Origin of the sequence: Pseudomonas sp. WS 5071, assembly GCF_012985765.1 — a bacterium.
Taxonomy (GTDB): domain Bacteria; phylum Pseudomonadota; class Gammaproteobacteria; order Pseudomonadales; family Pseudomonadaceae; genus Aquipseudomonas; species Aquipseudomonas lundensis_A.
The window spans coordinates 1-57,671 of the sequence record NZ_JAAQWY010000008.1 but is presented as its reverse complement, the minus strand read 5'-3'; the positions used below and the strand labels follow the sequence as shown (position 1 = coordinate 57,671).

The 57,671-nt window shown below is 56.7% G+C and carries 50 protein-coding genes, 1 other RNA gene and 2 pseudogenes (1 of these 53 running past the window's edge); 25 read left to right on the top strand and 28 right to left on the bottom strand.

From position 1 onward, the window contains the following. The 14 genes from ccoN (HBN61_RS06985) to hemN form a co-directional block, all read left to right on the top strand. On the top strand, window positions 1-2 hold a 2-nt sliver of the coding sequence (gene ccoN, locus HBN61_RS06985; RefSeq protein WP_047275220.1) for a cytochrome-c oxidase, cbb3-type subunit I. Its footprint begins 1,423 nt before the window's first position; a 2-nt sliver of its 1,425-nt coding sequence is all that appears in the window; its start codon lies off the left edge, out of view; only part of the stop codon is in view: it crosses the left edge, with 2 bases visible at window positions 1-2. Between the two features lie 10 nt (window positions 3-12). Further along, complete coding sequence (ccoO, locus tag HBN61_RS06980; RefSeq protein WP_094994537.1) at window positions 13-621, top strand: cytochrome-c oxidase, cbb3-type subunit II; 609 nt, start codon at window positions 13-15, stop codon at window positions 619-621. A 15-nt stretch (window positions 622-636) separates the two neighbouring features. Further along, the gene (locus HBN61_RS06975) at window positions 637-828 is read left to right on the top strand and encodes a cbb3-type cytochrome oxidase subunit 3 (protein ID WP_094994567.1); all 192 of its coding nucleotides are present in this window, start codon (window positions 637-639) and stop codon (window positions 826-828) included. Continuing rightward, the gene (gene ccoP / locus HBN61_RS06970; RefSeq protein WP_094994538.1) at window positions 825-1,763 is read left to right on the top strand and encodes a cytochrome-c oxidase, cbb3-type subunit III; all 939 of its coding nucleotides are present in this window, start codon (window positions 825-827) and stop codon (window positions 1,761-1,763) included. The genes HBN61_RS06975 and ccoP (HBN61_RS06970) overlap by 4 nt, the downstream gene beginning before the upstream one ends. A gap of 480 nt (window positions 1,764-2,243) precedes the next feature. Further along, the gene (gene ccoN, locus HBN61_RS06965) at window positions 2,244-3,686 is read left to right on the top strand and encodes a cytochrome-c oxidase, cbb3-type subunit I (RefSeq protein ID WP_094994539.1); all 1,443 of its coding nucleotides are present in this window, start codon (window positions 2,244-2,246) and stop codon (window positions 3,684-3,686) included. Next, window positions 3,686-4,294, top strand: a complete 609-nt coding sequence (gene ccoO / locus HBN61_RS06960; RefSeq protein WP_047275230.1) for a cytochrome-c oxidase, cbb3-type subunit II — start codon at window positions 3,686-3,688, stop codon at window positions 4,292-4,294. The genes ccoN (HBN61_RS06965) and ccoO (HBN61_RS06960) overlap by 1 nt, the downstream gene beginning before the upstream one ends. A gap of 5 nt (window positions 4,295-4,299) precedes the next feature. After that, entirely contained in the window at window positions 4,300-4,491 is a 192-nt protein-coding gene (locus HBN61_RS06955; RefSeq protein ID WP_080960189.1) for a cbb3-type cytochrome oxidase subunit 3, read from the top strand. Continuing rightward, a complete protein-coding gene (gene ccoP, locus HBN61_RS06950; RefSeq protein WP_170046410.1) occupies window positions 4,488-5,465 on the top strand; it encodes a cytochrome-c oxidase, cbb3-type subunit III in 978 nt (325 codons plus the stop codon). Before HBN61_RS06955 ends, ccoP (HBN61_RS06950) begins: the two co-directional genes overlap by 4 nt. 328 nt (window positions 5,466-5,793) lie before the next feature. Continuing rightward, the gene (ccoG, locus tag HBN61_RS06945; protein ID WP_094994541.1) at window positions 5,794-7,209 is read left to right on the top strand and encodes a cytochrome c oxidase accessory protein CcoG; all 1,416 of its coding nucleotides are present in this window, start codon (window positions 5,794-5,796) and stop codon (window positions 7,207-7,209) included. Between the two features lie 12 nt (window positions 7,210-7,221). After that, entirely contained in the window at window positions 7,222-7,764 is a 543-nt protein-coding gene (locus tag HBN61_RS06940; RefSeq protein ID WP_094994542.1) for a FixH family protein, read from the top strand. Window positions 7,765-7,868: 104 nt separating this feature from the next. Next, the gene (locus HBN61_RS06935; RefSeq protein WP_170046409.1) at window positions 7,869-10,319 is read left to right on the top strand and encodes a heavy metal translocating P-type ATPase; all 2,451 of its coding nucleotides are present in this window, start codon (window positions 7,869-7,871) and stop codon (window positions 10,317-10,319) included. A gap of 20 nt (window positions 10,320-10,339) precedes the next feature. Then, complete coding sequence (gene ccoS / locus HBN61_RS06930) at window positions 10,340-10,570, top strand: cbb3-type cytochrome oxidase assembly protein CcoS (RefSeq protein ID WP_094994543.1); 231 nt, start codon at window positions 10,340-10,342, stop codon at window positions 10,568-10,570. Then, window positions 10,563-11,246: a sulfite exporter TauE/SafE family protein gene (locus HBN61_RS06925; RefSeq protein WP_094994544.1), complete on the top strand. Its 684-nt coding sequence runs from the start codon at window positions 10,563-10,565 to the stop codon at window positions 11,244-11,246. Before ccoS ends, HBN61_RS06925 begins: the two co-directional genes overlap by 8 nt. A 183-nt stretch (window positions 11,247-11,429) precedes the next feature. Next, window positions 11,430-12,812: an oxygen-independent coproporphyrinogen III oxidase gene (gene hemN, locus HBN61_RS06920; RefSeq protein ID WP_094994545.1), complete on the top strand. Its 1,383-nt coding sequence runs from the start codon at window positions 11,430-11,432 to the stop codon at window positions 12,810-12,812. Here hemN and HBN61_RS06915 read toward each other — a convergent pair. Continuing rightward, window positions 12,805-13,275 (bottom strand): hypothetical protein, encoded by a 471-nt coding sequence (locus HBN61_RS06915; protein ID WP_262373512.1) that lies wholly within the window; start codon window positions 13,273-13,275, stop codon window positions 12,805-12,807. The genes hemN and HBN61_RS06915 overlap by 8 nt on opposite strands. A 158-nt stretch (window positions 13,276-13,433) precedes the next feature. Between HBN61_RS06915 and HBN61_RS06910 the strand changes: the two genes are divergently transcribed. After that, window positions 13,434-14,168, top strand: coding sequence for a fumarate/nitrate reduction transcriptional regulator Fnr (locus tag HBN61_RS06910; protein ID WP_094994546.1), 735 nt, complete (start codon window positions 13,434-13,436; stop codon window positions 14,166-14,168). Between the two features lie 47 nt (window positions 14,169-14,215). Continuing rightward, window positions 14,216-14,761, top strand: a complete 546-nt coding sequence (locus tag HBN61_RS06905; RefSeq protein ID WP_170046408.1) for an adenine phosphoribosyltransferase — start codon at window positions 14,216-14,218, stop codon at window positions 14,759-14,761. Window positions 14,762-14,804: 43 nt separating this feature from the next. Here the strand turns inward: HBN61_RS06905 and recR are convergent, their stop codons facing one another. The 3 genes from recR to dnaX all read right to left on the bottom strand — a co-directional run bounded on the left by recR (window position 14,805) and on the right by dnaX (window position 17,999). After that, complete coding sequence (gene recR / locus HBN61_RS06900) at window positions 14,805-15,407, bottom strand: recombination mediator RecR (RefSeq protein ID WP_047275252.1); 603 nt, start codon at window positions 15,405-15,407, stop codon at window positions 14,805-14,807. A 151-nt stretch (window positions 15,408-15,558) separates the two neighbouring features. Beyond that, window positions 15,559-15,897 carry a YbaB/EbfC family nucleoid-associated protein gene (locus tag HBN61_RS06895; protein WP_017527493.1) on the bottom strand — a complete coding sequence of 113 codons (339 nt, stop codon included), beginning with the start codon at window positions 15,895-15,897 and terminating at the stop codon, window positions 15,559-15,561. Window positions 15,898-15,971: 74 nt separating this feature from the next. Next, the gene (gene dnaX, locus HBN61_RS06890; protein ID WP_170046407.1) at window positions 15,972-17,999 is read right to left on the bottom strand and encodes a DNA polymerase III subunit gamma/tau; all 2,028 of its coding nucleotides are present in this window, start codon (window positions 17,997-17,999) and stop codon (window positions 15,972-15,974) included. 141 nt (window positions 18,000-18,140) lie between these two features. Here dnaX and HBN61_RS06885 point away from each other — a divergent pair, with 141 nt between their 5' ends. Further along, window positions 18,141-18,884 carry a substrate-binding periplasmic protein gene (locus HBN61_RS06885; protein ID WP_094994549.1) on the top strand — a complete coding sequence of 248 codons (744 nt, stop codon included), beginning with the start codon at window positions 18,141-18,143 and terminating at the stop codon, window positions 18,882-18,884. Window positions 18,885-18,888: 4 nt separating this feature from the next. Here the strand turns inward: HBN61_RS06885 and HBN61_RS06880 are convergent, their stop codons facing one another. From HBN61_RS06880 to HBN61_RS06850, 8 genes and pseudogenes are all read right to left on the bottom strand, one after another. Next, on the bottom strand, window positions 18,889-20,586 hold the full coding sequence (locus tag HBN61_RS06880; RefSeq protein WP_094994550.1) for a putative bifunctional diguanylate cyclase/phosphodiesterase: 1,698 nt from the start codon (window positions 20,584-20,586) through the stop codon (window positions 18,889-18,891). Between the two features lie 21 nt (window positions 20,587-20,607). Next, window positions 20,608-21,549, bottom strand: a pseudogene (locus HBN61_RS22925) (methyl-accepting chemotaxis protein); the annotation flags it as partial. A gap of 342 nt (window positions 21,550-21,891) precedes the next feature. After that, a pseudogene (locus tag HBN61_RS22920) lies at window positions 21,892-22,155 on the bottom strand (PAS domain-containing protein); the annotation flags it as partial. Between the two features lie 973 nt (window positions 22,156-23,128). Continuing rightward, window positions 23,129-23,225, bottom strand: an RNA gene (gene ffs, locus HBN61_RS06870) — signal recognition particle sRNA small type. Window positions 23,226-23,460: 235 nt separating this feature from the next. Beyond that, the gene (gene ligA, locus HBN61_RS06865) at window positions 23,461-25,824 is read right to left on the bottom strand and encodes an NAD-dependent DNA ligase LigA (protein WP_170046406.1); all 2,364 of its coding nucleotides are present in this window, start codon (window positions 25,822-25,824) and stop codon (window positions 23,461-23,463) included. Window positions 25,825-25,920: 96 nt separating this feature from the next. Next, window positions 25,921-26,811, bottom strand: coding sequence for a cell division protein ZipA (gene zipA, locus HBN61_RS06860; protein ID WP_169965258.1), 891 nt, complete (start codon window positions 26,809-26,811; stop codon window positions 25,921-25,923). A gap of 257 nt (window positions 26,812-27,068) precedes the next feature. Then, on the bottom strand, window positions 27,069-30,557 hold the full coding sequence (smc, locus tag HBN61_RS06855; protein ID WP_170046405.1) for a chromosome segregation protein SMC: 3,489 nt from the start codon (window positions 30,555-30,557) through the stop codon (window positions 27,069-27,071). A 2-nt stretch (window positions 30,558-30,559) separates the two neighbouring features. After that, complete coding sequence (locus HBN61_RS06850; RefSeq protein WP_094994555.1) at window positions 30,560-31,219, bottom strand: GntR family transcriptional regulator; 660 nt, start codon at window positions 31,217-31,219, stop codon at window positions 30,560-30,562. A gap of 233 nt (window positions 31,220-31,452) precedes the next feature. On the opposite strand from HBN61_RS06850, the gene xdhA reads away from it, so the two are divergent. Genes xdhA through guaD form a run of 4 tightly spaced genes read left to right on the top strand, consistent with a single transcriptional unit; the run spans window position 31,453 to window position 37,411 of the window. Next, window positions 31,453-32,907 carry a xanthine dehydrogenase small subunit gene (xdhA, locus tag HBN61_RS06845; protein ID WP_170046404.1) on the top strand — a complete coding sequence of 485 codons (1,455 nt, stop codon included), beginning with the start codon at window positions 31,453-31,455 and terminating at the stop codon, window positions 32,905-32,907. Further along, the gene (xdhB, locus tag HBN61_RS06840; protein ID WP_170046403.1) at window positions 32,900-35,269 is read left to right on the top strand and encodes a xanthine dehydrogenase molybdopterin binding subunit; all 2,370 of its coding nucleotides are present in this window, start codon (window positions 32,900-32,902) and stop codon (window positions 35,267-35,269) included. The genes xdhA and xdhB overlap by 8 nt, the downstream gene beginning before the upstream one ends. After that, window positions 35,262-36,104 (top strand): xanthine dehydrogenase accessory protein XdhC, encoded by an 843-nt coding sequence (gene xdhC, locus HBN61_RS06835; protein WP_094994558.1) that lies wholly within the window; start codon window positions 35,262-35,264, stop codon window positions 36,102-36,104. Before xdhB ends, xdhC begins: the two co-directional genes overlap by 8 nt. Window positions 36,105-36,112: 8 nt before the next feature. After that, window positions 36,113-37,411 carry a guanine deaminase gene (gene guaD / locus HBN61_RS06830; protein WP_169965364.1) on the top strand — a complete coding sequence of 433 codons (1,299 nt, stop codon included), beginning with the start codon at window positions 36,113-36,115 and terminating at the stop codon, window positions 37,409-37,411. A gap of 140 nt (window positions 37,412-37,551) precedes the next feature. On the opposite strand, the gene HBN61_RS06825 is transcribed toward guaD, so the two are convergent. Then, entirely contained in the window at window positions 37,552-38,319 is a 768-nt protein-coding gene (locus HBN61_RS06825; RefSeq protein WP_094994560.1) for a GntR family transcriptional regulator, read from the bottom strand. Between the two features lie 229 nt (window positions 38,320-38,548). On the opposite strand from HBN61_RS06825, the gene HBN61_RS06820 reads away from it, so the two are divergent. After that, window positions 38,549-39,739 carry a benzoate/H(+) symporter BenE family transporter gene (locus HBN61_RS06820; RefSeq protein WP_094994561.1) on the top strand — a complete coding sequence of 397 codons (1,191 nt, stop codon included), beginning with the start codon at window positions 38,549-38,551 and terminating at the stop codon, window positions 39,737-39,739. Between the two features lie 54 nt (window positions 39,740-39,793). Here HBN61_RS06820 and HBN61_RS06815 read toward each other — a convergent pair whose 3' ends face one another. Continuing rightward, window positions 39,794-40,555, bottom strand: a complete 762-nt coding sequence (locus HBN61_RS06815; RefSeq protein WP_094994562.1) for an SDR family oxidoreductase — start codon at window positions 40,553-40,555, stop codon at window positions 39,794-39,796. Window positions 40,556-40,745: 190 nt separating this feature from the next. Between HBN61_RS06815 and HBN61_RS06810 the strand changes: the two genes are divergently transcribed. Next, window positions 40,746-41,750: an NADP-dependent oxidoreductase gene (locus HBN61_RS06810; RefSeq protein ID WP_170046402.1), complete on the top strand. Its 1,005-nt coding sequence runs from the start codon at window positions 40,746-40,748 to the stop codon at window positions 41,748-41,750. Window positions 41,751-41,833: 83 nt separating this feature from the next. Here the strand turns inward: HBN61_RS06810 and pyrF are convergent, their stop codons facing one another. Beyond that, window positions 41,834-42,532: an orotidine-5'-phosphate decarboxylase gene (gene pyrF / locus HBN61_RS06805; protein ID WP_170046462.1), complete on the bottom strand. Its 699-nt coding sequence runs from the start codon at window positions 42,530-42,532 to the stop codon at window positions 41,834-41,836. A gap of 230 nt (window positions 42,533-42,762) precedes the next feature. On the opposite strand from pyrF, the gene HBN61_RS06800 reads away from it, so the two are divergent. Next, window positions 42,763-42,930 (top strand): DUF2897 family protein, encoded by a 168-nt coding sequence (locus HBN61_RS06800; RefSeq protein WP_082149311.1) that lies wholly within the window; start codon window positions 42,763-42,765, stop codon window positions 42,928-42,930. Window positions 42,931-43,063: 133 nt separating this feature from the next. After that, window positions 43,064-43,627 carry a TetR/AcrR family transcriptional regulator gene (locus tag HBN61_RS06795; protein ID WP_170046401.1) on the top strand — a complete coding sequence of 188 codons (564 nt, stop codon included), beginning with the start codon at window positions 43,064-43,066 and terminating at the stop codon, window positions 43,625-43,627. A 58-nt stretch (window positions 43,628-43,685) separates the two neighbouring features. Here HBN61_RS06795 and HBN61_RS06790 read toward each other — a convergent pair whose 3' ends face one another. From HBN61_RS06790 to HBN61_RS06730, 13 genes are all read right to left on the bottom strand, one after another. After that, a complete protein-coding gene (locus tag HBN61_RS06790; protein ID WP_170046400.1) occupies window positions 43,686-44,018 on the bottom strand; it encodes a ComEA family DNA-binding protein in 333 nt (110 codons plus the stop codon). 108 nt (window positions 44,019-44,126) lie between these two features. Then, a complete protein-coding gene (locus HBN61_RS06785) occupies window positions 44,127-46,124 on the bottom strand; it encodes a polysaccharide biosynthesis protein (RefSeq protein ID WP_170046399.1) in 1,998 nt (665 codons plus the stop codon). Between the two features lie 84 nt (window positions 46,125-46,208). Next, the gene (locus HBN61_RS06780; RefSeq protein WP_170046398.1) at window positions 46,209-47,387 is read right to left on the bottom strand and encodes a DegT/DnrJ/EryC1/StrS family aminotransferase; all 1,179 of its coding nucleotides are present in this window, start codon (window positions 47,385-47,387) and stop codon (window positions 46,209-46,211) included. 46 nt (window positions 47,388-47,433) lie between these two features. Then, complete coding sequence (locus HBN61_RS06775; RefSeq protein ID WP_170046397.1) at window positions 47,434-48,450, bottom strand: ketoacyl-ACP synthase III; 1,017 nt, start codon at window positions 48,448-48,450, stop codon at window positions 47,434-47,436. A 5-nt stretch (window positions 48,451-48,455) separates the two neighbouring features. Further along, window positions 48,456-49,121: an acetyltransferase gene (locus tag HBN61_RS06770; protein WP_170046396.1), complete on the bottom strand. Its 666-nt coding sequence runs from the start codon at window positions 49,119-49,121 to the stop codon at window positions 48,456-48,458. Next, window positions 49,118-49,876 carry an SDR family NAD(P)-dependent oxidoreductase gene (locus tag HBN61_RS06765; protein WP_170046395.1) on the bottom strand — a complete coding sequence of 253 codons (759 nt, stop codon included), beginning with the start codon at window positions 49,874-49,876 and terminating at the stop codon, window positions 49,118-49,120. The genes HBN61_RS06770 and HBN61_RS06765 overlap by 4 nt, the downstream gene beginning before the upstream one ends. After that, entirely contained in the window at window positions 49,876-50,958 is a 1,083-nt protein-coding gene (locus HBN61_RS06760) for a ketoacyl-ACP synthase III (protein ID WP_170046394.1), read from the bottom strand. Before HBN61_RS06760 ends, HBN61_RS06765 begins: the two co-directional genes overlap by 1 nt. A 48-nt stretch (window positions 50,959-51,006) precedes the next feature. Next, a complete protein-coding gene (locus tag HBN61_RS06755) occupies window positions 51,007-52,038 on the bottom strand; it encodes an aromatic ring-hydroxylating oxygenase subunit alpha (RefSeq protein ID WP_094992524.1) in 1,032 nt (343 codons plus the stop codon). 163 nt (window positions 52,039-52,201) lie between these two features. After that, a complete protein-coding gene (locus HBN61_RS06750) occupies window positions 52,202-52,408 on the bottom strand; it encodes a phosphopantetheine-binding protein (protein ID WP_094992525.1) in 207 nt (68 codons plus the stop codon). Between the two features lie 2 nt (window positions 52,409-52,410). Next, window positions 52,411-53,037 (bottom strand): sugar transferase, encoded by a 627-nt coding sequence (locus HBN61_RS06745; RefSeq protein WP_094992526.1) that lies wholly within the window; start codon window positions 53,035-53,037, stop codon window positions 52,411-52,413. A 39-nt stretch (window positions 53,038-53,076) separates the two neighbouring features. Continuing rightward, a complete protein-coding gene (locus HBN61_RS06740) occupies window positions 53,077-54,216 on the bottom strand; it encodes a glycosyltransferase family 4 protein (protein ID WP_094992527.1) in 1,140 nt (379 codons plus the stop codon). 4 nt (window positions 54,217-54,220) lie between these two features. Next, window positions 54,221-56,176, bottom strand: coding sequence for an asparagine synthase (glutamine-hydrolyzing) (gene asnB, locus HBN61_RS06735; protein ID WP_170046393.1), 1,956 nt, complete (start codon window positions 56,174-56,176; stop codon window positions 54,221-54,223). 77 nt (window positions 56,177-56,253) lie between these two features. Beyond that, window positions 56,254-57,276 carry a glycosyltransferase family 4 protein gene (locus HBN61_RS06730; RefSeq protein ID WP_262498721.1) on the bottom strand — a complete coding sequence of 341 codons (1,023 nt, stop codon included), beginning with the start codon at window positions 57,274-57,276 and terminating at the stop codon, window positions 56,254-56,256. Window positions 57,277-57,671 lie beyond the last annotated feature (395 nt).

The window sequence follows — 57,671 nt, the reverse complement described above, 5'->3', positions numbered from 1 at the left end:
GAGGAGTTCGCCATGAAACATGAAGTCGTAGAGAAGAACATTGGCCTGATGCTGTTGCTGATGATTCTGTGTGTGAGTGTCGGCGGTCTGACGCAGATCGTGCCGCTGTTTTTTGAAGACGTGACCAACACCCCGGTGGAGGGCATGAAGCCTTACACCGCGTTGCAACTGGAAGGCCGTGACATTTACATCCGCGAAGGCTGCGTGCAGTGCCACTCGCAGATGATTCGTCCGTTCCGTGCCGAGACCGAACGTTACGGTCACTACTCGGTAGCCGGTGAAAGCGTCTGGGATCACCCGTTCCTGTGGGGTTCCAAGCGTACCGGTCCGGACCTGGCCCGCGTCGGCGCCCGCTACTCCGATGACTGGCACCGTGCGCACTTGTACAACCCGCGCAACGTCGTGCCCGAGTCGAAGATGCCTGCCTATCCATGGCTGGTGGCCACACCGGTCGATGACAGCCATACCCGCAAGAAACTGGAAGTGATGCGCATGATGGGCGTGCCGTACACCGACGAAGACATCGCCGGTGCCAAGGATGCGGTCAAGGGCAAGACTGAAATGGACGCATTGGTGGCTTACTTGCAGGGCCTCGGCACTGCGATCAAGAGCAAGAGGTGAGCCATGGTCTTGGAGATGAGTAGTGGAATGATTCGCGGCCTGGGCACTGTCGTGGTGGCAGTGGCCTTTATTGGCCTGGCGCTGTGGGTATTCAGCCCGCGGCGCAAGTCGGAATTCGAAGACGCGACCTTACTGCCTTTCAAGGACGATCCAGAAGCCATCAAACACGTCGAGCAAGAACAAGCGTCTAGGAGTAACAAAGCATGACCACCTTCTGGAGTATCTATATCTGCGTGCTGACCATCGGCACGTTGATTGGCCTGACCTGGCTGCTGGTTGGTACGCGCAAGGGTGAAACCAAAGGCGAAACCGTCGAGACCATGGGCCATGCCTTTGATGGCATTGAGGAATACGACAACCCGCTGCCGCAATGGTGGTTCATGTTGTTCGTCGGCACACTGGTATTTGGCGTCGGCTACCTGATCCTCTACCCCGGCCTGGGCAACTGGAAAGGCCTGTTGCCTGGGTATGAAAACGGCTGGACCGGCGTCAACGAATGGCAAAAGGAAATGGACAAGGCAGATGCCAAGTTCGGCCCGATTTTCGCCAAGTACGCCGCCATGCCCGTTGAGCAAGTGGCTCAGGACCCGCAAGCCCTGAAAATGGGCGGTCGCCTGTTCGCGTCCAACTGCTCGGTGTGCCACGGTTCGGATGCCAAGGGTGCGTTCGGCTTCCCTAACCTGGCCGACAACTCATGGCGCTGGGGCGGCGATGCCGACACCATCAAGGCCACCATCATGGGCGGTCGTATAGCCGCCATGCCCGCCTGGGGCGAAGTGCTGGGCGAAGACGGGGTCAAGAACGTCGCCGCTTATGTGCGTCATGACCTGGCAGGCCTGCCGTTGCCGCAAGGCGCCACGGTGGATCTGGCCGCAGGCAAGCAAGCGTTCGACACCACGTGTGTGGCGTGCCACGGGGCCACCGGTAAAGGCACACCGATCATGGGTGCACCTGACCTGACCCAGCCGGCCGCCTTCATCTACGGCACCAGCCTGGCTCAGTTGCAGCAAACCATTCGTCACGGCCGCCAGGGTCATATGCCGGCGCAGAACGAATTGTTGGGCAACGACAAGGTGCAACTGCTGGCCGCCTACGTGTTCAGCTTGTCCCACGGTAAGCAAGAGGAAAAATCAGCGGAATAATTTCCGGACATTTCCTGCCGCATCGTTTTGGTGCGGCAGTTCCCGCCTTCATGCGCGACCAAGTGTCGCACCTCCCAGCAGTCCCTCATTGCTCTCTCGCCATTCAGGACTAAGCTCTTAATTCTGTGCTTCGGCGTGCGCCGGGTTCAGGTCAAGCGAAAAAAATCGGTCAGTTGAAGGGCAGTGTTTCTGGCCACACGGTTGGGTTTATAACGGCTATCGTCGATTGTGGTCTTCGCCATGATGTCGTCTTGCCTTAATCGCACCCGGTTTTGTCCGTCCCACCCCCCTTCGCTTGCGTGCTCCATGCGTTTGATTTTCGTCGTGCAATTTAACCCTACGACACGTGTGGAAAGGGCGCAGAATCAGCGTTGGAAAGCATTGACCGAGGTCATGCTGCGTTGCAATAACCCTACGCTTTATACATACTTGCGCCCGATTTTTACTCCTAATAAAACACCTAAACCGTGGAACCTTAGAATGAGCACAGCAATCAGTCCGACTGCTTATAACTATAAGGTAGTCCGCCAGTTCGCCATCATGACGGTGGTCTGGGGGATCCTTGGCATGGGGCTCGGGGTTTTCATCGCTTCACAACTTGTGTGGCCTGAATTGAACCTTGGCCTTGAGTGGACGACCTTCGGCCGTCTGCGTCCCTTGCACACCAACCTGGTGATTTTCGCCTTCGGTGGTTGTGCATTGTTCGCCACCTCTTATTACGTCGTGCAGCGCACCTGCCAAACGCGTCTGATCTCCGATGCACTCGCCTCCTTTACCTTCTGGGGCTGGCAAGCGGTGATCGTCGGCGCCTTGATCACGTTGCCGCTGGGTTACACCACGACCAAAGAATACGCAGAGCTGGAATGGCCTTTGGCTATCCTGCTGGCCATCGTTTGGGTGGTCTACGGCATTGTGTTCTTCGGGACCATTACCAAGCGCAAAACCAAGCATATCTACGTGGGTAACTGGTTCTACGGTGCATTCATCATCGTAACGGCCATGCTGCACATCGTGAACCACGCCTCCCTGCCCGTGACGCTCTTCAAGTCCTACTCGGCTTACGCCGGTGCGACCGACGCCATGATCCAGTGGTGGTATGGCCACAATGCCGTGGGTTTCTTCCTGACCACCGGCTTTCTGGGGATGATGTATTACTTCGTTCCCAAGCAGGCCGAGCGTCCGATCTACTCGTACCGCCTGTCGATCGTGCATTTCTGGGCACTGATCACCCTGTACATCTGGGCCGGTCCGCACCACTTGCACTACACCGCACTGCCGGACTGGGCCCAGTCGCTGGGCATGGCCATGTCGATCATCCTGCTGGCACCGAGCTGGGGCGGCATGATCAACGGCATGATGACCCTGTCGGGCGCCTGGCATAAGCTGCGCACCGACCCGATCCTGCGCTTTTTGGTGGTATCGCTGGCGTTCTACGGCATGTCGACGTTCGAAGGCCCGATGATGGCCATCAAGACCGTCAACTCGCTGTCGCACTACACCGACTGGACCATCGGCCACGTTCACGCCGGCGCGTTGGGCTGGGTTGCGATGATCTCCATCGGCGCCCTGTACCACATGATTCCGCGCCTCTATGGGCAAAAGGCCATGTACAGCACCAGCCTGATCAACACCCACTTCTGGCTGGCAACGATCGGTACCGTGCTGTACATCGCGTCGATGTGGGTCAACGGCATCACCCAGGGCCTGATGTGGCGCGCCATCAACGACGACGGCACCCTCACCTACTCGTTCGTCGAAGCGCTGCAAGCCAGCCATCCGGGCTATATCGTTCGCGCCATCGGCGGTGCTTTCTTCGCCAGCGGCATGCTGTTCATGGCCTACAACGTGTTCCGCACGGTACGCGCCTCGAACCCGGTAGAAGCTGAAGCAGCCACCAAGATCGCTGTCGTTGGAGCCCACTGATGAAGCACGAAACAGTCGAGAAGAACATCGGCCTGATGGCCTTCTTCATGGTCATCGCCGTGAGCATTGGTGGTTTGACCCAAATCGTTCCGCTGTTCTTCCAGGACGTGACCAACACGCCCGTCGAAGGCATGAAGCCGCGCTCGGCACTTGAACTCGAAGGCCGCGACATCTACATCGCCAACGGTTGCGTTCAGTGCCACTCGCAAATGATCCGCCCGTTCCGTGCTGAAACCGAACGTTACGGCCATTATTCCGTCGCCGGGGAAAGCGTCTGGGACCACCCGTTCCTGTGGGGTTCCAAGCGCACCGGGCCGGACCTGGCCCGTGTCGGCGGCCGTTACTCCGATGACTGGCAACGTGCGCACTTGTACAACCCGCGCAACGTGGTGCCGGAATCGGTCATGCCCGCGTATCCGTTCCTCGTGGAGCGCAAGCTGGACGGCAAGGACACCGCGAAAAAAATGGAAGTCTTGCGCACGCTCGGCGTCCCTTACACCGACGAAGACATCGCCGGTGCCAAGGATGCAGTGAAGGGCAAAACCGAAATGGACGCACTGGTGGCATACCTCCAGGGCTTGGGCACCATCATCAAAAGCAAACGGTGATCTAGATGGATATCGGGATGATTCGTGGCCTGGGCACTGTCGTCGTGATGGTGGCTTTTATCGGTTTGGCGCTGTGGGTGTTCAGCCCGCGCCGCAAGTCGGAGTTTGAAGACGCAACCCTGTTGCCGTTCAAGGATGATCCCGAAGCCATCAAGCACGTCGAGCAAGAGCAAGCTTCTAGGAGTAACAAAGAATGACTACGTTCTGGAGTCTGTACGTCACAGTCCTCACTCTGGGTACCATCTTCGCCTTGACCTGGTTGTTGCTGGCCACCCGCAAGGGGCAACGCAGCGAACAGACTGACGAGACAGTTGGGCACTCTTACGACGGGATTGAAGAGTACGACAACCCGATGCCGAAATGGTGGTTCATGCTGTTTGTGGGCACCGTGATTTTTGCCTTGGGCTACCTGGTGCTGTACCCGGGTCTGGGTAACTGGAAAGGCCTGTTGCCGGGTTACCAGTACCTCGACCTGCAAAAGGAAACGCCGTTTGCCAATGGTCAGACAGGCTGGACAGGGGTTCACGAGTGGGAAAAGGAAATGGCCAAATCGGATGCCAAATTTGGTCCGATCTTCGCCAAATTCGCTGCCATGCCCATTGAGGAAGTCGCTAAAGATCCGCAAGCACTGAAAATGGGCGGCCGTTTGTTCGCGTCCAACTGCTCGGTGTGCCACGGTTCCGATGCCAAGGGTGCATACGGCTTCCCTAACCTGACCGACGCCGACTGGCGCTGGGGCGGTAGCCCGCAAGAGATCAAGACCACCATCATGGATGGCCGCCACGCGGTGATGCCGGGCTGGGCTGACGTCATCGGCGAGCAAGGCGTTAGCGACGTAGCCGCTTACGTGCTGACCCAACTGGACGGCCGCAAGCTGCCAGAAGGCGCCAAGGCTGATCCGGCCAAAGGCAAAGAGCTGTTCGCCACCAACTGTGCCGTGTGTCACGGTCCGGAAGGCAAAGGCAACCCGCTGATGGGCGCACCCAACCTGACTCACCCGGGCGCGTTCATTTACGGTTCAAGCTTTGCTCAACTGCAGCAGACCATCCGTTATGGCCGTCAGGGCCAGATGCCTGCACAAGCGGATCTGCAAGGGAACGATAAGGTTCATTTGCTGGCTGCTTACGTGTACAGCCTGTCCCACGGTGAAGACGCCAAGGCCGCTGAATAACCCAGTGGTTTGACCGCGTTGACAAAAAGCCCTGCCACCCAGTGTTGGCGGGGCTTTTTTACGCCATGAGAAACTGGACGTAACGCAATGAAACCGCTCTGGCCAAACGTGCTACGGGCTTTGCGGCCTGCAGCCAAACACTGAAGTCAATTGATCTGTGTCATGACTTGTTACAACTGCTATACCAAGTTCTGTTTTTTCGGAACGCGACCAAAGGTCGCACCCTTGAGCTAGAGTCACAGGCGTATCATTGCGCCACTGCAACACCTTCTGACTGCGGCCGGCACGCACTGGTCGCGGCATTTTTCCACTGCCGTGGGACGCACTAATGAGCAATCAGATTCCAGTACACGATGTAACGCCACCTGCCAAGAAGGCACCTGAAAGCGTCAACCTCTATGCTGCCCGGGAAAAGATCTACACCCGCGCATTCACCGGTTTGTTCCGCAATTTGCGAATGGTCGGGGGGGCTGTGCTGTTTTTGCTGTACTTCGGCACTGTCTGGCTCAACTGGGGCGGCCACCAGGCTGTCTGGTGGAACCTTCCGGAACGTAAATTCTTCATTTTTGGCGCCACCTTCTGGCCACAGGATTTCATCCTGCTGTCGGGCCTGCTGATCGTCGCCGCCTTCGGCCTGTTCTTCATTACTGTGTACGCCGGGCGTGTGTGGTGTGGCTATACCTGCCCGCAGAGCGTGTGGACCTGGGTTTTCATGTGGTGCGAAAAAGTCACCGAAGGTGACCGCAACCAGCGCATCAAACTCGACAAAGCGCCGATGAGCGCCAACAAGTTCGTGCGCAAGCTCAGCAAGCACAGCCTGTGGCTGCTGATCGGCTTTGTCACCGGCATGACCTTTGTCGGCTACTTCTCCCCCATTCGCGAGCTGGTGATCGATTTCTTCACCGGCCAGGCCGATGGCTGGGCGTATTTCTGGGTCGGCTTCTTTACCCTCGCCACCTACGGCAATGCCGGGTGGCTGCGCGAACAAGTGTGCATTTACATGTGCCCGTATGCGCGGTTCCAGAGCGTGATGTTCGACAAGGACACGCTGATCGTGTCCTACGACCCGCGTCGCGGTGAAGTCCGCGGCCCGCGCAAGAAAGATGCGGACTACAAGGCGCAAGGGCTGGGTGACTGTATCGACTGCACCATGTGCGTACAGGTGTGCCCGACGGGGATCGACATCCGTGACGGCCTGCAGATCGAGTGCATCGGCTGCGCGGCCTGTATCGACGCCTGTGACAGCATCATGGACAAGATGAACTACCCGCGCGGCCTCATCAGCTACACGACCGAACACAACTTGTCCGGGCAAAAAACCCACAAGCTGCGCCCTCGCCTGATCGGGTATGCACTGGTGCTGCTGACGATGATGGGCTTGCTCGCCGCCGCCTTCTTTACCCGCAGCCTGGTCGGGTTTGATGTCAGCAAAGACCGCGTGCTGTACCGCGAAAACGCTGAGGGCCGGATTGAAAACGTGTACAGCCTGAAGATCATGAACAAGGACCAGCACGACCATACCTACGTGCTCGACGCCACGGGCCTGCCGGACCTGAAACTGCAAGGCAAACGCGAGATCAAGGTAGCCGCCGGCGATATCGTCAGCATGCCGGTCGAGCTGTCGATTGCCCCCGAAGCGCTGCCGTCCAGCACCAATGAGGTGTATTTCATTCTCAAGGACGCGGACAACAGCGACATCAACGTTAAAGCCAAGAGCCGCTTCATCGGCCCCCAAATCAGATAAGAGAGCCTTGCCATGCCAGCACCAAAACCCTACAGCCCGTGGTACAAGCATCTGTGGCCGTGGATCATCATTGCCATTCTGGCTTGTTCGGTGACGCTCACGCTGTCGATGGTCACCATTGCGGTGAACAACCCCGACCACCTGGTCAATGACAACTACTACGAGGCGGGCAAAGGCATCAACCGCTCGCTCGACCGCGAGCTGTTGGGCCAGAACCTCAACCTTAAGGCGACGTTGCACCTGGATGGCATGACCGGTGAAGTGGTGCTGCTGCTTGAGGGCAACAGCCACCCGAAAACCTTAGAACTGAGCCTGATTTCGCCAACCCAGCCTGAAAAAGACCGCAAGGTGTTGCTGACCCAGAGCGAGTCGGAGCCGCGCCGTTACATCGGCCAGCTGGATGACAAGGTTGAAGGTCGTCGCTTCGTCGAGCTGCTGGGCGTCGAAGACGGCAAGACCTGGCGCCTGTTTGAGGAAGAAGAAGTCGGTCACGACAAAGACCTGTTGTTGGGTGACGAACCCCTGCAAGGCGCTGAAGACCACTCCAAACAGTAAACACATTGCCTGCAGGGCCGTCGTCACAGGGATACGCGAACCCTGCACCGTCGACCTTGCGGGCAATGATGTATGTTCAGCGCACAGCCTCGCGACAGACCGCCATGACCACTCCCGTTCCCTGCTATCACTGCGCCCTGCCCGTTCCGCCTGGCAGTCGATTCACTGCAATCGTTCTCGGTGAGACCCGCGAGTTTTGCTGCCCCGGCTGCCAGGCCGTGGCAGAAGCCATCGTCGCTGGCGGCCTGGAAAGTTATTACCAGCACCGCAGCGAAGCCTCTGCCAACCCTGAAGCGCTACCCGTGCAACTGGTGGAAGAGCTGGCCCTGTATGACCGTCCCGACGTGCAACAGCCTTTTGTGCGACACGAAGGGGAACAGGCAGAAACCACTTTGTTGATTGAAGGCATCAGTTGCGCGGCTTGTGGCTGGTTGATTGAAAAACACCTGCGCCGCCTGCCGGCGGTCAGCGAAGCACGCCTGAACCTGTCCAATCACCGCCTGCATGTGCGCTGGGCCGACAGCCAACTGCCCCTCAGTGATGTGCTGAGCGAATTGCGTCACATCGGCTATGCGGCCCACCCGTATCAGGCCGACCGCGCTACCGAGCAACTGGCCAGTGAAAACCGCCTGGCCTTGCGCCAACTGGGCGTCGCCGGATTGCTGTGGTTTCAGGCCATGATGGCTACCATGGCAACTTGGCCCGAATTCAACATCGACCTCAGCCCCGAGATGCACACTATCCTGCGCTGGGTCGCACTGTTTCTGACCACCCCCATTGTGTTTTACAGCTGCGCGCCGTTTTTCAAAGGCGCCATGCGTGACCTGCGTACTCGGCACCTGACCATGGATGTGTCGGTATCTCTGGCCATCGGCGGTGCCTACATCGCCGGTATCTGGACTGCCATTACCGGCATCGGCGAACTGTATTTCGACGCAGTGGGCATGTTTGCGCTGTTCCTGCTGGCCGGGCGCTACCTCGAACGTCGCGCCCGGGAGCGCACCGCCGCCGCGACCGCGCAACTGGTTAATCTGCTGCCCGCCTCGTGCCTGCGCCTGAGCAGTGACGGGCAAAGCGAGCGCATCCTGCTGACTGAACTCAAGGTCGGGGACAAGGTACTGGTGCACCCCGGTTCGATCTTGCCGGCCGATGGCAAGATCCTCGACGGGCAATCGAGTATCGACGAATCACTGCTGACCGGCGAATACCTGCCCCAGCCTCGCAGTCCCGGCGACGCGGTTACGGCGGGCACGCTGAACGTCGAAGGCGCCCTGACCCTCGAAGTACTGGCCTTGGGCCAGGACACGCGCCTGTCGGCCATCGTCCGCTTGCTCGACCGCGCGCAAAGCGAAAAACCGCGCCTGGCCGAAATTGCCGACAAGGCCGCGCAATGGTTTTTGCTGTTCTCGTTACTCGCAGCGGCTGCCATCGGGGTGTTGTGGTGGCAGCTAGACCCCTCCCGCGCATTCTGGATTGTGCTGGCCATGCTGGTAGCAACCTGCCCGTGTGCCCTCTCGCTTGCCACCCCCACCGCCCTCACAGCGGCCACCGGCACTTTGCACAAATTGGGCCTGCTGCTGACCCGCGGGCACGTGATCGAGGGGTTGAACCAAATTGACACGGTGATCTTCGACAAAACCGGAACCTTGACCGAAGGCCGTCTGGCGCTGCGGGCCATTCGCCCCCTGCGTGACCTGGACAGCGACCAATGCCTTGCGCTGGCCGCTGCGCTGGAAAACCGCTCTGAACACCCGATTGCCCGCGCATTCGGCCGCGCGCCACACGCCGCAGAAGACGTGCACAGCACGCCCGGCCTGGGCCTTGAAGGGCGCGTAGGTGTGCAGCGTTTGCGCATTGGCCAACCGGGGTTTGTCTGTGAGCTGAGCCAAGCGACCCTGCCGGACATGCCGCAGGAGCCGGGTCAATGGCTGCTGCTGGGGGACGCTCAGGGCCCGCTGGCCTGGTTCGTCCTTGATGACCGCCTGCGCGCTGACGCCCCTGCTCTGCTGGCGGCCTGCAAGGCACGGGGCTGGCGAACGCTGCTGCTGTCTGGCGATACTTCACCGATGGTCGACAGTGTGGCGGCCGAGCTGGGGATTGATGAAGCGCGGGGCGGCCTGCGCCCCGACGACAAATTGCACGTGTTGCAGCAGTTGCATGCCCAGGGCCGCAAAGTGTTGATGCTCGGTGACGGGGTCAACGACGTGCCGGTGCTGGCTGCTGCCGACATCAGCGTGGCCATGGGATCAGCAACCGATTTGGCCAAAACCAGCGCAGATGCCGTGCTGCTGTCCAATCGGCTGGATGCATTGGTGCAAGCGTTCAGCCTTGCCCGTCGCACGCGTCGGGTTATCATCGAAAACCTGTTGTGGGCAGGCCTGTACAACGGCCTGATGCTACCTTTTGCGGCGCTGGGCTGGATCACCCCCGTGTGGGCCGCCGTGGGCATGTCCATCAGCTCACTGACCGTGGTCTTGAACGCCTTGCGCCTGACGCGCATGCCGAAGCAGGCCAGCCCGCAACCGACCCTCGACCCTCAGCCGATGCCGGTCTGAAACGGCCGTCCGGAGTTCATATGCCAGCACTTTACGTCATGATTCCCGCAGCCTTGCTGATTGTCGGGGTCGCCATTTACATCTTCTTTTGGGCGGTGGACAGCGGCCAGTACGACGATTTGGACAGCCCAGCCCACAGCATTCTGTTTGACGATCAGGACCCGCAACACACTGCCGCCGTCGACGAGGCCAAAGGCCTGCACCCGGACGCCTCCAAAGACGACGATCAAAAAGCGCCGCCCCATGCTTGAATTGGCGCCCCTGCTGGTTTCAGCCGTCATCCTCGGCCTGCTGGGCGGTGGCCATTGCCTGGGGATGTGCGGCGGATTAATGGGCGCGTTGACGCTGGCCATCCCAAAAGAACAACGCAGCCGACGCTTCAGGTTGCTGGTGGCCTACAACCTCGGTCGAATTCTCAGCTATGCCGCAGCCGGTTTATTGCTCGGGCTCGCGGGCTGGGCCGTGGCCAACAGCCCGGCGGCGCTGTTCATGCGCCTCCTGGCGGGGGTGCTGCTGATTTGCATGGGCTTGTACCTGGCGGGCTGGTGGAGCGGGCTGACCCGTATTGAAAGCCTGGGACGCGGCCTGTGGCGCCATATCCAGCCGATTGCGACGCGACTGTTACCGGTATCGAGCATGCCGCGCGCTTTACTGCTGGGCGCACTGTGGGGCTGGCTGCCGTGCGGGTTGGTATACAGCACCCTGATCTGGTCAGCCAGCCAGGGCAGCGCGACCGACAGCGCGCTGTTGATGCTCGCATTTGGCCTTGGTACGTGGCCGGTGTTGCTGGCCACAGGGCTTGCGGCCGAGCGCGTAACGGCGCTGCTGCGCAAACGCAGCGTGCGCATGACGGGCGGCGTGCTGGTAATCCTGTTCGGCATCTGGACCCTGCCCGGCCCCCATCAACATTGGCTGATGGGGCACTGAGCCGGGCCGACCGAGGCCGCTCGCGACCCGCAATGGAAGCGTGCGCCTCATACCCCTTCGCTGCCGCGTGCCTGGACCGCGACGAAAAACCTTGCAACCACAGCGCTTGATGCAAATCAAGATGCAGCAGTGACTCACCCCCTAGACTCGCGATCATTGCCAGCCATCCCGGGGGATACCCGCATGCTCGACGCCATTCGTTGGGACTCAGATTTAATTCGCCGTTACGACATGGCCGGACCGCGCTATACCTCGTATCCAACCGCCATGCAGTTCAACAGCCAGGTCAGCGCGTTTGACCTGCTGCACGCCTTGCGTGAAAGCCGCAAGGCGTTGCGCCCTCTGTCGTTGTATGTGCACGTGCCGTTCTGCGCGAACATTTGCTACTACTGCGCCTGCAACAAAGTCGTGACCAAAGACCGGGGTCGCGCTCAGCCGTATCTGCAACGCCTGGAGCAGGAAATCCAACAGATCGCCTGCCACCTCGACCCCAAGCAAAAGGTTGAACAACTGCACTTTGGCGGCGGTACCCCGACGTTCCTCAGCCATGACGAACTGCGCCAGTTAATGGGTAAGTTGCGCCAGCATTTCAACCTGCTGGACGATGACTCCGGCGACTACGGCATTGAGATCGACCCGCGCGAGGCCGACTGGTCGACCATGGGGCTGTTGCGCGAACTCGGGTTTAACCGGGTCAGTATCGGCCTGCAGGACCTCGACCCGCAGGTACAACGCGCGGTAAATCGCCTGCAAAGCCTGGAAGAGACCCGCGCTGTGATTGACGCGGCGCGTACCCTGCAGTTTCGTTCGATCAATATCGACTTGATCTACGGCCTGCCCAAACAGACACCCGAGGCGTTCGCACGCACGGTCGAAGAGGTCATTAACCTGCAGCCGGATCGCTTGTCCGTGTTCAACTACGCGCACTTGCCTGAACGTTTCATGCCACAGCGCCGCATCAATGCAAGCGATTTGCCTTCACCCGCCGACAAGTTGCTGATGCTGCAACACACCATTGAGCAGTTGACCCAAGCCGGCTATCGCTACATCGGTATGGATCATTTCGCCCTGCCGGATGACGAACTGGCCATTGCGCAGGAAGAAGCCACCCTGCAACGCAACTTTCAGGGCTACACCACCCACGGTCATTGCGACCTGATCGGGCTCGGTGTTTCGGCCATCAGCCAGATCGGCGACCTGTACTGCCAGAACAATAGCGATCTGGCGCAGTACCAGAACACGCTGGCCAGTGCGCAGCTCGCCACCAGCCGGGGGTTGATCTGCAATCAGGATGACCGGATTCGCCGCGAAGTGATTCAGCAAATTATCTGCAACCTGCACCTGCCGTTTGCGCGCATCGAACAGGCGTTCAACATCGACTTCAGGGGGTATTTCGCGGCCCAGTGGCCAGCACTGGAAGAGATGGCGCAAGACGGCCTCATCGCACTGGACAGTGACCAGTTGACTGTTCTGCCCGCGGGGCGGTTATTGGTGCGCTCGGTGTGCATGGTGTTTGATGCCTACCTGGAACAGCAAAACCGCCAGCGCTATTCGCGGGTTATTTAGCGGCTAACGAAGCGGTCTTGAGCGCGTCATCGCCGCTCAAATCTTTCATGGCCTTGGCCAGGCTGGCGTTGAGCGTGATCAGACTGGCCGTCAAGCTGGAAATCTCGCCCTGCAACGCAGACGCTTGAGCCTTGGCCTGTTCCGGGCTCAGGCTGCTGTTGGTCAACACTTGTTGCAGTTGCTGCTGCTTCTCGGCGATCTGTTTTTTGACCTCGCGAATCATTTTCAGCAGCTTCTGAATGTTATCGGGCAAGCCGCTGTCTTCGATGTCGTTGTTATTAGCCTTTTGTGCACCGGCTGCTTTGAGGGCAGCGCCGGAAATAGTTACCGACACGCCTTCGGCTGGCGCAGCGGCATCTACTTCAAGTGTCGCGTTTTTATCGGCCGTTTTCGGGTTCTGTGCATTCTGCGCAGGCACCGCGATATGCAACATGCCACTTTGACCCAGGGTTACTCCACCCATCGACGACATCTTCCCTGCTCCCTTTATCAACGATAACTTTTATATCGGCCACATCCTGCCTTCCTTGAGACCTACGCCCACAAAGGGTGCACTGGTCTGGATTCCCGTGCTGAGTTACCCTTGTAACTTATGTGTGTTTTCCCACAAGGATTAAAGAAATGTCTGAGCCAGTAAAACTGCGCGCTCATAACCAGGCTCACTGCAAGGATTGCAGTTTGGCGCCTCTGTGCTTACCACTTTCATTGAATCTGGAAGACATGGACGCGCTGGATGAGATCGTCAAGCGAGGCCGCCCCCTAAAAAAAGGTGAGTTCCTGTTTCGCCAGGGCGATACGTTTGGCTCGGTGTACGCAGTACGTTCTGGCGCGCTCAAGACATTCAGCTTGAGCGACAGCGGCGAAGAGCAAATCACGGGCTTCCACTTGCCCAGTGAACTGGTCGGCCTGTCCGGCATGGACACCGAAGCCTATCCGGTGTCGGCACAGGCGCTGGAAACCACTTCGGTGTGCGAGATTCCGTTTGAGCGTCTCGATGAACTGGCGCTGCAACTGCCTCAACTGCGTCGTCAATTGATGCGTGTGATGAGCCGCGAAATCCGCGACGATCAACAAATGATGCTCTTGCTGTCGAAAAAGACCGCCGATGAACGTATTGCCACGTTCCTGGTTAACCTGTCTGCCCGCTTCCGGGCTCGCGGGTTCTCGCCCAACCAATTCCGCCTGAGCATGTCACGCAACGAAATCGGCAACTACCTGGGCCTGGCCGTTGAAACGGTCTCGCGGGTGTTCACGCGCTTGCAGACTGACAAATTGCTGAGCGCCGAGGGCAAGGAAGTGCACATCCTTGATCCAATCAAGCTGTGCGCGCTGGCAGGCGGATCCCTGGAAGGCTAAAGCCGCTATACTGGCGCGCTTAATGCACGCCAGGACACTCCCACACCATGGTCTTCAACGACTTCTGCTTAAAATCGCTGATCCGCCCGGTCATTGACTTTCCCAAGCCGGGCGTGATTTTTCGCGACATCACCCCGCTGTATCAATCCCCCCGCGCCATGCGCGTGATTGCCGATTCGTTTATCGAACGCTACGTAGAAGCCAACTTCACCCACATTGGCGCCATGGATGCACGCGGGTTTCTGATCGGATCGGTGCTGGCTCACCAGCTCAACAAGCCCCTGATCCTGTTTCGCAAGCAGGGCAAACTGCCGGCGGATGTGATCGCTGAAGGCTATCAGACCGAATATGGCGAAGCGTTTCTCGAGGCGCACGCAGACAGCTTGTGCGAAGGCGATTCGTTGCTGATCGTGGATGACCTGATTGCCACAGGCGGCACATTGATTGCTGCCGCCAATCTGGCACGGCGCATGGGAGCAACAGTCTTTGAAGCGGCGGCCATTATTGACCTGCCAGAGTTGGGCGGCTCAAAGCGTCTGAATGACATCGGCATTTCGACTTTCAGCCTGACTGAGTTTTCACTGACCGAATAAAGCGTCGCCCTTGTTGCCATGATCGGCAGCAAGGGCAATTGCCTCACAGCGCGATAGGTTTGCGCCCGGCGAACGAATGCGCCAGTGTGCCGCCATCTACCAATTCAAGCTCGCCACCCAACGGTACACCGTGGGCGATGCGCGAGGCGATCAACCCTTTGCTGTGCAACAACTGGGCGATGTAATGCGCAGTGGCCTCGCCTTCGACCGTCGGGTTGGTGGCCAGGATGACTTCCGTGAAGGTGCCTTGCGATTCAATCCGCGCCATCAGCTGCGGAATGCCAATCGCCTCTGGCCCCAAGCCATCAAGCGGCGACAAATGCCCCTTGAGCACGAAGTAACGACCGCGATAACCCGTTTGCTCCACGGCATAGACGTCCATCGGGCCTTCCACCACACACAGCAGGGTGTCATCGCGACGCAGGTCCGCGCATTGCGGGCACAGATCGTCTTCGGTCAGGGTGCGGCACAACCGGCAATGCCCCACGCCTTCCATCGCCTGACTCAACGCCAGCGCCAGACGCGAGCCACCACTGCGGTCACGCTCCAGCAACTGCAGAGCCATGCGCTGCGCGGTCTTTTGGCCCACGCCCGGCAAAGTGCGCAAGGCATCAATCAGTTGGCGAATCAGGGGGCTAAAGCTCATAGGGAAAAGTCCGACAAAACAACGAGAGGCGGTTTATACCCGCCCGGTCAGGCAGCGTCAAATTCTCTCGACACCCCCGCAGCCTGCGACAGCGACGACAAAAAGCGGACAAAAAAAAGCCGGGCGCGGAGCCCGGCTTTCCAAAAGCGCCTTAGAACGGCAGCTTCATGCCCGGTGGCAATTGCATGCCCGCGGTCACGCCGCTCATTTTGTCCTGGCTGTTGGCTTCGATCTTGCGAACTGCGTCGTTGACGGCCGCAGCGAACAAGTCTTCCAGCACTTCGCGGTCATCATCGCTCACGCCTTCCAACAAGCTTGGGTCAATGCTGACACGCTTGATGTCGTGACGCCCGGTCATGACCACGCTCACCATATCGCCACCCGCCTTGCCGGTAACTTCTGCGTTGGCCAGTTCTTCTTGCATCTTGGCCATCTTTTCCTGCATCTGCTGCGCCTGCTTCATCAGGCCGGCCATGCCACCTTTCATCATGGGAATCACCTCAAATAGTCTATGCACACGATGCCCATGGCCTTGGACCACGGGCTGAAATTTTTTATCCGCCGTTACACACCCTGGGGCTCGACCACGTCGACAGGTTCAATCGTATCGTCGCGCACGGATGCGTCGAACTGTTGAATCATTTGCTGGACCAACGGATCGCCATGGATCGACTCCTCCGCCAGACGCTGACGCTCGGCGCGCATGCGGGCGGCCGCTTGCGCCGGGGTTTCCTGCTCGGGCTTGATCAGCTCGATGGTGACTTTAACCGTGCGTTGTAAGTACTGGTTCAGGGCATCGTTCAAGCGGCGCTGCTGGGTCGCGTTAAACAACGCACTGTGCGCCGGGTCCAGGTGCAGCAGCCACTCATCCCCTTCAGCCGAGATCAATGTGCAGTTGGCACCAATGCTCGCCGTCATACCCGATACCGGTAAGTTGGGGAACATGTTCAGCCATTCAAGGGCCAGCCCTGTTGCCGGCATCGCGGCTGGCAACGGTTCAGGCTCCGGCGCGGGCTCATGCTCGGCAGCATGCTCACTGGCCAGTTCGTCCAGATAACTATAGGCCGCCGAGTCCATGTCCGGCTCGATGTAATCTTCATCCAGCGGTGGCTCGTCATCGCGGTCCATGCCTGAAAGGGCCGCATCGACTTGCTCGGCGGTCGGCTCCGGGATCGCTGCGGACGTCCATTGCGGCGCGTCGGGCACAACGCTGTCCGGGGTAGGCAACGGCATCGGTGGCAATGCTGGCGGCTCACTGACGGTGTCCAGCACCGGCTCGGGGGCAGGTTCCTGCTCAACCACCGGCACAGCAGGCTCATTCCACGGCAAATCGATTTCCGCAACCGCAGGCGCGGGGGCAGGCGTCGGTTGCGGAGCAACCTCCGGGACAGGCACCACTAAGGGCTGCGGCGCCACCTCGGTGGTCGTCGCCACGGATTGAACGGAATCAACTGTGGCCTGGCTGATCCCCACGGGCTTTAGCGGCTGACTCGGTGCGTCCCCGGTGTCGGCAGGACGGAAAGCCAGCATGCGCAGCAGCACCATCTCAAAGCCGCCACGCGGGTCTGGCGCGAGGGGCAAATCACGGCGGCCAATCAGGCCCATCTGGTAATAAAACTGCACATCTTCGGCGGGCATCGCGTGCGCCAGCGCCAACACCCGATCCCGGTCGCCGTGGCCATTGTCTACGCCCTCAGGCAATGCCTGGGCAATCGCCACGCGGTGGAACACGTTGAGGATTTCCGACAGCACGCCATTCCAGTCCGGCCCCTGCTCGGCCAAATGACGCACGGCCTCAAGCAAGGCTTTGGCATCGCCCTGAATCAAGGCGTGGAGCAGGTCAAATACCTGACCGTGGTCCAGCGTACCGAGCATGGCCCGCACATCCGCGGCCAGCACTTTACCTTCACCGAACGCAATCGCCTGATCGGTCAGGCTCATCGCATCGCGCATCGACCCATCGGCCGCACGGCCGAGCAGCCACAGCGCATCGTCTTCAAACGGAACGTTTTCGACACTCAGTACATGGCTCAAGTGTTCGACCACACGCTCCGGGGTCATGTTCTTGAGCGAGAACTGCAGGCAGCGGGACAAAATGGTCGCCGGCAGCTTTTGCGGATCAGTCGTCGCCAGGATGAACTTGACGTAGGGCGGCGGCTCTTCAAGGGTTTTAAGCAGCGCATTGAACGAATGGCTGGAGAGCATGTGCACTTCGTCGATCAGGTAGACCTTGAAGCGCCCGCGGCTAGGCGCGTACTGCACGTTATCGAGCAGCTCGCGGGTGTCTTCGACTTTGGTGCGGCTGGCCGCATCGATTTCGATCAGGTCGACAAAACGGCCTTCGTCGATTTCGCGGCACACCGAACACTCGCCACATGGGGTCGAGGTGATACCTGTTTCACAGTTCAGGCATTTGGCGATGATCCGCGCAATGGTGGTCTTGCCGACGCCACGGGTACCGGTGAAAAGGTAGGCGTGGTGCAAGCGCTGACTGTCCAGGGCGTTGATCAGAGCCTTGAGCACATGGGTCTGGCCGACCATTTCGCGGAACGAGCGCGGACGCCATTTACGTGCAAGAACCTGATAACTCATTGATAACCGTCGCGTCTAAAAAGCGGAAGGCGCTAATGCTAGCGGAGCAAGGCCAAAATTGCATCCGATGTGGCCGTCTAATCTGGCTATGCTGCTGCCTGACGGGCTATTTCTATCATTTTGGCCCCTGCCGGAGACCGTATGCGCTGGACCCACTGGATACTGCTACTGGCCGCATTACCCTGCCAGGCCCAACCACCGCCCTTGCGCTTCGCCATCGTGGACAGTTGGGCAATGCCCATGGTGCGGCACGAGAATGGCCAGCCCACCGAAGGGATTCTCTTTGATGTGATGCAAAGCCTGGCACAGCACGTCGGACACCCGGCGCACTTTCAAGTACTGCCCCGTGCGCGGGTTCAGAGCGCCATGGACCATGGCGAAGTGGATGTGCGTTGCTTTGTCAGCCGTTCATGGGTCGGCCCGAACGCCGACCAATATTTGTGGAGCGAGCCCCTGATCCAGCAACGCGATGTCCTGGTGGGCACGCGTCAGCGCCCTGCCCCCGTCGATCTGCAGTCCCTGGAACGGCAATCGGTCGGCACTGTACTCAGCTACACCTACCCCTCACTGCAACCCTTGTTTGATGCGGGCAAATTGCAGCGCGATGACGCTCGCAGCCAGGATCAAGTGTTGCAAATGCTGATCATCGGACGCTTCAACTATGCGGTAAGCAATCAATGGGCTGTGGACTGGATTAACAAAGACCTCCAGCCGGCTGACCAACTGCACGCTGTGGCGCTGGTCCAGGAGCAACGGCTCGGCTGCATGGTGCGGGACGATCCGCAGCTACCCACAGGAAAAATCCTCAACACCCTGTCTGCCATGCGCCAATCCGGGGAGATTGAGCGCATCATTTCTCGCTACACCGCGCCCACCCCGCTGTGACGGCTCAGGCGCAGGCTGGCTGCAACCACGCCCTTGGCGGCTCGAAACCGGCCACCCAGCTCGCCACCTCGCGAATCGGCATGGGCCGGGCAATGAAATAGCCCTGCGCCACTTCGCAGCCTAGCTCCATCAGCAAGCAACCCTGCGCTTCGCTCTCCAGCCCTTCGGCGATCACGTTGCGCCCGAACGCCCGCGCCAGCCCCACGACCGCCGTGGTCAGGGCCAAGTCATCCTGATCGTGGAGAATGTCACGCACGAATGATTTGTCGATCTTGATGGTCTCGGTCGGCAAGCGCTTGAGATAACTCAGCGAGGAATAGCCTGTTCCGAAATCGTCCAGCGAAAAACGTACACCTAGTGCCTGACACGCTTTGAGGCATTGACTGACATGTTGCATGTTTTCAATGGCCGCCGACTCGATGATTTCGAGATCAAGCTTTTCGGGTGGCACGTCCGCATACCGTCCCAGCAACACCTTGAGGCGCGCCACGAAGTCCGACCGCTGAAAGTGCCGGGCCGCAATGTTGACACTGATCGACCAGTGCGCCCCAGCCCGCTGCCATTCGTGCATTTGCCGGATCGCCTGATCGATTACCCATTCTCCGATATCAATAATCAAGTCGGTCTGCTCGACCACCGGTAAAAAATCGCAGGGCTCCATCAGCCCTTTCTTCGGGTGATGCCAGCGCAACAAACCTTCAAAACCCAATACCTCGCCAGTACGCATGTTGACCTTGGGCTGGTAGTGCAAACACAGCTCACCCGCCGCCAACGCCTGGCGGACCCGCTCGACCTGTTCGTGGGTGGCCTTGATCTCGCGCCCCTTGAGCACATCGAACACGTAATAGCGGTTGCGCCCGCTTTGCTTGGCCACGTACATGGCTTGATCGGCATGGCGCAATAATGTGTCGGCGTCTTCGTTGTCCAGCGGATACAGCGTGACACCAATACTGGCACACACACTGAGGCTGTTTTCACCCACCGTGTAGGGCCGGGAAATGGCTGTCAACACGCGCTGCATGGCCCCGTGCAGCTCGTCCGCATCCCGCACATGGCGCAGGATCAAAACAAACTCGTCCCCCGCCAGACGCGCGACGACATCATCGCCGCGCATGATGCTTTTCAAGCGTTTGGCCACCTCGATCAGCAGCAGGTCGCCACTGGCATGCCCGTAACCATCATTGACTGCCTTGAAGCCGTCCAGGTCGAGCATGCACACCGCCAACGGAATACCCTCGGCGCGCGAAGATGCAAGGGCCTGATTCAACAAGTCGGACAAGTAGGCGCGGTTCGGCAAACCGGTCAATACATCGTGACCCACTCGCCACTGCAGGGTGTGTAGCAGCTGACGTTTTTCGCTGACATCAAAACGGATCGACAGGTATTTGCGCACTTGCCCCGTGGACTCATCCACCAGCGGCACCATGGTGCTGTCCACCCAGTAGACCGTGCCATCTTTGCCCCGGTTACAGATCTCGCCTTTCCAGACCTTCCCCCGGGCAATGGTGCGCCACATGCCCACAAAGAACTCGGGCGGGTGAAAGCCCGAGTTCAGTATGCGGTGATTGGCCCCCAGCAACTCTTCACGCGGGTAGCCCGACACATCGCAGAATTGCTCGTTGACGTAGGTGATGCGCCCACTTAAATCGGTTTCAGAAAAGATCGCCGCAGCATCTACAGCTTTGCGGTACATATCGTCCATGATTCACTTCACGCCTTGCAATTACCGATTAAAACGATCCACCAAGGCCCGTAGCCCCGTAGAAATTCGCTTGAGTTCGCCACCACGTACGACTGCCGCATTGGCGTTTTGCGCGGTATTTTGCACGGTTTGAGCAACATTGTTGATTTGGCGTGAAACATCTTCGGCAACCGAAGACTGTTCTTGCGACGCAGCGGCCATCTGCTGACTCATGTCAGTGATGCGTTCAACGGCCTGACGAATGCCCTGCAGCGCTTCCTGCGCTTGCAGCACCTGACGGACACCCTGCTCGGCCTCCTTGATACCCAGACTGGCAATGTTGACGGCATCCTCGGCGCCCACTTGCAGGTTTTCGATGATGCCCTGGATCTGCTGGGTCGACTCCCGGGTTTTGCCCGCAAGAGCTCGAACTTCATCCGCCACCACGGCAAAACCGCGTCCTTGCTCACCTGCGCGCGCGGCCTCGATGGCGGCATTGAGCGCCAGCAGGTTGGTTTGATCGGCAATCGCCCGGATCATGCTGGCCGCCACCATGATTTCCTGGGTTTGCCCGGCAAGATTGCCCACCGCGCCGTTGATCTGGTTCACCGTGTTGGCCAGCAACTGAATGGCGTCACGGGTGGTGCCAGCCACCAAACTGCCCTCTTCAGCCAATTGGTTTGCGGTCTTCGCCTCAGCGGCCGTGTGTTGAACATGCATGGCCACTTCAGAAATCGATGCGGCCATTTCGGTCATGGCGGCAGCGGTCATGTCCGTTTCAGCACGCTGTTGCAACAAAGCGCTTTCGGTGTCGCTGGACAATTGGCTGGAGTCCGCCGCCGCTTCGGCCATTTGATTGGCCAGATCCAGCAGTCGGGTCAGTGCGGTTTTCAAGCGCGCCTCTTCGCTGATCAAAATCATGTGCACCCGAGCAACGGCACCATCGGCGTCGCTGTACACCCTGGCGCTGATCGGGTCCGAAAACGAATCTGCAGAAGCGTTGAGGATGTGCTGGAATTGCTGACCTACGCGGCTATGCCCCCAGATGCCCACACCGATAAACAACGCCGCCGTGAGGCTTTGCGCGGCCAGCGTCGGTAGCACATAAGCACTGGCAATCGACACGATGGCAGCGGTGACCGGCAATAACAGGACCCCCGTTGTTTGTGCGACACGGTGCAACGCCGGCACGGCAGGCTTGCCTTCACGCAGACGTGCATACAGTGCTTCAGCGCGGGAGACCTGTTCCCGGGTGGGCTTGACGCGGACCGACTCGTACCCGACCACACGTCCGCCTTCCAGAATCGGCGTTACATACGCGCTAACCCAGTAGTAGTTGCCGTTCTTGCAGCGGTTTTTGACGACGCCCATCCAGCTTTTCCCGGCCTTGAGATAGCGCCACATCAGTTCGAAAACCGATGCCGGCATATCCGGGTGTCGCACCAGGTTATGCGTACTGCCGATCAACTCATCCTGAGCAAAACCGCTCATGGCCGCGAATTCGGCATTGCAATACGTGATATGACTGTGGACATCCGTGGCCGATATCAGCCGTTGATGGTCTGGAAACGTTTGCTCGACACCGGTCACGGGAAGATTAATGCGCACAGTAAAACTCCACCTGTGGACAGCACGCACACGCGTGCCATTGAAAACAGAAAAAACCCCAAGGCTCACCGCAAATACGCTTAAACCTGAATTAAGCAGACGTGCAACAGCACCCAATCTCCAACAACAGAGATGGGCTTAAAGAAGTTCACAAAGTGCGGCGATTCTACAAACTAATCACAACATTGCAAGTAAGACGACAACACAACAATCTTCTACACCGCAAAAAACACAACGTATCACGTTGTTTTCTCAGGTATTTTTAACAGCTCAAAAGAAACGCGCACAGCGCCGGGCCTTGTTCTGAGCCTTGCACGAATACCTCTCATCAACATTCAACTTTTCACCGCGTAACTGGCACACCCAAGCCTATACAACTTCATCAAACCAAAACGATAAAGGGGTCCCATTTTTAAGAATCATCCTAAAGACCTTTACGCATTAACGACTATTAATTGGAAAACATTAGCCGACCAAACAACTCCATCTACATATAACCTACGGTTTAAGTCGGACAATAAGCAGGCGCTTTAACCCTCCTGCGTGAGCGCACATAAACGGCTTGAGTGTGTTCAATACAGGGCTTATTAGGAATCTAGACGAAGCAAAAACCAGTGACAGACAAATTCGAAATATGAAATCAGAGCAAGTGCACTAATTACTTAACCATCAGCACATATCCCGCTTACACCAACGCAGCATTCGCCCTCGCAAAGCGCAGAGGTCTGTACGACAGGCTTACGAGCGACGCTCAGGCAAGGCATATAAAGACGAGGAAAGGTCTTGGCAACACACGTGACGGGTGTCAGTGAGCATTCGCAGCGCTGTACTCAACGCTGCATAACCGAGCGCAGATACATTTTTTACAGAGCATCACGCACGAAAAAACACACAGCAAGGCAAGAGGCGGCGCTATGGGCATGGAAAGAAAGCGGGGGATTTGAAATGGAGGCAACCCCACCAGCCACACCCCGGCACACAGTGTTCCCGCTGTGGCTGCTTCCTTCCGGATCTGACCAGGTTCACGGGTAACCGTTGCGGAGGGACCGATAGGGTCACCATAACAACATTCGCCTAGCAGCGAACGGCGCCATTGTACCTGTCTGAGGAAAAGTTACAACCGCCTATTCAAGAATAAAAAAATGAACAGGCTCAGGCACTTGGATTGCGCAAGCGCTGCCAGACAGCCCGAGCCTGCGAACAGGGAGCGTGCCTGAAGCCGCGCGCTGCGCAAGGCACAACCTTGCGCAGCGTCCGAGCGACGGCCGGGGTTTCAGATCGGCGCCTTCACACGCTGATGCCCTGCCGGGCCAGAAACGCAACAAATGCCTCCTCGTCCAGCACCTTGAGCCCCAATTCGTTGGCCTTGACCAACTTGGATCCCGCACCCGGCCCCGCGACCACGCAGTGGGTCTTGCCGGACACCGAACCCGACACCTTGGCACCAAGGCTTTCCAGCTTGTCCTTGGCCACATCGCGACTCATCAGCTCCAGCGAACCGGTCAAGACCCAGGTCTGCCCTGCCAGGGGCAAGCCTTCCACGGTTTTTTTCTCGCTCTGCCAGTGCATGCCGAAATCGCGCAGTTGCGCCTCAATCGCCAGCGCCTGGCGGACATTCTCAGGCTGGTCAAAAAACGCGCGCACCGCCTTGGCCTGCTTCTCCGGCAGCGCCTGACGCATGTCCAGCCAGTCAGCGTCGATCACGCCTTGCAGCGAACCAAACTTGTCCGCCAGCTTTTGCGCGCCGCCCGGCCCTACAAACGGGATATGCAGCTTGTCGATCAAGCCGCCCAATGTCGCACTCGCGGCAAACTCAGCCCCCAGATCGCCCTGATCCTGCAACTCAAGCCCTCGCTCCAGCAACTGGCGGATCACCTGCCGGTTGTGTTCATCGCTGAAGAAGCTGTGAATCTCGTGGGCGACCTCCAGCCCCACATCCGGCAAGTACGTGAGTACCTGCGGCAACGCCTGCTGGACGCGCTCCAGCGAAGCCAGCGAGCGCGCCAGCACTTTGGCCGTTTCCTCGCCCACGTCCGGAATGCCCAGCGCATAGATAAAGCGGGCCAGTGTCGGACGTTTACTGTCAGCGATGGCGGCCAGCAGATTTTTGGTCGACAACTCGGCAAAGCCGTCCAGCTCGACAATCTGATCGAAATTCAAAATGTACAGATCAGCCGGTGAACGCACCAAGCCTTCGTCCACCAACTGCTCAACGCTTTTTTCACCCAACCCTTCAATATCCATCGCCCGGCGCGAAACGAAGTGAATGATCGCCTGCTTAAGCTGCGCCCCGCAGGCCAGACGGCCCACGCAACGGTAGACCGCGCCCTCACTGACTGTTTCGCGGCCTTTGCTGCGTTTGATCAGCTGTGTGCGCTCGACATGCGAACCGCACACCGGGCAGTTTTCAGGAATGTGCACCGGCCGTGCAGAGTCCGGCCGGCGGTCCAGCACCACCTGCACCACCTGCGGGATCACATCGCCTGCACGGCGAATGATGACGGTATCGCCGATCATCAACCCCAGACGCGCCACTTCGTCCATGTTGTGCAACGTTGCATTGGACACTGTCACGCCAGCCACCTTCACCGGCTTCAAACGTGCCACCGGGGTGACGGCGCCGGTTCGGCCTACCTGAAACTCAACATCCAGCAGCTCGGTCAGTTCCTCCATCGCCGGAAACTTATGGGCGATGGCCCAACGCGGTTCGCGGGCACGGAAACCAAGCTCACGCTGCGAGGCCAGGCTGTTGACCTTGAACACCACGCCATCGATTTCATAGGGCAACGACGCGCGACGCTCACCGATGTCGCGGTAATACTCCAGACACTCGGCAATGCCCTTGGCCAGCTTCAGCTCATGACTGATAGGCATGCCCCATTTTTGCAATTGCTTAAGATTGCCGATGTGCGTGTCAGCAAACTCTTCAGACACCTGCCCCAAACCGTAACAGCAGAATTCCAACGGACGGCTGGCAGTGATTTTCGAGTCCAGCTGCCGCAGGCTGCCCGCCGCCGCATTGCGCGGGTTAGCGAACGTTTTGCCGCCCGCCGCCATCTGGGCTTCGTTCAGGCGCTCAAACCCGGCCTTGGACATGAAGACTTCGCCGCGCACCTCTAACACTGCAGGCCAGCCACTGCCCTGCAGCTTGAGCGGAATGTTGCGCACGGTACGCACGTTGATACTGATGTCTTCACCCGTGGTCCCATCCCCCCGCGTGGCACCGCGCACCAAATGCCCGTCCTGATACAACAGACTTACCGCCAGACCGTCCAGCTTGGGCTCGCAGCTGTATTCGACCTCGGCACCGGCGCCGGCGCCGAACAAGTCACCGGCCGGCAAGTCCAGCCCTTCATTGACCCGGCGGTCGAACTCGCGCATGTCCGCTTCATCGAAGGCGTTGCCCAGGCTCAGCATCGGCACTTCATGCCGGACCTGAGTGAAGGCTGACAACGCAGCGCTGCCCACCCGTTGCGTCGGGGAGTCAGGCGTGACCCACTCGGGATACTGGGCCTCCAGCGCTTTGAGCTCATTGAACAGACGATCGTATTCGGCGTCCGGGATGCTCGGCTCGTCGAGCACGTGGTAGCGATAGTTGTGCTGATCCAGTTCAGCGCGCAGCGCTAGGATTCGGTCATGGGCGGCGGTCATGGGGGTGTTCTCACAATGCAAAAGAGCAGCCGAGGCTGCTCTTGAGTTAATTCATTCGCGTTTGCGTGGGAGCAAACAGGCTGACTCCCACTGCGCTTAGCGTTTTTGTGTCAATGCGCGACGTTCAAATTCAACGATGCGCTGGCGGTAATGCTCAATGGTTTGCGCCGTCAACACACTGCGCTGGTCATCCTTGAGCTCGCCGTTCAGTTCCTGCGACAGCTTGCGTGCCGCTGCCACCATCACATCAAACGCCTGCTTGGGATGGCGCGGCCCCGGCAGCCCCAGGAAAAAACTCACCGCAGGCGTACTGAAGAGATCGATATCGTCCAGATCGAATACACCCGGCTTAACAGCGTTGGCCATCGAGAACAGCACTTCACCATTACCGGCCATGCTTTCGTGGCGGTGGAAGATGTCCATCTCGCCAAAGCGCAGACCGCTTTCCAGAATATTCTGCAACAGGGCCGGCCCCTTGAAGCCAGCCGGGTCACGACTGATGACGCTAATGACCAGTACTTCCTCTGCGGCTTGCGGCGGCTCTTTCTCTTCTGCAACTGCCGACACCGACGGGCTTGCCGTGGCACGACCGCGAGAAGGCTTGGATTCTGCCGGGAAGTCATCACGGGCGGCGCTGAGGCTCGGGCCGTCGTCTTCCAGGTCCAGATTGAGGTTCAAGTCGCCCTGGCTTGGCTCGCTACCGCGTTTGCCGCGCTTGGCACCTTTCTCACGCGGCGGCATGCTCACTGATGGCAGGTCATGCTCATCGAGCTGCGGCTCCTTGTGATGCGGGGTGTCCAGCACTCGCGGAGGCCCCAGCAGCTCGGCGCTGGTCTCCTCCTCGTCGGGCAAGTTGGAAAAGCTGCGATCAAGACGAAACTTGAGCTTGCCTTTGCCACCGCGCATCCGGCGCCAGCCATCGAAAAGAATACCGGCGATGACCACTATGCCGATGACGATCAGCCACTCGCGCAGACCGATTTCCATGTAATCCCGTGCCCCTAAAAAATGACTCTATGAAGAAGAGCCTAAAGCCCTTTAAAACGTGGCGCCAACTCTATGTTCTGAATGGCGTTTTACCCACGTATAAAAAAATTAGACGCTAAATTAGCACGACCAAAGATAACTTTACACCGTCTGTCGCATTGGGCTATGCCGAAGCCCTACAAGCATGCAATCCAAATCGGTCAGCTCTTTGGGAAATATCCTACACAAAGATTTTTTTGACCCTCTTTGCTTATAGCTCAAGCATCCACCATTGCCATGGCCTCCTCGACATCCACAGCCACCAGACGCGAACAACCGGGCTCGTGCATCGTCACCCCCATCAACTGATCGGCCATTTCCATGGCGATTTTGTTGTGGGTGATGTAGATGAACTGCACCGTCTGAGACATCTCTTTAACCAGACGGGCATAACGCCCTACGTTCGCATCATCAAGCGGCGCATCCACTTCATCGAGCATGCAAAACGGTGCCGGGTTCAATTTGAAGATGGCAAAAACCAGCGCCAACGCGGTCAATGCCTTCTCACCACCCGATAACAAATGGATGGTGCTGTTCTTCTTGCCTGGCGGCCGCGCCATGATCGTTACCCCTGTATCGAGTAAATCTTCGCCCGTCAGTTCCAAGTAAGCGCTGCCACCACCGAAAACTTTTGGGAAAAGTGCCTGTAATCCACCATTTATCTGATCAAAGGTGTCTTTGAAGCGGCTGCGGGTTTCTTTGTCGATCTTGCGAATGACGTTTTCCAGCGTTTCAAGTGCTTCCACCAAATCCGCATCCTGGGCATCCAGATAGCGTTTGCGTTCGGACTGCTGCTGGTACTCGTCGATGGCCGCAAGGTTAATCGCGCCCAAACGCTGAATACGCGCGGCAATACGTTCCAGCTCTTCTTCGGCCTGCTGCTCGTTTAACGCATTGCTCAAGGTGGCCAGCACTCCGTGCAAGTCATAACCATCAGCCAGCAATTGATCTTGTAACGCGGTGCGTCGCACGGTCAGCGCTTGCCAGTCCATGCGCTGCTGTTCGAGCTGGCCGCGAATCAGTTGCGATTGCTGCTCGGCCTGATTACGCCGTTTTTCAGCTTCGCGCAATTCGCGATCGGCGTCTTCAAGGGCGGTTTGCGCGACTTTAAGCTCTTCGTCCACACTCAGGCGCTTGTCGAGCAACTCTTCGAGTTTCAGGCGCAGCTCTTCCAGAGGCGCCTCACCCTCTTCGAGGTTAAGCGTGAGTTGCTCGCGTTTTTCAGCCAGACGCTCCGATTGCAACTCCAGACGTTCAAGGGCCTGCCGCGTGGAATCGTGCTGCGCCTTGAGCGACCCGAGCCGTACAGCCAATTGGTGGGCGTGGTCCTTGTGCTGGCGAGCGTCCTGACGCACCCGGTCAAGACGCTCACGCAAGCTGTCGCGCCGGGCCAATAACAGCTCACGCTGCTCGGTATCCGTGGCCATGGCGTCCAGCGCTTCCTGCAATTGCAGGCGCGCCTCACCGACCTGCTCATGCTCCAACGCGCGCTGCTCACCCAGCTCAGCCAACTCTTCATCCAGACGACGACGGCGCAGGGTCAATTGCTCGACCTTGGCTTTACTGGCCGAGAGCCTGGCCTTGATTTCACCCTGTTGACGCGCTTCATCCTGCAAGCGCCGACGCACTTGCTCGCGGGCGTCTTCTTGAGTCAGTTGCTGCTCGCGCAACTGCTGCAACTGCTCCTCAAGGGTTGCCAACGTGGCTTCGCGCGTATCGCGCTCATGCTCCAGACGCTGTATTTCCTGGCCACGGGCCAGCACCCCGCTTTCCGCTTCACTGGCACGGCGCACGCGCAAAAACGTACGCCCCACCCAAAAGCCATCGCGACTGATCAGGCTTTGCCCCTCAGCCAGCTGCGAGCGCAAGGCCAGTGCCTGCTCGAGGGTATCGACCGGCTTGACCTGACCCAGCCAGGGTGCGAGGTCGAACGCTGATTCAACCTTGTCGAGCAAACTGCCTGCTTGCGCGTGGCCGGGCGTGCCTGCGCTGAACAGGCGCAGATCGCCCTGGGTAAACCCCGCCAGATCAAGCGGTGCAAACTCGTCAACCAGCACCGCTTGCAGGTCGGCGCCCAAGACCGTTTCGACTGCCAGCTCCCAGCCCGGCTCAACGCGCAAGCCCTCAGCCAGACGCGGTTGCTGGCTGAGTTGATGCTCACGCAGCCACTCACCCGTGCCAGTGCCCGGATCGAGGGCAGCCTGCTGCAGCGCCTCCAGCGATGCCAAACGGCCATTAAGCCGCTGCAAGTCGCCCTGCGCCTGCTGCTGATTGTGGGTAGCTTGCTGCAAGTCGTGACGCACCTGCTCCAGACGCTCCACAAGCTGTTCTTCAGTGCCTTGCAGTTCTTCGTGGGTGAGTTCGCTGGTGGCCAGCAATTCGCTCAGCTCGAGAATGGCCGCGTCTTCAGGGTCGGCCGCCAGCAAGGTGCGCTCTTCAGCCAGACGACGCTGGCGCTCTGCAACGCGCTCCATGCTGGTTTCCAGTTGCTGAATCCGCGCTTGCAACACTTCGGATTGACGCTGCGGCTCGGCACTGCGCAAGTTGAACGCATCCCACTGCTCTTGCCAGGCCTGCATGGTGACTTCAGATTCCTCGAGCGCCGCACCCGCTTCTTCGGCGGCGGCGCTGGTGAGCGCCTGCTCGGGCTCAAGCATCGCCAGTTCTTCACCCAGCGTGGCAAGCAGCGTACGGTCGTGACCCAAGTGCGATTCGGTTTCAAGACGCGAACGTTCAGCTTCACGCAGGTCGTCCTGCAATTGGCGCAACCGTTGCTGGCCGTGTTGAATGCTTTGTTCGACGCGGGCAATGTCGCCCCCCACGGAGTAGAAACGGCCCTGCACCAGATTGAAGCGCTCTGACAGATCATGGTGCCCGTCGCGCAGACGCTCGATGCTCGCATCAGCATTACGCTGCTCGGCCACCAGGGCTTCGAAGCTAACCTCCTGATTACCGATGACCGCTTCGCGCTGGCCGACCTGTTCGTTCAGGGCCTGCCAGCGCAGCGCCGACAGTTGCGCTTTGAGCTGACGCTCCTCGGCTTTGTATTCTTGGTACTTCTCCGCCGCCTGGGCCTGACGGTGCAGGCGCTCCAACTGCCGCCCCAACTCTTCACGCAGGTCTGTCAGACGGGCGAGGTTTTCGTGGGTGCGGCGGATACGGTTTTCGGTCTCGCGGCGGCGCTCCTTGTACTTGGAGATACCCGCCGCTTCTTCGATAAAATTACGCAGGTCTTCGGGCTTGGACTCGATCAGTTTCGAGATCATGCCCTGCTCGATGATTGAGTAACTGCGCGGCCCCAGGCCCGTACCGAGGAAAATGTCGGTGATATCACGGCGCCGGCACTTGGTGCCATTGAGGTAATACGTGGTCTGGCTGTCGCGGGTCACTTTGCGCCGGATCGAAATCTCAGCGTAGGCCGCGTACTCGCCCAGCAGCGTACCGTCGGCGTTGTCGAACACCAGTTCGATACTGGCCTGACTCACGGGTTTGCGGCTGGTCGAGCCATTGAAGATGACATCGGTCATCGATTCGCCGCGCAAATTTTTGGCTGAGCTTTCGCCCATGACCCAGCGCACGGCGTCGATGATGTTCGATTTGCCGCAGCCATTGGGGCCGACCACTGCCGCCATATTGCTCGGAAAGTTAACCGTCGTCGGGTCGACGAACGATTTGAAACCGGCCAGCTTGATGCACTTGAGCCGCACGCTCAGGCAACCGTCAAGGCAGTCAGCACCAAATCGCAACTGCGCTGGGCGTAGCTGCCGAGTACCAGGCGGATCTTCGGCAGATCACGGGCCAGTACGGCGTCAAGCAGCTGCGCAAAGAGGGCCAGGAATTCACTCATCGCCGCCTTGCGTTGTTCCAGTGCCAGGTAATAGGCACGGCTCATGGCCGGATGCAGGTTCTCGACGGTTTCTTGCAGGTACGGGTTGTTGGCAAACGGATAGGCCGCGCGCATGACATTGAAGCTGTCTTCAACAAACGCGCTGATGTCCTGGCGCTCAAGGCTGGCGGTCAGGCGCTGCTGGATTTGCAGGAACGGCCCGAGATCGGCCTGAACCGCCCAGCGCTGCGCCACGGCATTGCCCAGCAGGATATACAGCTCGCTCATCAACGTGCACAGGCTCTGTACTTTGTGTGCAGTGAGTTCGGTGACGTGCGCGCCGCGTCGCGGCAGGATGGCGATCAGGTGCCGACGCTCGAGGATCAGCAACGCTTCGCGCACAGAGCCTCGGCTGACATTGAGCGCCAGCGTCACCTTCTGTTCCTGAATGCGTTCCCCTGGCTGTAACTCGCCCCGAATGATCCGTTCGGCGAGGTGATGAGCGATTTGCTCGGCGAGGCTATCCGGCGCCTTGAACGTCATGTTTTACCTTCAAAATCTTTGATCAGTGCAGGCGGCGAAGTGTAACGCACTTGTCGGGCTCAAGCGGAGTGCCCACTGCGCTGAATTTGGCACGAAACCCGCAAATAAATGGGTAATCGCCGTCGCAGAACAACATTTTGCAGGCCTTCGCTCATTTTCTTGACCCGCGAGTCAGTTATGACTAAATTCAGCCCATCCCGCTCGATAACAATAATGATTTTGCGAGGCCTTCCGTGATCCAGTTCCTACTCAACCAGACGCTGCGTACCGAGCACGCGCTGGACCCGAACCTGACCGTGCTCAATTACCTGCGCGAGCATTTGCATAAACCCGGAACCAAGGAAGGCTGCGCCAGTGGCGACTGTGGAGCCTGCACGGTGGTCGTGGGCGAAATCCACACCGACCCGCAGGGCCAGCAACGCGTGCGTTATCGCAGTCTCAACGCATGCCTGACCTTCGTGTCGGCGCTGCACGGCAAGCAATTGATCTGCGTGGAAGACCTCAAGCATCAAGGCCAATTGCACAGCGTGCAAAGCGCCATGGTCGAGTGCCATGGCTCGCAGTGCGGGTTCTGCACCCCCGGCGTTGTGATGTCCCTGTTTGCGTTGCAAAAGAACAGCACCCAACCCGACGCCTATCAGGCCCATGAAGCGCTGGCCGGTAATCTGTGCCGCTGCACCGGCTATCGGCCGATTCTGGCCGCCGCCGAACGCGCCTGTTCGGTGCAGAGCGGTGACCAATTTGATGCACGCGAGCAGGCGACCCTGGCCGCCCTCAACGCCATCGCCCCCCAGCAGACCGCCGAGCTTAATAGCGGCGATAAACGCTGCTTGCTGCCACTCACCCTCAGCGACCTGGCCGACTTGTATGAAGCCTGCCCGCAAGCACGGCTGCTGGCCGGCGGCACGGACCTGGCGCTGGAGGTCACGCAATTCCATCGCCCGCTGCCGGTGATGATCTACGTGGGCCACGTGGCCGACATGAAGCGCATTGAAATCATTGAGGACCGCATCGAGATCGGTGCAGCCGTCACCCTCACCGACGCCTCCTCCCTGCTCACCACGCAATACCCGGATTTCGGCGAGCTGCTACAGCGCTTTGCCTCATTGCAAATCCGCAATCAAGGCACGCTGGGCGGCAACATTGGCAACGCCTCCCCGATTGGCGACACACCGCCCTTGTTAATTGCTTTGGGGGCCAGCCTCGTGCTGCGCAAGGGCGGCACCTGCCGAAGCCTGCCACTTGAGGATTACTTTATTGATTACCGCGTGACCGCCCGGCAAGAGGGCGAATTCATCGAGAAAATCATTGTTCCTCGCGCCACCGCCGACCACACCTTTCGCGCATACAAAGTGTCGAAACGGCTGGACGACGACATCAGTGCCGTGTGCGCAGCCTTTAACCTGACCCTCGACAACGGAACAGTCACCGGCGCGCGGATCGCTTTCGGCGGCATGGCGGCTACACCAAAGCGCGCCCGCGCCTGCGAAACCGCGCTGATTGGCAACCGCTTTGACAACGCCAGCGTCGAGCGCGCCTGCCGGGCACTCGCCGAGGACTTCACGCCGCTGTCGGACTTTCGCGCCAGCAAGGAATACCGCTTGCTGACCGCGCAAAACCTGCTGCGCAAGTACTTCCTCGAACTGCAAACCCCAACCCTCGAAACGCGGGTGACAGCGTATGTCTAACCATCGCACCGTCGAGCTGTCCCAGGCCGAACTGACCGCCCTTTTCGCGCAGGACCTGAAAACCGGGGTAGGCCGCAGCGTCAAACATGACAGCGCCGAAAAGCATGTGTCCGGGGAAGCGCAATACATTGACGACCGACTGGAGTTTCCCAACCAGCTGCATCTCTACGCGCGCCTGTCTGATCGGGCGCACGCCAGGATCATCAGCATCGACACCGCGCCCTGCTACGCATTTGAAGGCGTGCGACTGGTCATCACCCATGAAGACATCCCCGGCCTGAAAGATATCGGCCCGCTGCTGCCCGGCGACCCATTGCTGGCCATCGACACTGTGGAGTTTGTTGGCCAGCCCGTGCTGGCTGTCGCTGCCCGCGACCTGGAGACCGCGCGCAACGCCGCGATGGCCGCCATCATCGAATTCGAGGACCTGGAACCGGTACTCGATGTGGTGCAAGCCTTGCGCAGCCAACACTTTGTCCTCGCCAGCCACACCCATCAGCGCGGGGACTCGGCCATGGCGCTGGCCCACGCCGAACATCGGCTTAAAGGCACGCTGCATATCGGGGGACAGGAACACTTCTATCTGGAAACCCAGATCTCCTCGGTCATGCCCACTGAAGACGGCGGCATGATCGTGTACTGCTCAACCCAAAACCCCACCGAAATCCAGAAACTGGTGGCACTCGTACTCGATGTTCCAATGAATAACATCATGGTCGACATGCGCCGCATGGGCGGCGGCTTTGGTGGAAAGGAAACGCAGGCCGCCAGCCCTGCCTGCCTGTGCGCCGTGGTCGCGCGCCTCACCGGGCAGCCGGCCAAAATGCGCCTGCCACGGGCCGAAGACATGCACATGACCGGCAAGCGCCACCCCTTTTACGTGGAATACGATGTAGGTTTCGACGCCAGCGGCCGGTTGCAAGGCATTCAACTGGACCTGGCGGGCAACTGCGGTTATTCACCCGATTTATCTGCCTCGATTGTCGACCGCGCCATGTTTCACGCCGACAACGCCTACTACCTGGGCGATGCCACCATCCATGGCCATCGTTGCAAAACCAACACCGCCTCCAATACCGCGTACCGGGGGTTCGGCGGCCCGCAAGGGATGGTGGCCATCGAGCAGGTCATGGACCACATCGCCCGCCATCTGGGGCTCGACCCGCTGGCCGTGCGCAAAACCAACTACTACGGCAAGACCGAGCGCAACGTGACCCACTATTACCAGACCGTGGAGCACAACCTGCTGGAAGAAATGACCGCCGACCTTGAAGCCAGCAGCCAATACGCCGAGCGGCGCGAGGCAATCAGGGTGTTCAATGCCAACAGCCCGATCCTGAAAAAAGGCCTTGCACTGACACCGGTCAAGTTCGGGATTTCCTTTACTGCCAGCTTTCTCAATCAGGCAGGCGCGCTGATCCACATTTACACGGACGGCAGCATTCACCTGAACCATGGCGGCACAGAGATGGGTCAGGGGCTGAACACCAAGGTCGCGCAAGTGGTGGCCGAAGTCTTCCAGGTGGACATCAGCCGCGTACAGATCACTGCCACTAATACCGACAAAGTGCCTAACACCTCGCCCACGGCGGCATCCAGCGGAGCAGATCTCAATGGCAAGGCTGCGCAAAATGCGGCCGAAACCATCAAGCAACGGCTGATTGCCTTTGCGGCTAAAAAATATGCGGTCAGTGAACAGGCGGTGCAGTTCCACAACGGGCAGGTGCGCGCAGGCGACCTGCTGCTGAGTTTCGACGCCTTGATCCAGCAGGCGTATTTCGGTCAGGTGTCCCTGTCGAGCACCGGTTACTACAAGACCCCGAAAATCTACTACGACCGTAGCCAGGCCCGGGGCCGACCGTTTTACTACTACGCCTTTGGCGCAGCCTGCGCCGAAGTGATCGTCGACACCCTGACCGGCGAATACAAAATGTTGCGCACCGACATCCTGCATGACGTCGGTGCTTCCCTTAACCCCGCCATCGACATCGGTCAGGTTGAAGGCGGCTACCTGCAAGGCGCTGGCTGGCTGACCATGGAAGAGCTGGTGTGGAACGCCAAAGGCAAGTTGATGACCAGCGGCCCCGCCAGCTACAAAATTCCCGCGGTCGCCGACATGCCGCTGGACCTGCGGGTAAAGCTGGTCGAAAACCGCAAAAACCCGGAAGACACCGTGTTCCATTCCAAGGCCGTGGGCGAGCCGCCGTTTATGCTCGGCATCGCCGCGTGGTGCGCGATCAAAGATGCCGTGGCGAGCCTGGCAGACTACCGCGTGCAACCCGCTATCGACGCACCCGCGACCCCCGAACGCGTACTGTGGGGCTGCGAGCAAATGCGTCAGCACGGTGAACGCCATGCATAACTGGATCAGCGCCCTTGCCGACCTGCAACGCCAGGGTGAACCCTGCGTTTTGGTTACGATCATTGAAGAACAGGGCTCAACGCCGCGTAATGCCGGGTCGAAAATGGTCATCAGCGCCGCGCAAGCCTTTGACACCATCGGCGGGGGCCATCTGGAATACAAAGCCATGCAGATCGCCCGCGACATGCTGGCCAACGGCAAGCAGGCGCCCGACCTACAACGCTTCAGCCTCGGCGCCAGCCTCGGGCAATGTTGCGGCGGCGTCGCCGTTCTGTTGTTTGAGCCGATGGGCCAGGTGCACGCGCAGATTGCGGTATTTGGCGCCGGTCATGTCGCCCGGGCGCTGGTGCCGCTGCTCGCCAGCCTGCCCTGCCGCATTCGCTGGATCGATGAACGCGAACAGGAATTTCCGGCGCTGATTCCGGCAGGTGTGCAAACAATCGTGACCGATGAGCCCGTGGATGAAATCAAAGCGCTACCCGCGGGTTGCTACTGCATCGTCATGACGCATAATCACGCACTGGATCTGGAACTCAGTGCAGCCTTACTCATGCGCAACGACTTTGCCTACTTCGGCTTGATTGGTTCTCGCACCAAACGCCTGAAGTTCGAGCATCGACTGCGCGACCGAGGCATCAGCGCCCCCCATTTGCAGCGCATGCGCTGCCCCATGGGGTTGAGCGAAGTCAAAGGCAAACTGCCAATTGAAATCGCCATCTCCATCGCCGGCGAAATTATCGCCACCTACAACGCCCACTTCGGTCAACCGGGTGCAAGCGTTGAACCCATTAAACGACTGCTGCCGTCCTCGCGACGCAGCCAGGCCACGAACTGAGAAACATGATGACTTGTAAAGCCTACCGCGCCGCCCTCCTGCACAGCATCGCCGACCCGGCGCAGGTCGGGATCGATGCCTCTTATGAATACTTCGAAGATGGCTTGCTGGTCGTTGAAAACGGTCAGATCAAAGCCGTAGGCAACGCCTGCGACCTGTTGCCGTCCTTAGCGTCTGACGTCGATGTGACCACTTACAGCGACGCGCTGATCACGCCGGGCTTCATTGATACACACATCCATTTCCCGCAGACCGGCATGATTGGCTCCTACGGCGAACAGCTCCTTGACTGGCTGAACACCTACACCTTCCCGTGTGAGAGCCAGTTTGCCGACAAAGACCATGCGCAAGAAGTCGCGCAGGTGTTCCTCAAGGAGTTGCTGCGCAACGGCACGACGACAGCGCTGGTATTTGGCAGCGTGCACCCGCAATCCGTCGACGCCCTGTTCGAAGCTGCACAGCGTCTGGACCTGCGTCTAATCGCGGGCAAAGTGATGATGGACCGCAATGCGCCGGACTATCTGACAGACACCGCAGAAACCGGATACAGCGAGAGCAAGGCACTGATTGAGCGCTGGCATGGCAAGGGGCGTTTGCATTACGCCGTCACCCCGCGCTTCGCGCCCACCAGCACACCGGAACAACTCACGCTGGCTGGCAAGCTGTTGGGCGAATACCCGGACCTGTACTTGCACACGCATATCAGCGAGAACCTTCAGGAAATTGAGTGGGTGAAATCCCTGTTCCCTGAACGCAAAGGCTATCTGGATGTGTATGACCATTACCAACTGCTGGGCGAACGCTCGGTATTTGCCCATGGCGTGCACCTGTGTGATGACGAGTGTGCACGGTTGGCGGAAACCGGTTCGGCCGTGGCCTTTTGCCCGACGTCAAACCTGTTCCTCGGCAGCGGCCTGTTTAACCTGCCCATGGCTGAGAAGCACAACCTCAACGTAGGGCTGGGCACGGATGTAGGTGCCGGCACCAGTTTTTCGCTGCTCAATACCCTGAACGAAGCCTACAAAGTCATGCAACTGCAAGGGCTGCGCCTGAACCCGTTCAAGTCGTTGTATCTGGCTACATTGGGTGGCGCACGGGCACTGCGCCTGGAAGATCGCATTGGCACCCTGCAGCCGGGCACTGACGCGGATTTTGTCGTGCTGGACTACAACGCAACACCCTTGCTCAGCTATCGCCTGAAGCAATCGAAGAGCATCGCTGAAACCCTGTTCGTGCTGATGACACTGGGCGACGACCGCACCGTGCTGCAGACCTTCGCAGCGGGCAACAAGGTGCACCAACGCTGACAGACTCGCCCTGCGTCGTCACTGACACGCAGGGCGACGTTGCAACTCATGGGTGTTTCAGGCATATCGAGGGCCCAGGGTTTACGGACGCTCTGGCCGTACTGCAACCTTGCGCCTGGACAGCGACTGTACCCCTCCCGTTACAACTTGGCCGAGGGGCGTGTCGGTTTGCCTTTGGTTTGCAGCAAATGTGAGAACACAGCGTGCAAATCGTCGGAGGCGCTTTCTTCGTCGAGGTTGAGCTTGCTGTCGATGTGATCCATGTGGTGCATCATCAGGCTCACGGCCAGCTCGCCATTACGCGCCTCAATCGCGTCGATCAGTTGCATGTGCTCGTCATAGGAGCAATGGGAACGGTTGCCGCTCTCATACTGCGCAATGATCAGCGAGGTCTGGGACACCAGGCTGCGTTGAAAGCTGATCAACGGTGCATTCTTTGCCGCTTCGGCCAGCTTGAGGTGAAACTCGCCCGACAGCCGAATCCCCGCTCCGCGGTCCCCGCGCGAGAAACTGTCGCGTTCGTCCTGGACCATCTTGCGCAAGTCAGCGAGGTCGTCGGCTGAGGCGTGCTCCACGGCCAGTTCAGTGATGGCTTTCTCGACCAGACGCCGGGCAAAAAACACCTGCCGCGCTTCGTCAATGCTGGGGCTGGCCACGACGGCACCTCGGTTAGGGCGCAACAACACCACGCCTTCATGGGCCAAACGCGACAGTGCACGGCGAATGATGGTGCGGCTCACCCCAAAAATTTCACCCAGCGCTTCTTCACTCAGCTTGGTCCCCGGCGCCAATCGCTGTTCGAGGATGGCCTCAAAAATATGCGCGTAGACAATATCGTCCTGAGTGCCGCTGCGACCGGCCTTGCCAGTGCGGGTGGATTTCTTGAGGGGCTGCAACTGTTCGTTCATGAGGTCTCGTGTGGGATAGCGGCGGCGTATGAGGGTTTACGTTAGTCCGTAAACGAGCGTCGCTGGTAATGAATTAATACTAAAAAACAGCGCGCATTGTACACAACCCAGATTGCCAGTACGACTGTACGGCTGTTTGCAGCCGCGGCTGTATTGCAATGAAGTGTAACCTTTGCGTTTAGGCTGGCGCCCTGCTCCACCCTTTTTAAAGAACAAGGAATACCGTTTGATGACTGACGCCACCCACACGCGCTTGCACCCCTTGGCAGACAGTTCCCCTTCAGCCGTGGTGGCTGGTTTCATCGCGATGATGACCGGCTACACCAGCACACTGGTCCTGATGTTTCAGGCGGGTCAGGCTGCGGGGCTGACCAATGGGCAAATTTCCTCATGGATCTGGGCCCTGTCGATCGGCATGGCGATTTGCAGTATTGGCCTTTCGTTGCGCTACCGGTCCCCGATCACGATTGCTTGGTCAACCCCCGGCGCTGCCTTGCTGATTACCAGCCTGGGGGGGGTCAGCTACCCCGAGGCGATTGGCGGGTACATCACGTGCGCAGTGCTGGTGATCATTTGCGGCGTGACCGGCAGCTTCGAGCGACTGGTCAAACGCATCCCGGCATCACTGGCCTCAGCCCTGCTGGCCGGGATCCTGTTCAAGATTTGCAGTGAACTCTTCGTCGCTGCCCAGCACCAAACCGGGCTGGTACTGGGCATGTTTCTTACCTACCTGATCGTCAAGCGGGTGTCCCCACGGTATGCGGTACTGGGCGCCTTATTGATCGGGACACTGATTTCAGGGCTGATGGGGCTGCTGGACTTCAACGGTTTTGCCCTTGAGGTGGCGGTGCCCGAATGGACCAGCCCCTCCTTTTCCCTCGCGGCCACCATCAGCATCGGCATCCCCCTGTTTGTAGTGGCCATGACCTCGCAAAACATGCCGGGGGTCGCGGTGTTGCGTGCAGACGGCTACACCGTGCCCGCTTCACCGTTGATCACCACCACCGGGGTGGCATCACTGCTACTGGCACCGTTTGGCTCCCACGGCATTAACCTGGCTGCCATCAGCGCCGCCATTTGCACCGGCCCGCACGCCCACGAAGATCCGAACAAGCGTTACACCGCTGCCGTCTGGTGCGGGATCTTCTACGGGATCGCGGGGATTTTCGGCGCAACGCTGGCCGGACTGTTCGCGGCCTTTCCGAAGGAGCTGGTGCTGTCGATTGCCGCGTTGGCGCTGTTCGGCTCAATCATGAACGGCCTGACCATTGCCATGAATGAGCCCAAGGAACGCGAAGCCGCGCTGGTCACCTTCATGGTCACCGCGTCGGGGATGACGCTGTTCTCGGTGGGCTCGGCTTTTTGGGGCATTGTGGCGGGCGTGCTGACCTTGATAATTCTGAGCTGGAAGGCGAAGTAACCAACGTCTGTAACCTTGTAGCCGCACTGTTGCGGCTACAGGCCCTGTGAGCATTCAGATCGCCATTGCCCCGCCATCAACTGCAAGGGCATGCCCCGTGGTGAACGCTGCGCCGTCAGAGCACAGATACAACACGGCACTGGCCACCTCTTCGACAGTGCCGATCCGCCCGACCGGGTGCACCGCTGCCGCATAGTCGGCCTTGCGCGGGTCGGTTTCATAGGCACGCCGAAACATATCGGTATCAATCACCGCCGGACACACCGCATTCACGCGGACTTTTTTCTTCGCATACTCAATCGCCGCCGATTTCGTCAGCCCGATGACCGCGTGCTTTGAGGCCGCATAAATACTCATCTTCGGCGCCGCCCCCAAACCGGCCACTGAAGCGGCATTGACGATGGCACCACCACCCTGCGCCACCATCAGTGGCAACTGATATTTCATGCACAGCCAGACGCCTTTAACATTGACCGCCATGATGGCGTCGAACTCGTCCAGCGTGCCATCGGCCAGGCGCCCATGCTCAATCTCGATCCCGGCATTATTGAAGGCATAATCCAGACGCCCGAAAGCACTGATCGTGTGCTCCATCAGTTGCTGGACATCTGCTTCCTGCGTAACGTCGCAACGCACAAAAACAGCTGCGCCCCCAGCCGTCAGAATCTGCTGGACTGTGGCTTGCCCGCCCGCCACATGCACGTCAGACACCACGACAGTCAGCCCTTGCGCGGCAAAGGCCAAGGCCGTGGCGCGCCCGATGCCTGCCCCGGCTCCGGTTACGATCGCCACGCGCCCCGCAAACGTCATGCTCATTGTTTTTATCCTCGTCAGTAGTTCGCTGCATCGTCAGTCTAGACAGTCATCTGTTTATTTATCCCAGTGATAAAACCCTGCCCAGCACCATCATCACGACTGATAAAACTCCATTCGTGAACACGCATTCACTTGATGTCCACGCGCATAACGTCTATCAACACCCTTTGTCTTTTAAAGAGATCGCACCATGACCGATTTGACCAACCGCCAGTTTTTGCTCGCAAAACGCCCAGTCGGTGCAGCCACCCGTGACACCTTTACCTATCAGCAAGTGCCCGTGGGCCAGCCCGCCGAGGGGCAGGTTCTGGTTAAAAATGAATACCTGTCCCTCGACCCGGCCATGCGTGGCTGGATGAATGAAGGCAAGTCCTATATTCCACCGGTGGCCTTGGGCGAGGTCATGCGCGCGTTGGGCGTGGGTAAGGTGATCGCCTCCAGGCATCCCGACTTCAACGTGGGCGACTACGTGAATGGCGCACTTGGCGTGCAGGATTATTTCCTCGGGGCACCTCGCGGCTTCTACAAGGTCGATCCAACACGTGTCCCCCTGCCGGTGTATTTGTCCGCACTGGGCATGACCGGCATGACCGCCTATTTCGCCCTGCTGGAAGTGGGTGCGCCCAAAGCGGGCGACACCGTGGTCATCTCGGGCGCGGCAGGTGCAGTGGGTAGCATTGCCGGGCAAATCGCCAAGCTCAAAGGCTGCCGCGTGGTCGGGATTGCAGGGGGGAAAGAGAAATGCGCCTACCTGATCGATGAGCTGGGCTTTGACGGTGCCATTGATTACAAAAACGAAGACGTGATCGCTGGCCTTAAACGCGAATGCCCTAACGGTGTGGACGTGTATTTCGACAACGTGGGCGGCGACATACTCGATGCCGTGCTCAGCCGCCTGAACGTCAAGGCACGGGTGGTGATTTGCGGAGCCATCAGCCAGTACAACAACAAAGAGGCTGTAAAAGGCCCGGCCAATTACCTGTCATTGCTGGTTAATCGCGCACGCATGGAAGGTTTTGTGGTGATGGACTACGCCGATCGCTATGCAGCGGCCGCGCAAGAAATGGCGGGATGGCTGGCCAAGGGCCAAGTGAAAAGCAAAGAGGACATTGTCGAAGGGCTGGAGACGTTCCCGGAGACCCTGATGAAACTGTTCAACAGCGCAAACTTCGGCAAGTTGGTGCTGAAGGTCTAAACGCGCGCGTCGACAGACTTGAGCCGCCCAGGTGTCGATACGTCCTTTGCGAATGTATCGACACCTGCCACGCGGGTCAGCGATTACGCCAATTCTGCAACCACAGCGGCCAACGCCTTGGCAGGATCAGCTGCCTGGCTGATAGGGCGCCCGATTACCAGATAATCCGACCCGGCTTCCAGGGCTTGACGCGGTGTCAGGATGCGACGCTGGTCATCCAGCGCACTGCCTGCAGGACGAATCCCCGGCGTCACCAACTGCAACGAAGGGTGCGCGGCTTTCAACGCCTGAGCTTCCAGCGCTGAACACACCAGACCGTCCATCCCGGCTTTTTGCGCCAGGGCCGCCAGACGCAGCACTTGCTCTTGTGGTTCGATATCCAGGCCGATACCTGCAAGGTCCTCACGCTCCATGCTGGTCAGCACGGTGACACCAATCAGCAAGGGTTGCGGCCCGGAGCGCTTGTCCAGCACCTCACGGCAGGCAGCCATCATCCGCATGCCGCCCGAGCAATGAACGTTGACCATCCACACCCCCATTTCGGCCGCAGCTTTAACGGCCATTGCCGTGGTGTTCGGGATGTCATGAAATTTCAGGTCCAGGAACACGTCAAAACCTTTGTCACGCAGGGTTCCGACGATCTCCGAGGCACAACTGGTGAACAACTCTTTACCCACCTTCACGCGGCACAGCGTGGGGTCCAACTGATCAGCCAGTTTCAATGCGGCGTCACGCGTAGGGAAATCCAGGGCGACGATAATAGGAGTCTGGCAATCGGACATTAGCGGGTTCTCAGGCTGGTCGAAATCGGCGCGCATTGTAGCGGAACCAACCGCATACCGGCACCCGATGATCACAATTTCAGCATTTTAGTCAGCACGAAACATTAAAAGCCCGCCCCCGGATAAGCGGCCTACAATTGAACCACTGACGCCTGCGTGCACTCACAGCTACATAACACCACTCGCCGGGCACTGTGAGCCCGGTCGAACGACCATTCAAGGAGAATCTTATGCCGTGGTATGCCTGGTTAATTCTGATCGTTGCGATTGGTGCCATTGTTGGTGGCCTCATGACCCTGCGCGACACCGCCAATAAGGTTGAGCTGACGGACGAGCAACGCAAACGCGTGGCGGAACGCAACGCCGAGATGGACGCCAAGGAATCGAAAGACAATTAACTTTTCGATGGTCTGAAGCGAAGAGCCTTGCTTGCACATAGCCAAATGCCTACACGCCTTTGCATAAAAGCCCCACTGCGTTGCGCAGGGTCGCAGGCATATGATGGCTGTTTGAAATCAAGAGACAGCCGTCATGAGGTATTCCCAACACCATAAGGCCCAAACCCATCAGCGCATCATTGAGGAAGCGTCCATACGTTTCCGACGCGACGGTATAGGTGCGACGGGGTTGCAGCCTCTTATGAAAGCGTTGGGGCTTACCCATGGCGGCTTCTATGCCCACTTCGCCTCCAAGGATGAACTGGTCGAAAAAGCGCTGCAGCACGCGGCGAACCAAGTAAAAAAACATTGTGCCGAACTGTTCGACAGTCCCGATGCGCTGCCAACCTTTATCGACACTTATCTGTCCGAATGGCACCTCGCCTCGCCCCATGAAGGCTGCCCTTTACCGACCATGTCCGTGGAGATGGCGCAAAACGGCAACCCCAGCCCCGTTACCGATAGCGTCATCAACGCTCGCCTGACTCAAATCCAGGCTGAACTTGAAGGTCCGGATACAGAAGATCGCAGCATTGTGTTATTTGCCGCGTTAGTGGGAGCCCTTGTGTTGTCCCGCGGTGCGGAAAACCAAGCCTTGAAAAAGAGAATTCTGGACGTTACACGCGCAGCGCTGAAGGGTTCAGCCATCACGGCTTGAATTGCTGAATACAAAAAGGCCAGTCAGTGACTGGCCTTTTGTCATACAACGTTATCGCTTAGTTAACCGCGACTTTGTCCCGATTCTTCTCATATATCGCCTTACCAATCCCTTTGACTTCCATCAGCTCATCCGCTGACGTGAAATCCCCATTCGCCTCACGGTAAGCCACGATCGCCCTGGCTTTAGCAGCGCCTACGCCCGACAACTCGCGCTGCAGGGTCGCTTCGTCAGCCGTGTTCAAGTTGATTGTTACAACTTGGGCTTCAGGGGAGATGGAGGTTTCAGACACCACCGGAGCAGGCGATGTCGGTGCAGTGCTGGCAACACTCAACCCCGAAAAGCCCAACAACACAGCCATGACAAACGAGGGAACAAGGGTGATACGCATAATTGACACTCCAATACACCGTTAAATGGAAACAGCTTTCCTGAGCTGTATCCAAAACCTAGACGATGGCTTGTGAGTGTCAAAAATGTGTCAATTGCAGAGTATGTCCTAGGAGGGTTCCGAGCGACGCTGCTGGTAGATCCAGTCAACGATTTCACCCTCTGGCGCATAGCCGCTGACGGTATCGCGCAACAACTGACGAACACGGGTGTAGTCGTCGTTATCGACTGCTTCCAGCAAACTGGACAAACGTTTCTTCAACTCTTCCCACGACAACATGTCTTCGTTAGCACTCATGATCATCGGGTGCTGAGTCGCGACCACGTTGTCACCAATCAGCAACTCCTCGTAAAGCTTTTCACCGGGGCGCAGGCCGGTGAATTCAATCTCGATATCGCCATGCAGGTTTTTATCGGAACGGATGCTAAGGCCCGACAAATGAATCATTTTCTCGGCCAGTTCAACGATGCGTACCGGCTCGCCCATATCCAGCACAAACACATCACCGCCTTGCCCCATGGACCCTGCCTGAATGACCAACTGCGCAGCTTCGGGAATGGTCATGAAGTAACGGGTGATTTTCGGGTGTGTCACGGTCAACGGGCCGCCAGCTTTGATCTGCTTGTGAAACAACGGAATTACAGACCCCGAAGAGCCCAGTACATTGCCGAAGCGCACCATCGTGAAGCGGGTTTTATTGACGTGAGAGACATTGGCCTTGTCCCCGAACAACACCGGAGCCACTTCCCGGCTTAACGCTTGCAAGGTCATTTCCGCCAGACGCTTGGTGCTGCCCATCACATTGGTCGGCCGTACGGCTTTATCGGTCGAGATCAACACAAAGTTAGCGACGCCAGCCTGCAACGCTGCCTGAGCCGTGTTTAGCGTTCCGATGACATTGTTGAGCACACCTTCAGCGATATTGTGCTCAACCATCGGCACATGCTTATACGCAGCCGCGTGATAAACCGTATCCACACTCCAGGTCCGCATCACATCCAGCAACTTCGGCTGGTTGCGCACAGACCCCAGAATCGGCAACACCCTGACCGAAAGCGACTCTCGATTAACCCGCTGCTCAAGCTCCGACAAGATGCTGTAAAGGTTGAACTCACTGTGTTCGAACAACAGCAACGTGGTCGGACGCAAAGCCAGAATCTGACGGCAGAGCTCGGAACCGATGGAACCGCCCGCACCCGTAACCAGAACGCTCTGACCCTTGATGCAATGCTCAAGCAGTTCGCCCTGGGCTGGTACTGCGTCCCTGCCAAGCAAGTCAGCGATATCCACTTCCTGAATATCGTCAACCTTCACCCGGCCACTGGCCAAATCCATGAAGCCGGGAACACTGCGTACGTGCAGCGGGAACCCTTCAAGCAAGCCGAGAATCTCGCGGCGTCGTCCCCGGGAAGAAGACGGAATCGCCAACAGCAACTCTTGTGCGCCAGTGCGATCAATCATTTGCTGAATATTGTCGGGCTTAAACACCTGCAACCCTGAAATCACCCGATCGGCAATGCTCTCGTCATCATCGATGAACGCCACAGGCCGCATGACCCGCCCCATGCGCAGGGCCGCCACCAACTGATTACCGGCAGCACCGGCGCCATAAATGGCAACACGCGGCAGGCCGTCATCACGGCTGGTAAACGGCACATGCTGAGCGGCGGCAAACCAGTCACCAAGGAAATACTGACGCATGCCCAAGCGCAGGCCACCGAGCATGATCAGACTCAACCACCAGTAGTTGAAAATGATCGAGCGCGGGACAACGTTGTCGTGATTGCTGTACCAATACACGACAACCGCCAGGACCAGCGCAGATAGACTGACAGCTTTGATAATCGCAATAAGCGCATCGTTGCCGAAATAACGCATCACCGCTCGGTACATACCGAAACGTATGAACAGGGGAATGGCGATAATTGGAGCGCACAGGAATAACCATGCATGCATCGAGACGGGGTTGATCATTTCGTCAACGCCCAGACGCACGACAAAAGCGAGCCACAGTGCTAACCAGACCAAAACAACGTCAGTGACGACTTGCAAAACCCGCTTTTGACGCCGCGAGAGGTTGAGTAAATACGCTCGAATTTTATCCATAACCCCTTTGAACACCTATGCCGCTCCAAAATACTGCCCGCAGTATACAAACCTGCGCCACACACTACTTCAATAACTGATGCTTTAAACCTCGGTAGCCTGCTGAACGACGTCGCTCATCACTTTGCAGGTCAGCTCGATTTCTTGTTCAGTCAACGTTGGATGAACCAAAAACATCATGCTCGTTTCGCCCAATTCCTTGGCATTGGCAAGACGCTGCGAAGGTCTCCAGCCCGTGTTATCAAAAGCTTTCTCCAAATAAACTTCTGAGCAGGAACCTGAGAAAGCCGGAACCCCGCGCGCCGCAATTTCATTCAGGATGCGATCACGCGACCAATCTGCTTTCAGACATTCAGCCCGTATAAACACATAAGCCTTATACGCCGCGTGAACATCCTCATTCGGCATGACAGGAACGCGCAAGGCCGGCAAGTGCCCGGCTGCCTCCCAAATGCGGGTAGCATTTTTGATACGGGCTGCTTGCCATTCATGCATACGACGCAGTTGTATGCGCCCTATGACAGCTTGAACTTCAAGCATCCGCCAGTTAGTCCCGAAACTCTCATGCAGCCATCGGAAACCCGGTGCATGCTCGCGTTCGTACACCGCCTCCCAGCTCTTACCATGATCCTTGTAAGCCCACATATCGGCCCACAGTTGACGATCATTGGTGGTGACCATACCGCCCTCACCTCCCGTCGTCATGATCTTGTCCTGACAGAAAGACCAAGCGCCAATGTGACCTATTGAGCCAACCGGACGCCCCTTGTAACGGGCGCCGTGCGCTTGGGCGCAGTCTTCGATGACTTTTAATCCATGTTCATTGGCCAATTCCATGATCGGATCCATGTCGCAGGGCCAACCCGCCAAATGCACACAGATCAATGCCTTGGTACGGGGTGTCATGACAGACTTGATGGTTTGCGCCGTGAAATTTTGCGAGTCAAGATCAACATCCGCAAAAACCGGAACCGCTCCGGCATTAACGATACTGGACACCGAAGCGAGAAAAGTACGAGATGTGACGATGACTTCGTCGCCCGCGCCTATGCCCAGAGCTTTTAAGGCCAAATCCAATGCCACCGTGCCATTAGCCAGTGCGACCGCATACTCAGTACCTGACCAGGCAGCGAATTCCTTCTCAAAGGTGCGTGTTTCCTGGCCTGTCCAATAATTAACCTTGTTGGACAGGATGACATCACGAACAGCATTGGCCTCTTCTTCAGTAAAAGAGGGCCAAGGAGAAAATTTGGTATTCAGCACGGAAACCTCGAAAAAACGCTGAAAGTAGATAGTTCGCCCTGCGGGCTTACCATTTGATTACGCAACCTGCCCACGAATAACCCACGCCAAAACCCACACCCACTACAGTTTTACCCGGCGTCAAAACGCCTTTAACCATCGACTCTTTTAACGCGATGGGAATACTGGACGACACGGTATTTCCGCAGTGCTCAAATTCAGCTATAAATTTATCCGCTGGTAGCTTCAAGCGCCGACGCAAAGAGTCAAGCATGAATTTGTTTGCTTGGTGAAAGGCGAATAAATCCACCTCTTCCAGGGTAAAAGACTCATCAAATAGCGACGCAAAAAGCTGAGGAATACGCGTCATGGAAAATTCGAATATAGCGGAGCCATTCATATATAAATTAGCGTCAGTGCGCGCATTACCGCTGTCATCCGTATAAAGCTCAGGAGCTTCATTCAATGCAGAAGGGTGGCGCGCACCGCCGATGGGTACGATCAGATTTTTAGCACCTGCACCATCAGTCCCATAACGGAAGCGGTCAATATATGGTCCGCCTTCTGTGGCCTGTATTAACGTCGCTGCAGCGGCATCACCAAATAAAGTGCGGACACTTTTATCTGCCGGGTGAATATATTTACTGTAGGTTTCAGCCGTAACCAGGACAACATTTTTAGCCTGCCCGGTTTCAATTAAACCTTTGGCCAGGCCTAGCCCATAGATAAATCCTGAACAGCCCTGGTTGTAATCAAACGCGCCACATTGAGTGGATAGACGTAAACTGTCTTGAAGAATACAAGCCGTCGCTGGCAAAAAATAATCCGGGCTTTGTGTGCACAGAATGATGAAGTCAATGGCTGACCGATCAAGATCAATGGCATTCAGGAGCTTTTCGCAAGCCTGAAAAGCCAGATCAGATGCGCACTCATCCACACCAACAATCTGGCGGTTATTGATGCCAGTTTTACCGAAAATTTTGTCTACGTTCCACTCCGGAAAATCACGCGACAAATCTTCATTCGAAAGCGTTTGTGCGGGAAGGACATACTCAATGGCTGCAATTTTAGCGAACTGGCTCATTTTACTTATCCCGAAATACGCTTGGCTGGAACACCGAAAACAGTGACACCGGGGGCAACCTTTCTAATCGCCACACTTCCCGCACCGACAACCGCGTACTCGCCGATGATCACATTTGGCACAACTACAGCATGGGAACCCAGAAAAGCACCCTCGCGAAGTTTGACACCGCCTGTGACATCGCAATGACCGCTAAGCGTGCAAAAATTCGCAATCGACGAATCATGCCCGATGGTGCACGCTGAGTTAATCGTCACGAACTCACCCACCTCCAGATCAGTGGAAAGTACGGTAAATGGGCAAATTACTGTGCCCTTACCGACTACGACATTCGTGCCGATAACAACACTGGGATGAATAAGCGTAAAGAACTCAACACCTCTTGCAAGCAACTTTTCAGTCAGGCGTTTTTTGACCACCGGATTGGCAATTGCGCACACTACATACGTGTTGGGTTGAGGTTGATAATCCTCGATAGTGGACAAAATAGGTGCAACGCCTGGAAATGCGTTTAATGAGTCAGCAGTGTCATCAATAAACCCGGCGATTTCCCAGACAGCGTCAATTGTCGGTTGGCACATGCCCTGTTTAATCACGTCAATGAGCCAAGCGTTTACCTCACGTCCAAAGCCCCCCGCACCCATAATGACTAGCTTTTTGGTGACGCTCATGCCAGGTATCCTCCATCCACAACCAACGCAGTCCCCGTTACCCAGCGAGCGGCGGGAGACAACAAATAGTTGGCAGCATAGGCAACGTCTAGCGGATTACCGAATCCCAATGGGTGGCGCTGCTCAATGGCCTTCATGGAGTCAGCGCCTACCAGACTCTCTAGGGTGTCCACCAGTTCAGTCTGCACCACGCCTGGGGCAATGGCATTGACACGGATCCCCTCGCGAGCTAATTCAACTGCAGCAGCACGCACCATCGATTCAACAGCGCCCTTACTGGCGCAATACCCCATCAATGCCGGTTCGCCCGCCTTGGCCATAACAGAAGACACCAGGACGATACTGGAGTCGGTATTGCAAACACCTTTCTGGCGGAAGGCTTTAATAAGAGAAAAGCCTGACGTCACATTGGTGGACATAATCTTTTCCCAATGCGCGAGGCTGGTTGCCCGTATTGGCATTGGCAATTGCACACCTGCAGCATGAACCAGCCCATCAAAGGGAGAGGACGCTTTCGCAACAGATTTCATCCACTGCGAAATGTCAGAACCATCAAGGAAATCACCGGTTTCAACTGCGTGATCGAGGCCTTCCATCATGCTGAGTGTATGCTCAAGACGACCGATATCACGCGCCGCCAAGGTCACCCTTGCCCCTTGTTTGCTGAGCCATATAGCCACTTGGCGGCCAATACCCGAGGACGCACCCGTGACAAGAATATGCTTGCCTGCCAAGGAAAAAGGATTAAAAGGCATCAAGATAAAATCTCCGCATCAGAGGCTGAAGTGATCGTCAAAGGGCTGATCCAAACGTTATCGAACTCAGCAATACAGCCAGCCCAAGAGTAGCCAACACCAAAGCCCGCCAACATTAATCGGCCAGAGAGGTTCCCACCTGCTTTACCTGTGTGCAAGCTGATGGCAAGTGGAATCGATGCACAACTGGTATTACCTACATCCGTGACATCCAGCACAACTTTCTCTCGATCCAACTTCATTCGTTTAACCAAATGATCGAGCATAAATCGATTGGCCTGGTGGAACACATATTTATCAATGTCTTTTCCGGTCGCTGCATTCGATTCATGCAAAGCAGTCACTAATGCTGGAACGCGAGCCAGGGTGAAGGCAAAAATTTCAGCCCCGTTCATGTAAAGATCGTAAGGCCCACGCACGCCTTCTTCGACCGTATGTGTCGAGCTACCGTTCCTGTCTCTATAACCACCTGCCGGGACAACCAGATTCAGTGCACCGCGGCCATCCGTCCCCAAGACAAACGGAATATCTGAGGCAGAGGGATCAAAGTCCAGCAGCGTTGCTGTCCCGGCATCACCAAAAAGAGCAGCCACAGAACGGTCTGCAGGTGAGACTATCTTGCTGATGGTATCGCCTACCAGTAACAGTGCACGCCTGCTTCCTCCACCTGATAACAGGGAGGATGCCATCCACAACCCATACACATAACCCGAGCACCCCATCGCGACATCAAACGCCGCGGTTTGCATAGGCAAGCCCAGACGCTCCTGCAATACACACGCGGTTGCAGGAAGTGTGTAATCGTGGGTCTGTGAGACAAAAATCAGGGTATCGATAGAACTTTTATCTACGCCTAAATCTGCAATGAGACGCTCTGCAGCAGAAACACACAAATCAGAAGAGCATTCTTGCGTGACGACATGGCGGCGTTCGACCCCGGTACTACCAATAATTTTATTGACACTGTCGGCGCCAAAAGAGTCGTACAAGGACGTTACCTCCTCTACCTTTTCCGGCAGGGCACAGGCAATACCTTTAATACGTACATTCTTGACTAATCGAACTTGATTATTGGCGGTCATCCTACTCTCCCATTCAAACACTGCAGATTCATAGTTAATCAAATTCGACTAGATGTTCCACTTCGCGCAAGACTTGCGAAAGTGAAGAAGCTTTTGTTCCAAAGTGCTGGTGAAACGAGGGGGCGACGTCGACCATGACTTACTGGCGATGCGCTTGCAAATCTGGTGGTCTTCATCAAATATCTTTCTGTTTACTTCTGCACTCGACTGCACAAAACCTGACGTCATGTCCTTGTAGCGAGGCTCACTGTTTTTGACCGGATAAAGACGGCTGGTGAAAAAAGCGGATTCTGTGGACGCCGCGGGAAAGAAATTCTGTACGGAATATGAAAAACCGAACGTAGAAGAAATCATAGAGAACGGAAAAAGAAAAATGCTCATGTATCCTTGAAAAGCGTCCGTGGCCGCATAAAAACGATTCAAGCTTCTAAGACGCCTGGCAACTTTCTCATTCTCAACCGGCGAATACCAAATAGAGTTCTCGCCATAAAACTCATTCGTCCCAACACCCAACTCAAGCGTTGCGAGCGTTTCTGTATGAATCAAGGGAATATGGTAAGGCTCCAGAGCATTTTCGAGGGCAATGGGCCAATCGCACTCAAACGCATAACGATTAAAATCGGCGCGCTCTGCAATGTCCTCGCCGACCTTCAGCAAGAGAGCGGTGATCTCAGGACCTAATTGAGCGTGCAGCGTTGTTTTAGGGTCGATCGCAAAAAACAGAAACTCACCACAGGCTTCGATTTTAAATTCATTCAAGGCGGCGTGTTCGATAGTGCATCCTTGGAATGTTTTTACGCCCGCAACATTAACCTTGCCGCGCGAGTAACTCCAACCATGGTATAAGCACTTTACAATCTTGTTGCCATAATCCTCAGTGAAAAATCTCGCACCGCGGTGAGGACAAAGGTTGTCGAAGGCGACGTAATTACCCTTATCATTAATAACGAGAACTTCGAAATCTTTAATATCAAAACGGATGAAATCCCTGTCATTTGCAAGTTCAGATGTGTGCGCAATGGGATGCCAATACGACCGTATCAAGTCATCCGATATTTTTGTAGATTCCAAAACACTCATATCAAACCTGCCCCTCCTGGAACAATGCACCGATACATTCACTGAACCGTCAGACCTGATAACACACTAGGCACGAACCGATTCACCCTCGATAAAAAAAGCAAATGCTCAACTGAATATTCAGCTGAGCATTAAAATGACTAGGACCCCGAACTGTACTTATTCAAGCAGCTACCAGTTCAACCACCTGATCAACCGTTTCACACTTATTGAGGCGATCGGCAGATATAGTTTTGTTCAAGCGTTCATCGACAAGTGCCATGAACGTGACAACGGCAATCGAATCCCAATCTAACGCCTGACCCAGAGCAATAGTATTTTCGTCAGCTTCCATCGATTCTTCAATCAAACGTAAAATTTCATTGCTCATAATTAACGCCTCTCACTAAACGATTTATCTTTTTCAACCACCGAGCCTGTAAACGGCTCCATCGTCGCATTATTCTCTTGTGATATACCTTCCTTGATGAGCACTTTTCGCACCGTCAGGAAGAGAATTTTCACATCCAACCACAATGACCTGTTATCGACGTACCAGACGTCAAGCTTGAATTTTTCATCCCAGCTCAGGCTATTACGACCATTCACTTGCGCCCAGCCCGTCACACCTGGCCTGACCTCATGACGCCGATTTTGAGCGGCAGTATAAAGCGGAAGGTACTGCATTAACAAAGGTCTTGGTCCAACCAGGCTCATCTCACCTTTCAGGACATTCCACAGCTCCGGAAGTTCATCCAGACTGCTGGCACGCAGAAAGCTGCCAAATGGTGTCATTCGCTCACTGTCTGGCAAGGGTCGACCGCTACCGTCTGTAGCCTCACGCATTGTGCGAAATTTGATCATCTGAAAAGGAGCACCATTCTTGCCTGGCCGCAACTGCCTGAAGAGGACAGGACCGCCAAGTTTACGGCGGATCATCCACGCAAGAATCAGGATCAACGGAGAAAGCAATAATAGTCCGAAAAAAGAACACACGATGTCGAACGATCGTTTCAGCATCAGTTAACACCACCTAACCATAAGATCACCACCCCAACATTAACTAGCACGACTCACCACCTTCATTTCCTCTAGCATCACTTTGTTAACGCTGTGAACATCATATTTTTTTTCGGCAATCTCACGAGATGCCGCCCCCATCGCGTCCATGGCCTCTGGTTGCGAAACAAAGAAAAGCATGGCTTCTGCAAGTTTTTCGACGCTTTTCACAGGCACCAGAAGACCATTTACACCATCCTGGACCGTCTCTCGGCAACCTGGAGCATCCGTGGTGATAATCGGGCGCCCCATCGCCATGGCTTCCAGTACAGTGCGAGGCGTACCTTCTCTATAGGAGGGCAATACATAGACACTGGAATTGATAATGGCAGGTCGAACATCGGTCAACCGGCCCATAAAATTGATAACCCCGCTGGATTGCCATTCATCCAGTTCAACTTGGTTAATCGCATCAGGGTTATCGTCAATCCAGCCAACCATATTGAATACAACCTGCGGATAACGACGTTTCACTTCGCGTGCAGCCGCGGCATATTCACGCACACCTTTATCGCCTAATAAGCGGGCTATCAACAAAAAGCTAACGGGTTGAGGAATGTCATGTACCGAAAACTGGGAAATATCCACACCAGAACCGTTAACAGCCACTGTCGGTGTAGTCGCATTGACCAATTTTAGTTGTTTGAAAAGAGATTCATCGTCCGGATTTTGAAAAAAAACTTTGTGGCTGCCGGCGAGTGAAAGGCGATAGAGGCTTTTAACAATAAAGTGGATGGTCTTGCGGGTGAAGCCACCTTCGTCTTGCCCTTGAAAGGCGTACCCTAAACCGGTGATCAGGGCGAAGCGATTCGGCACCCCCGCCGCACGCGCTGCGAACATTCCATAAATAACTGGTTTAACGGTGTAGCTAAGGACCCATTGCGGTCGAATATCACGCATTAGCCGCCACAATGAAAAACACGTTTTCAAATCCGCCAGCGGATTCATACCTACCCGGCGCAACTCAATATCATGCACCTGCAAGTTTTTCCCCTCCAGGCGTGCTCTGGCAGGGCTATTAGCAGACAAACCAGGAGCCGCGACATGCACCTCGGCACCCTGCTCAACAAGCGCATCAAGCAAGGCACCTCTGAAGTTGATTAACGAATCTGCATCGCTGGCGATTAATAAAAACTTCATAGCCTCACTGCTCACTTAACCAGGATTGAAACATAAGGATGTCCCATAAATGATGTTGCCAATTACGCCGACCACTTAAATGCTCCAACCATTTTTTTCGAATAGGTTCGGGGTGAAAGTAACCTTCTTGGCGTAACCGATTTTCGTCCAGTAACGCTTCTGCCCACCCACGAAGCGGCCCCCTCAACCAACTGTCAAGCGGAATTCCAAAACCTTGTTTAGGACGATCAATTAACGCTTTAGGCACGTGCCGATCCAAAACTTGACGCAATAACCATTTTCCCTCGCCATTCCTGATTTTATACTCAAGCGGCATTGACCACGCCAACTCGATCAATCGATGGTCAAGAAGGGGTACCCTGGCTTCCAAACTGGCTGCCATGGACGCACGGTCCACCTTCACCAAAATGTCGTCCGTCATATAGGTTTGAGTATCCATAGCCATCATCCAGTGTTCGAATGAGTCAGTTTTTGGCCATGCTTGCGCAGTTGTGAAAATCGTGGCGGGCTCATGACCACCAATAACAACACTTGCAGGATCTTCCCAGTGACTGTTGAGACGATGATAAAACGCCTGTCCGTCGGACAAGGCCAAAACATCAGCCAGCTTATGCGCTTTATCACCAGCCCCCATCAAATGCATGCTCTTGGGCAAGACAGGTTTTACCAGTTCAAAAAGAGAGTCGAGCCGAGCCGGAGAAATTGCATGCAAGCTTCGAGAAATAAGTTTACGGGCCGCATGGGGGACAGGTTGCATTCTGGACCATACTTTTTTTGCCGTAAGATATCGGTTGTAGCCCCCGAATATCTCGTCACCTCCGTCGCCGCTAAGTGCAACCGTTACTTGCTCTCTGGCCATCTGAGCGACTAAAAAAGTGGGTATTTGAGAACTGTCACTGAAAGGCTCGCAGTACATGGATGCTAGTTTCGGAATCACATCGAGCGCATCCGAAGGCTGTACATACAATTCCGTATGATCGGTTCCTAAATGTTGGGCGATCGCTTTGGCATGTACAGCCTCATCGTACCCGGATTCATCAAAGCCAATCGTAAATGTGCGCACAGGCTTGGTACTTTGAGCCTGCATAAGTGCAACGACAGTACTGCTGTCAATACCGCCGCTCAAAAAAGCACCCAGTGGTACATCAGATATCATTTGCTGCTTAATGCTGTCTGATAACTGACCCTCTATGGCATCCACTGCCTGGTCGGGTGAACCGGTAAAAGGTGCCGAGATGCCTTTAGCAACAACTTGATTGACCGACCAATACGCAGTTGATGATGTATTCTTTGCCGCGGGCAAATCCTTAAGCGGCAAAGAGATAATATGCCCAGGGCAAAGTTTTTGAATCCCTTTGTAAATACTATAAGGCGCCGGTATGCAGTTATGCCTCAGCAACAGCGTTAGTGCATCCCGATCGATGTCACCCACAAACCCGGGGCAGGCTTTTATTGCTTTCAGCTCTGAGCCAAATACCAACATGTCACCCTGCCACCCCCAATAAAGTGGTTTCTCACCTACACGGTCACGCACGAGGGTTAAAACATGATCATTACGGTCCCACAATGCAAAGGCAAACATGCCCACCGCTCTCTCAACGGTAGTTTCAACCCCCCAGACAGAAAGACAAGCTAAAAGAATTTCCGTGTCAGAGTGCCCTTTCCATTGCGGAGCCAAGCCCTGCGACTCAAGTTGATTGCGCAGGTCGTTGTAATTATAAATTTCACCATTAAAAACAATAACATAACGCCCATCAATACTGTGCATGGGTTGTGCCCCTGCCTGGGACAAATCCACAACAGAAAGCCGCCGATGCCCAAGTGCCAATCTGGCATTTTGATCGACCCATACCCCTGAATCATCAGGCCCACGATGAGTGATTGAGTCATTCATTCGATGGATAGCTTCAACTATGTTACCGCTTTCGCGATGATTGAATACACCACTAAAACCACACATCTATTCGTTACCTCAGTGAAGGTGTTTGATGAAACTACTGACATCGAATTAATTAATCACCATGCCTTATTGCTCAATCAGCGACTTGCAGCATGCTCCAGTATATGACGAAGCCGCGGGGCTTGAACCGCCAGACAATACTCATTATTCACCGCCTCTCTTCCTGCAGCACCAAAGACGGATCGACTTTGAGCGTCAGATAATAAACTGTTAAGCGCCGCTTCCCATTCCTGGAGATCAGCGGCCAACAACCCACACTTATTATCCGACACGATTTTTACATTCACACCGACGGGGGTAGCAACCACTGGGACAGCGCAAGCCATGTACTGAATGAGCTTGTAACCGCACTTACCTTTCTCCCAAGGCCCATCGACTAATGGCATGATCCCGACATCCAAACCTTGAATAAAAGCGTTTTCGCTGTCTTCAGACCATGCTTTCACTTCAACATCCAGTCCAGCAAGCTCCTGCGATACATGTGTGCTCGCCCCCATCAAAACCAAACGAAAAGGGAACCTCTTGTTAACATTACGCAAGGCTTCACGTATGCCGACTACATATTTTTCTGTTGAAGGCGAGCCGATCCAACCAACGGTAAGTAATTTATCCGCGGCACAGGCATGGGCTTGATAGCGCTGACTATCAACAACAGTAGGCACTACGTGAACGGACTGAGCACCCGCTTGAATAGCTCTGTTGGCAAGGTACTCGTTGCCCGCCACAACACTTCTAGCGTTAAGCATTACACTGTCTATTTTGCGGCCTAACAACCTCCGCACTGGAGCATAGGGCGATAAATCATAGTTATGAAATATCGCATCATCATAGTCAACGACATATGGAATGTTGAACTTTTTGAACAACCACTCAAACACAGCAGGAAAATAGGGCAATACTTCATTTTCAATCCATACTACATCATGTCGTCGCGCATTGAGCAAAACATAAATACGCCGTAAATAAAGTTTAATAATCGACCAAAAAGAGCGTTTTTTCGACATATAAAGCATTGTAAGATACGCCTCATCGAAAAGGCAATCCACAGTCACTACATGACCACAGCGTTGAAGATAAGGGATAAATTGCAGTGCACGCAAACGGCTACTAGCGCCTAGCCGCGAATACTTTGAAAGGAGTAGTATCTTCATAACAGCCTTAATATTTTAATTTTGACAAATGGTTTTCTCGCCAACAAGTCAAGCGTATCGAAAATGACATCTCATCTGAGTACAAATCATTTGTGCTGATGCGGATCATAGGAGATTTTTGATTCTGTCGACTCTAATCCACGCAGTACAATAACGGCAAAGTATATCCAAAAAGCGATAATATATGGTTGTACAAAGTTAGGATCTTCAACCATCAAACGGCGGCCTCAGGTTCCAAGTGCAACAGTCAGTTGATAGTGTTGAGCCGATTGGTTGCCAGCAGTTGCAGATGATCCGTCAACACTTCAACAGGGAATTTCCAGCCCAATGTCTGACGAGGTCGG

Bases quoted from the DNA above. Each gene is read 5' to 3' on its own strand.
- ccoO (WP_094994537.1), top strand. From the start codon at position 13: ATGAAACATGAAGTCGTAGAGAAGAACATTGGCCTGATGCTGTTGCTG.
- HBN61_RS06975 (WP_094994567.1), top strand. From the start codon at position 637: ATGAGTAGTGGAATGATTCGCGGCCTGGGCACTGTCGTGGTGGCAGTG.
- ccoP (WP_094994538.1), top strand. From the start codon at position 825: ATGACCACCTTCTGGAGTATCTATATCTGCGTGCTGACCATCGGCACG.
- ccoN (WP_094994539.1), top strand. From the start codon at position 2,244: ATGAGCACAGCAATCAGTCCGACTGCTTATAACTATAAGGTAGTCCGC.
- ccoO (WP_047275230.1), top strand. From the start codon at position 3,686: ATGAAGCACGAAACAGTCGAGAAGAACATCGGCCTGATGGCCTTCTTC.
- HBN61_RS06955 (WP_080960189.1), top strand. From the start codon at position 4,300: ATGGATATCGGGATGATTCGTGGCCTGGGCACTGTCGTCGTGATGGTG.
- ccoP (WP_170046410.1), top strand. From the start codon at position 4,488: ATGACTACGTTCTGGAGTCTGTACGTCACAGTCCTCACTCTGGGTACC.
- ccoG (WP_094994541.1), top strand. From the start codon at position 5,794: ATGAGCAATCAGATTCCAGTACACGATGTAACGCCACCTGCCAAGAAG.
- HBN61_RS06940 (WP_094994542.1), top strand. From the start codon at position 7,222: ATGCCAGCACCAAAACCCTACAGCCCGTGGTACAAGCATCTGTGGCCG.
- HBN61_RS06935 (WP_170046409.1), top strand. From the start codon at position 7,869: ATGACCACTCCCGTTCCCTGCTATCACTGCGCCCTGCCCGTTCCGCCT.
- ccoS (WP_094994543.1), top strand. From the start codon at position 10,340: ATGCCAGCACTTTACGTCATGATTCCCGCAGCCTTGCTGATTGTCGGG.
- HBN61_RS06925 (WP_094994544.1), top strand. From the start codon at position 10,563: ATGCTTGAATTGGCGCCCCTGCTGGTTTCAGCCGTCATCCTCGGCCTG.
- hemN (WP_094994545.1), top strand. From the start codon at position 11,430: ATGCTCGACGCCATTCGTTGGGACTCAGATTTAATTCGCCGTTACGAC.
- HBN61_RS06915 (WP_262373512.1), bottom strand. From the start codon at position 13,275: ATGGGTGGAGTAACCCTGGGTCAAAGTGGCATGTTGCATATCGCGGTG.
- HBN61_RS06910 (WP_094994546.1), top strand. From the start codon at position 13,434: ATGTCTGAGCCAGTAAAACTGCGCGCTCATAACCAGGCTCACTGCAAG.
- HBN61_RS06905 (WP_170046408.1), top strand. From the start codon at position 14,216: ATGGTCTTCAACGACTTCTGCTTAAAATCGCTGATCCGCCCGGTCATT.
- recR (WP_047275252.1), bottom strand. From the start codon at position 15,407: ATGAGCTTTAGCCCCCTGATTCGCCAACTGATTGATGCCTTGCGCACT.
- HBN61_RS06895 (WP_017527493.1), bottom strand. From the start codon at position 15,897: ATGATGAAAGGTGGCATGGCCGGCCTGATGAAGCAGGCGCAGCAGATG.
- dnaX (WP_170046407.1), bottom strand. From the start codon at position 17,999: ATGAGTTATCAGGTTCTTGCACGTAAATGGCGTCCGCGCTCGTTCCGC.
- HBN61_RS06885 (WP_094994549.1), top strand. From the start codon at position 18,141: ATGCGCTGGACCCACTGGATACTGCTACTGGCCGCATTACCCTGCCAG.
- HBN61_RS06880 (WP_094994550.1), bottom strand. From the start codon at position 20,586: ATGGACGATATGTACCGCAAAGCTGTAGATGCTGCGGCGATCTTTTCT.
- ligA (WP_170046406.1), bottom strand. From the start codon at position 25,824: ATGACCGCCGCCCATGACCGAATCCTAGCGCTGCGCGCTGAACTGGAT.
- zipA (WP_169965258.1), bottom strand. From the start codon at position 26,811: ATGGAAATCGGTCTGCGCGAGTGGCTGATCGTCATCGGCATAGTGGTC.
- HBN61_RS06850 (WP_094994555.1), bottom strand. From the start codon at position 31,219: ATGACGTTCAAGGCGCCGGATAGCCTCGCCGAGCAAATCGCTCATCAC.
- xdhB (WP_170046403.1), top strand. From the start codon at position 32,900: ATGTCTAACCATCGCACCGTCGAGCTGTCCCAGGCCGAACTGACCGCC.
- xdhC (WP_094994558.1), top strand. From the start codon at position 35,262: ATGCATAACTGGATCAGCGCCCTTGCCGACCTGCAACGCCAGGGTGAA.
- guaD (WP_169965364.1), top strand. From the start codon at position 36,113: ATGACTTGTAAAGCCTACCGCGCCGCCCTCCTGCACAGCATCGCCGAC.
- HBN61_RS06825 (WP_094994560.1), bottom strand. From the start codon at position 38,319: ATGAACGAACAGTTGCAGCCCCTCAAGAAATCCACCCGCACTGGCAAG.
- HBN61_RS06820 (WP_094994561.1), top strand. From the start codon at position 38,549: ATGACTGACGCCACCCACACGCGCTTGCACCCCTTGGCAGACAGTTCC.
- HBN61_RS06815 (WP_094994562.1), bottom strand. From the start codon at position 40,555: ATGAGCATGACGTTTGCGGGGCGCGTGGCGATCGTAACCGGAGCCGGG.
- HBN61_RS06810 (WP_170046402.1), top strand. From the start codon at position 40,746: ATGACCGATTTGACCAACCGCCAGTTTTTGCTCGCAAAACGCCCAGTC.
- pyrF (WP_170046462.1), bottom strand. From the start codon at position 42,532: ATGTCCGATTGCCAGACTCCTATTATCGTCGCCCTGGATTTCCCTACG.
- HBN61_RS06800 (WP_082149311.1), top strand. From the start codon at position 42,763: ATGCCGTGGTATGCCTGGTTAATTCTGATCGTTGCGATTGGTGCCATT.
- HBN61_RS06795 (WP_170046401.1), top strand. From the start codon at position 43,064: ATGAGGTATTCCCAACACCATAAGGCCCAAACCCATCAGCGCATCATT.
- HBN61_RS06790 (WP_170046400.1), bottom strand. From the start codon at position 44,018: ATGCGTATCACCCTTGTTCCCTCGTTTGTCATGGCTGTGTTGTTGGGC.
- HBN61_RS06785 (WP_170046399.1), bottom strand. From the start codon at position 46,124: ATGGATAAAATTCGAGCGTATTTACTCAACCTCTCGCGGCGTCAAAAG.
- HBN61_RS06775 (WP_170046397.1), bottom strand. From the start codon at position 48,450: ATGAGCCAGTTCGCTAAAATTGCAGCCATTGAGTATGTCCTTCCCGCA.
- HBN61_RS06770 (WP_170046396.1), bottom strand. From the start codon at position 49,121: ATGAGCGTCACCAAAAAGCTAGTCATTATGGGTGCGGGGGGCTTTGGA.
- HBN61_RS06765 (WP_170046395.1), bottom strand. From the start codon at position 49,876: ATGCCTTTTAATCCTTTTTCCTTGGCAGGCAAGCATATTCTTGTCACG.
- HBN61_RS06760 (WP_170046394.1), bottom strand. From the start codon at position 50,958: ATGACCGCCAATAATCAAGTTCGATTAGTCAAGAATGTACGTATTAAA.
- HBN61_RS06755 (WP_094992524.1), bottom strand. From the start codon at position 52,038: ATGAGTGTTTTGGAATCTACAAAAATATCGGATGACTTGATACGGTCG.
- HBN61_RS06750 (WP_094992525.1), bottom strand. From the start codon at position 52,408: ATGAGCAATGAAATTTTACGTTTGATTGAAGAATCGATGGAAGCTGAC.
- HBN61_RS06745 (WP_094992526.1), bottom strand. From the start codon at position 53,037: ATGCTGAAACGATCGTTCGACATCGTGTGTTCTTTTTTCGGACTATTA.
- HBN61_RS06740 (WP_094992527.1), bottom strand. From the start codon at position 54,216: ATGAAGTTTTTATTAATCGCCAGCGATGCAGATTCGTTAATCAACTTC.
- asnB (WP_170046393.1), bottom strand. From the start codon at position 56,176: ATGTGTGGTTTTAGTGGTGTATTCAATCATCGCGAAAGCGGTAACATA.